General features: G+C 61.1%; 46 protein-coding genes and 8 pseudogenes (1 of these 54 running past the window's edge). 21 read left to right on the top strand and 33 right to left on the bottom strand.

What is annotated here, in order from left to right:
• The 6 genes and pseudogenes from AC0V2S_RS13795 to AC0V2S_RS13770 all read right to left on the bottom strand — a co-directional run.
• Window positions 1–211, bottom strand: the beginning of a protein-coding gene (locus AC0V2S_RS13795) for a chemotaxis protein CheW (RefSeq protein ID WP_475510238.1). The gene continues 473 nt to the left of window position 1, outside the view; only the first 211 of its 684 coding nucleotides appear in the window; it begins with the start codon at window positions 209–211; its stop codon lies beyond the left edge, outside the window.
• Window positions 212–216: 5 nt separating this feature from the next.
• On the bottom strand, window positions 217–1,443 hold the full coding sequence (locus tag AC0V2S_RS13790) for a CheR family methyltransferase (RefSeq protein WP_475510237.1): 1,227 nt from the start codon (window positions 1,441–1,443) through the stop codon (window positions 217–219).
• A complete protein-coding gene (locus AC0V2S_RS13785) occupies window positions 1,440–1,943 on the bottom strand; it encodes a chemotaxis protein CheW (protein ID WP_475510236.1) in 504 nt (167 codons plus the stop codon). Before AC0V2S_RS13785 ends, AC0V2S_RS13790 begins: the two co-directional genes overlap by 4 nt.
• Window positions 1,944–1,951: 8 nt before the next feature.
• Window positions 1,952–3,019, bottom strand: a pseudogene (locus tag AC0V2S_RS13780) (methyl-accepting chemotaxis protein); the annotation flags it as partial.
• A gap of 69 nt (window positions 3,020–3,088) precedes the next feature.
• A pseudogene (locus AC0V2S_RS13775) lies at window positions 3,089–3,529 on the bottom strand (MCP four helix bundle domain-containing protein); the annotation flags it as partial.
• A gap of 312 nt (window positions 3,530–3,841) precedes the next feature.
• Window positions 3,842–4,093, bottom strand: coding sequence for a DUF3077 domain-containing protein (locus AC0V2S_RS13770; RefSeq protein WP_475510235.1), 252 nt, complete (start codon window positions 4,091–4,093; stop codon window positions 3,842–3,844).
• Window positions 4,094–4,635: 542 nt separating this feature from the next.
• On the opposite strand from AC0V2S_RS13770, the gene AC0V2S_RS13765 reads away from it, so the two are divergent.
• Entirely contained in the window at window positions 4,636–6,660 is a 2,025-nt protein-coding gene (locus AC0V2S_RS13765; RefSeq protein ID WP_475510234.1) for an autotransporter domain-containing protein, read from the top strand.
• A gap of 52 nt (window positions 6,661–6,712) precedes the next feature.
• On the opposite strand, the gene thrC is transcribed toward AC0V2S_RS13765, so the two are convergent.
• From thrC to xerD, 4 genes are all read right to left on the bottom strand, one after another.
• Window positions 6,713–8,122, bottom strand: coding sequence for a threonine synthase (thrC, locus tag AC0V2S_RS13760; RefSeq protein ID WP_475510233.1), 1,410 nt, complete (start codon window positions 8,120–8,122; stop codon window positions 6,713–6,715).
• A 10-nt stretch (window positions 8,123–8,132) separates the two neighbouring features.
• Window positions 8,133–9,437, bottom strand: coding sequence for a homoserine dehydrogenase (locus AC0V2S_RS13755; protein ID WP_475510232.1), 1,305 nt, complete (start codon window positions 9,435–9,437; stop codon window positions 8,133–8,135).
• Between the two features lie 233 nt (window positions 9,438–9,670).
• Window positions 9,671–10,399, bottom strand: coding sequence for a bifunctional protein-disulfide isomerase/oxidoreductase DsbC (gene dsbC, locus AC0V2S_RS13750; protein WP_475510231.1), 729 nt, complete (start codon window positions 10,397–10,399; stop codon window positions 9,671–9,673).
• A 109-nt stretch (window positions 10,400–10,508) separates the two neighbouring features.
• Entirely contained in the window at window positions 10,509–11,405 is an 897-nt protein-coding gene (gene xerD, locus AC0V2S_RS13745) for a site-specific tyrosine recombinase XerD (RefSeq protein ID WP_475510230.1), read from the bottom strand.
• An 84-nt stretch (window positions 11,406–11,489) separates the two neighbouring features.
• Between xerD and AC0V2S_RS13740 the strand changes: the two genes are divergently transcribed.
• Window positions 11,490–13,289, top strand: a complete 1,800-nt coding sequence (locus tag AC0V2S_RS13740) for a cation:proton antiporter (protein ID WP_475510229.1) — start codon at window positions 11,490–11,492, stop codon at window positions 13,287–13,289.
• A gap of 112 nt (window positions 13,290–13,401) precedes the next feature.
• Window positions 13,402–14,064, top strand: a complete 663-nt coding sequence (locus AC0V2S_RS13735; RefSeq protein ID WP_475510228.1) for a hypothetical protein — start codon at window positions 13,402–13,404, stop codon at window positions 14,062–14,064.
• Between the two features lie 95 nt (window positions 14,065–14,159).
• Here AC0V2S_RS13735 and AC0V2S_RS13730 read toward each other — a convergent pair whose 3' ends face one another.
• From AC0V2S_RS13730 to ffh, 6 genes are all read right to left on the bottom strand, one after another.
• Entirely contained in the window at window positions 14,160–14,567 is a 408-nt protein-coding gene (locus AC0V2S_RS13730) for an acyl-CoA thioesterase (RefSeq protein ID WP_475510227.1), read from the bottom strand.
• A 75-nt stretch (window positions 14,568–14,642) separates the two neighbouring features.
• Window positions 14,643–14,993 (bottom strand): 50S ribosomal protein L19, encoded by a 351-nt coding sequence (rplS, locus tag AC0V2S_RS13725; protein ID WP_108095773.1) that lies wholly within the window; start codon window positions 14,991–14,993, stop codon window positions 14,643–14,645.
• 42 nt (window positions 14,994–15,035) lie between these two features.
• On the bottom strand, window positions 15,036–15,788 hold the full coding sequence (gene trmD / locus AC0V2S_RS13720; protein WP_475510226.1) for a tRNA (guanosine(37)-N1)-methyltransferase TrmD: 753 nt from the start codon (window positions 15,786–15,788) through the stop codon (window positions 15,036–15,038).
• A gap of 18 nt (window positions 15,789–15,806) precedes the next feature.
• Window positions 15,807–16,343, bottom strand: a complete 537-nt coding sequence (rimM, locus tag AC0V2S_RS13715) for a ribosome maturation factor RimM (RefSeq protein ID WP_475510225.1) — start codon at window positions 16,341–16,343, stop codon at window positions 15,807–15,809.
• 5 nt (window positions 16,344–16,348) lie between these two features.
• Window positions 16,349–16,600: a 30S ribosomal protein S16 gene (gene rpsP / locus AC0V2S_RS13710; RefSeq protein ID WP_108095776.1), complete on the bottom strand. Its 252-nt coding sequence runs from the start codon at window positions 16,598–16,600 to the stop codon at window positions 16,349–16,351.
• 216 nt (window positions 16,601–16,816) lie between these two features.
• A complete protein-coding gene (gene ffh, locus AC0V2S_RS13705; protein WP_475510224.1) occupies window positions 16,817–18,205 on the bottom strand; it encodes a signal recognition particle protein in 1,389 nt (462 codons plus the stop codon).
• Between the two features lie 156 nt (window positions 18,206–18,361).
• Here ffh and AC0V2S_RS13700 point away from each other — a divergent pair, with 156 nt between their 5' ends.
• The 3 genes from AC0V2S_RS13700 to AC0V2S_RS13690 all read left to right on the top strand — a co-directional run bounded on the left by AC0V2S_RS13700 (window position 18,362) and on the right by AC0V2S_RS13690 (window position 22,003).
• Window positions 18,362–19,162, top strand: coding sequence for a cytochrome C assembly family protein (locus tag AC0V2S_RS13700; protein ID WP_475510223.1), 801 nt, complete (start codon window positions 18,362–18,364; stop codon window positions 19,160–19,162).
• A 14-nt stretch (window positions 19,163–19,176) separates the two neighbouring features.
• Window positions 19,177–20,472, top strand: a complete 1,296-nt coding sequence (locus AC0V2S_RS13695; RefSeq protein WP_475510222.1) for an HlyC/CorC family transporter — start codon at window positions 19,177–19,179, stop codon at window positions 20,470–20,472.
• Between the two features lie 220 nt (window positions 20,473–20,692).
• Window positions 20,693–22,003 carry an MFS transporter gene (locus AC0V2S_RS13690; RefSeq protein WP_475510221.1) on the top strand — a complete coding sequence of 437 codons (1,311 nt, stop codon included), beginning with the start codon at window positions 20,693–20,695 and terminating at the stop codon, window positions 22,001–22,003.
• Between the two features lie 83 nt (window positions 22,004–22,086).
• Here AC0V2S_RS13690 and purT read toward each other — a convergent pair whose 3' ends face one another.
• From purT to AC0V2S_RS13670, 4 genes are read right to left on the bottom strand one after another with little or no spacing between them, the layout of a single operon-like run.
• Window positions 22,087–23,268, bottom strand: coding sequence for a formate-dependent phosphoribosylglycinamide formyltransferase (gene purT, locus AC0V2S_RS13685; RefSeq protein WP_457435417.1), 1,182 nt, complete (start codon window positions 23,266–23,268; stop codon window positions 22,087–22,089).
• 30 nt (window positions 23,269–23,298) lie between these two features.
• On the bottom strand, window positions 23,299–23,514 hold the full coding sequence (locus AC0V2S_RS13680) for a DUF1289 domain-containing protein (protein ID WP_475510357.1): 216 nt from the start codon (window positions 23,512–23,514) through the stop codon (window positions 23,299–23,301).
• Window positions 23,511–24,035: a gamma carbonic anhydrase family protein gene (locus tag AC0V2S_RS13675; protein WP_475510220.1), complete on the bottom strand. Its 525-nt coding sequence runs from the start codon at window positions 24,033–24,035 to the stop codon at window positions 23,511–23,513. Before AC0V2S_RS13675 ends, AC0V2S_RS13680 begins: the two co-directional genes overlap by 4 nt.
• 37 nt (window positions 24,036–24,072) lie before the next feature.
• Window positions 24,073–24,675 carry a CoA pyrophosphatase gene (locus AC0V2S_RS13670; protein ID WP_475510219.1) on the bottom strand — a complete coding sequence of 201 codons (603 nt, stop codon included), beginning with the start codon at window positions 24,673–24,675 and terminating at the stop codon, window positions 24,073–24,075.
• A gap of 163 nt (window positions 24,676–24,838) precedes the next feature.
• On the opposite strand from AC0V2S_RS13670, the gene AC0V2S_RS13665 reads away from it, so the two are divergent.
• Window positions 24,839–25,411 carry an NUDIX hydrolase gene (locus AC0V2S_RS13665; protein WP_475510218.1) on the top strand — a complete coding sequence of 191 codons (573 nt, stop codon included), beginning with the start codon at window positions 24,839–24,841 and terminating at the stop codon, window positions 25,409–25,411.
• A gap of 50 nt (window positions 25,412–25,461) precedes the next feature.
• Window positions 25,462–25,965 (top strand): L,D-transpeptidase family protein, encoded by a 504-nt coding sequence (locus AC0V2S_RS13660; protein WP_475510217.1) that lies wholly within the window; start codon window positions 25,462–25,464, stop codon window positions 25,963–25,965.
• Window positions 25,966–26,112: 147 nt separating this feature from the next.
• Here AC0V2S_RS13660 and AC0V2S_RS13655 read toward each other — a convergent pair whose 3' ends face one another.
• The 3 genes from AC0V2S_RS13655 to purL all read right to left on the bottom strand — a co-directional run bounded on the left by AC0V2S_RS13655 (window position 26,113) and on the right by purL (window position 30,815).
• Entirely contained in the window at window positions 26,113–26,430 is a 318-nt protein-coding gene (locus AC0V2S_RS13655) for an NGG1p interacting factor NIF3 (RefSeq protein WP_475510216.1), read from the bottom strand.
• A gap of 169 nt (window positions 26,431–26,599) precedes the next feature.
• Window positions 26,600–26,905, bottom strand: coding sequence for a CDGSH iron-sulfur domain-containing protein (locus tag AC0V2S_RS13650; RefSeq protein ID WP_475510215.1), 306 nt, complete (start codon window positions 26,903–26,905; stop codon window positions 26,600–26,602).
• A gap of 13 nt (window positions 26,906–26,918) precedes the next feature.
• Complete coding sequence (purL, locus tag AC0V2S_RS13645) at window positions 26,919–30,815, bottom strand: phosphoribosylformylglycinamidine synthase (RefSeq protein WP_475510214.1); 3,897 nt, start codon at window positions 30,813–30,815, stop codon at window positions 26,919–26,921.
• A gap of 166 nt (window positions 30,816–30,981) precedes the next feature.
• Between purL and mltF the strand changes: the two genes are divergently transcribed.
• Complete coding sequence (gene mltF / locus AC0V2S_RS13640) at window positions 30,982–32,448, top strand: membrane-bound lytic murein transglycosylase MltF (RefSeq protein ID WP_475510213.1); 1,467 nt, start codon at window positions 30,982–30,984, stop codon at window positions 32,446–32,448.
• A 119-nt stretch (window positions 32,449–32,567) separates the two neighbouring features.
• On the opposite strand, the gene tadA is transcribed toward mltF, so the two are convergent.
• The 7 genes and pseudogenes from tadA to AC0V2S_RS13605 all read right to left on the bottom strand — a co-directional run bounded on the left by tadA (window position 32,568) and on the right by AC0V2S_RS13605 (window position 41,033).
• Window positions 32,568–33,053, bottom strand: a complete 486-nt coding sequence (tadA, locus tag AC0V2S_RS13635; protein ID WP_475510212.1) for a tRNA adenosine(34) deaminase TadA — start codon at window positions 33,051–33,053, stop codon at window positions 32,568–32,570.
• Window positions 33,054–33,071: 18 nt separating this feature from the next.
• Window positions 33,072–34,442, bottom strand: coding sequence for a multicopper oxidase family protein (locus tag AC0V2S_RS13630; RefSeq protein WP_475510211.1), 1,371 nt, complete (start codon window positions 34,440–34,442; stop codon window positions 33,072–33,074).
• A gap of 218 nt (window positions 34,443–34,660) precedes the next feature.
• Complete coding sequence (locus AC0V2S_RS13625) at window positions 34,661–36,724, bottom strand: TonB-dependent siderophore receptor (RefSeq protein ID WP_475510356.1); 2,064 nt, start codon at window positions 36,722–36,724, stop codon at window positions 34,661–34,663.
• A gap of 456 nt (window positions 36,725–37,180) precedes the next feature.
• Window positions 37,181–38,758: a glutamine-hydrolyzing GMP synthase gene (gene guaA / locus AC0V2S_RS13620; protein WP_108095793.1), complete on the bottom strand. Its 1,578-nt coding sequence runs from the start codon at window positions 38,756–38,758 to the stop codon at window positions 37,181–37,183.
• 90 nt (window positions 38,759–38,848) lie between these two features.
• Window positions 38,849–39,864 (bottom strand): annotated as a pseudogene (guaB, locus tag AC0V2S_RS13615) (IMP dehydrogenase).
• Between the two features lie 154 nt (window positions 39,865–40,018).
• Window positions 40,019–40,316, bottom strand: a pseudogene (locus AC0V2S_RS13610) (IMP dehydrogenase); the annotation flags it as partial.
• 165 nt (window positions 40,317–40,481) lie between these two features.
• Window positions 40,482–41,033: a sugar ABC transporter ATPase gene (locus AC0V2S_RS13605; RefSeq protein WP_475510210.1), complete on the bottom strand. Its 552-nt coding sequence runs from the start codon at window positions 41,031–41,033 to the stop codon at window positions 40,482–40,484.
• 82 nt (window positions 41,034–41,115) lie between these two features.
• Between AC0V2S_RS13605 and xseA the strand changes: the two are divergent.
• The 10 genes and pseudogenes from xseA (at window position 41,116) to AC0V2S_RS13555 (ending at window position 53,620) form a co-directional block, all read left to right on the top strand.
• A pseudogene (gene xseA / locus AC0V2S_RS13600) lies at window positions 41,116–42,492 on the top strand (exodeoxyribonuclease VII large subunit).
• A gap of 28 nt (window positions 42,493–42,520) precedes the next feature.
• A pseudogene (locus AC0V2S_RS13595) lies at window positions 42,521–43,350 on the top strand (peptidoglycan DD-metalloendopeptidase family protein).
• A gap of 73 nt (window positions 43,351–43,423) precedes the next feature.
• A complete protein-coding gene (locus AC0V2S_RS13590) occupies window positions 43,424–44,647 on the top strand; it encodes a mechanosensitive ion channel family protein (protein WP_475510209.1) in 1,224 nt (407 codons plus the stop codon).
• A gap of 318 nt (window positions 44,648–44,965) precedes the next feature.
• The gene (leuA, locus tag AC0V2S_RS13585) at window positions 44,966–46,642 is read left to right on the top strand and encodes a 2-isopropylmalate synthase (protein ID WP_475510208.1); all 1,677 of its coding nucleotides are present in this window, start codon (window positions 44,966–44,968) and stop codon (window positions 46,640–46,642) included.
• A 226-nt stretch (window positions 46,643–46,868) separates the two neighbouring features.
• Window positions 46,869–47,399, top strand: a complete 531-nt coding sequence (locus AC0V2S_RS13580) for a GspH/FimT family pseudopilin (protein WP_475510207.1) — start codon at window positions 46,869–46,871, stop codon at window positions 47,397–47,399.
• Window positions 47,365–47,940: a type IV pilus modification protein PilV gene (gene pilV, locus AC0V2S_RS13575; protein ID WP_475510206.1), complete on the top strand. Its 576-nt coding sequence runs from the start codon at window positions 47,365–47,367 to the stop codon at window positions 47,938–47,940. Before AC0V2S_RS13580 ends, pilV begins: the two co-directional genes overlap by 35 nt.
• Before the next feature lie 8 nt (window positions 47,941–47,948).
• Complete coding sequence (locus AC0V2S_RS13570) at window positions 47,949–48,662, top strand: PilW family protein (protein WP_475510205.1); 714 nt, start codon at window positions 47,949–47,951, stop codon at window positions 48,660–48,662.
• Window positions 48,659–49,117, top strand: a complete 459-nt coding sequence (locus AC0V2S_RS13565) for a pilus assembly PilX family protein (RefSeq protein WP_475510204.1) — start codon at window positions 48,659–48,661, stop codon at window positions 49,115–49,117. Before AC0V2S_RS13570 ends, AC0V2S_RS13565 begins: the two co-directional genes overlap by 4 nt.
• Window positions 49,118–49,220: 103 nt before the next feature.
• Complete coding sequence (locus tag AC0V2S_RS13560) at window positions 49,221–53,195, top strand: pilus assembly protein (RefSeq protein ID WP_475510203.1); 3,975 nt, start codon at window positions 49,221–49,223, stop codon at window positions 53,193–53,195.
• A 2-nt stretch (window positions 53,196–53,197) separates the two neighbouring features.
• The gene (locus AC0V2S_RS13555) at window positions 53,198–53,620 is read left to right on the top strand and encodes a type IV pilin protein (RefSeq protein ID WP_475510202.1); all 423 of its coding nucleotides are present in this window, start codon (window positions 53,198–53,200) and stop codon (window positions 53,618–53,620) included.
• Between the two features lie 142 nt (window positions 53,621–53,762).
• Here AC0V2S_RS13555 and AC0V2S_RS13550 read toward each other — a convergent pair whose 3' ends face one another.
• The gene (locus AC0V2S_RS13550) at window positions 53,763–54,593 is read right to left on the bottom strand and encodes an ATPase (RefSeq protein WP_475510201.1); all 831 of its coding nucleotides are present in this window, start codon (window positions 54,591–54,593) and stop codon (window positions 53,763–53,765) included.
• A 352-nt stretch (window positions 54,594–54,945) separates the two neighbouring features.
• Between AC0V2S_RS13550 and AC0V2S_RS13545 the strand changes: the two genes are divergently transcribed.
• Window positions 54,946–55,218, top strand: coding sequence for a hypothetical protein (locus AC0V2S_RS13545; protein WP_475510200.1), 273 nt, complete (start codon window positions 54,946–54,948; stop codon window positions 55,216–55,218).
• Window positions 55,219–55,256: 38 nt separating this feature from the next.
• On the opposite strand, the gene AC0V2S_RS13540 is transcribed toward AC0V2S_RS13545, so the two are convergent.
• Window positions 55,257–56,246, bottom strand: coding sequence for an NAD-dependent epimerase/dehydratase family protein (locus AC0V2S_RS13540; protein ID WP_475510199.1), 990 nt, complete (start codon window positions 56,244–56,246; stop codon window positions 55,257–55,259).
• Window positions 56,247–56,340: 94 nt separating this feature from the next.
• A pseudogene (locus AC0V2S_RS13535) lies at window positions 56,341–57,230 on the bottom strand (LysR family transcriptional regulator ArgP).
• Between the two features lie 91 nt (window positions 57,231–57,321).
• Here AC0V2S_RS13535 and AC0V2S_RS13530 point away from each other — a divergent pair.
• Window positions 57,322–57,548 (top strand): annotated as a pseudogene (locus AC0V2S_RS13530) (LysE/ArgO family amino acid transporter); the annotation flags it as partial.

The following is a 57,548-nucleotide window of genomic DNA, read 5'->3' as shown; positions in this document are numbered from 1 at the left end:
CTTTGTCCTGGTCGTACAGCGCCACGTGCTCCTGGCTCAGGCTGTAACGGTCCAGCAGGCGCGTGGCGGCGGCGGCGTACACCTCGCAATTGCGGCAGTGCACGTGCTCCAGCAGTTTGGGGCAGCTCTTGTCACCGCGCACGCCGATGCGGTTCCAGCAGTCGTCCACATCAAAGTCGCCGCCGTGCTGGCTCAGGCTCAATTCACTCATGGCGATTACTCATTGCGCCCGGCTCCCCGTTGCGCCCGCGCCTGCAAACGCTGGGCGCCGGCCGTGTCGCCCTGGGCGGCGAGCAAGGCCGCCAGTTGCGCCAGCGCAGTCGGATGTTGGGGTTGCAGATAAAGGGCCTTGCGATAAAAACCTTGGGCGCCGGCGGCATCGTTTTCCACTTCGCACAACAGCCCCAACCAATAAAAAACGTCGGCCGATGGCCCGTGACTGGCCAGAAACGCATCGCCGAGTCGGCGGGCTTCTGCACTGCGGCCCTGGTTAGCCAAGGCCGCGATTTGCGCCAACTGCTCGGCGCCGTCATCCACCACGGCCGGCGCTTTTTTTACCGCTGGCTTAACCGGCAACGTGGCCACCGGGCGCGGCGTTGGCGCCGGCAGCGGACGGCGCACCACGGGCGCCACCGCAACCGGCGCAACGGCCTGCCGGCGAAACGCAAACGACAACGGAATACCCAACGACTGCATGCCCACCCGGGTAAACAGACTGGCTTCGGCCGGGCCGATAAACAGCACGCCGTCGTCGCGAGTCAGGCGCTTGAGCACGTCGAGCACCTGCTCCTGAGTCGGCACATCGAAATAGATCAGCAGGTTGCGGCAGAACACAAAATCGTAGGCTTGCTCGCCGGCCAACAGCCCAGACTCCAGCAAGTTGCCGGCCTGAAAACGCACCTGCTTTTGCACGCCTTCATAAATTCGGTAGCCATTGGCCTCGGCGCTGAAATAGCGGTTACGAAAACTGAGGGTTTCGCCGCGAAACGAATTGCGCCCGTAGCGGCCCTCGGTGGCGCGCTCGATGGACAGCGGGCTGATATCCAGCGCATCCACCTTGAACGCCTGCACCGCCATGCCGGCATCCAGCAGGCACATGGCAATCGAATACGGCTCCTCGCCGGTGGAACACGGCAGGCTCAATAAACGCAGAGGGCGCGTACCGGCCAGCTCGGCGGCGCGGCGGGTGGCCAGGCGGGCCAGGGTGGCGAAGGATTCGGGGTAACGGAAAAACCAGGTCTCGGGCACGATCACCGCTTCGATCAGCGCCTGCAGCTCGGCGTCCGAATGGCGCACGTCGTGCCAGAACGTCTCGAGATCGCGCCCCGGCACGCTGGCCATGCAACGCTGCACCGCGCGCTCAATTACAGAAGCGCCGACAGTGATGGCGTCCAGGCCGATCTTGTCTTTGAGCAACTGCTCGAAGCGCGGGTCGACGGTCATAGGCGCAGCCCTTCGGCCGGGAACAACAGCGCCTGCGCCGCTTCCGGCAACAGTTGGTCGATGGCGATGCGCTGCACCAGGCCGGCGGCGGTTTCCACCACGGGGCCGAGGTACGGCGAGGCCGGGTTAGTCAGGCCGTAATCGCGAAAGGCGTCGGCATCACAGCGCAGCGTGTCACTGGCCTGTTCCAGCACCAGGCCCAACGGCCGGCTGCGGCCATCGGCGGTGCGGTAATTGACCAACACCGTGCGGGTACTGGTGCGGGCGATGGCCGGGCTGCCGAGGCTAAGTTGGCAAAGGTCCAGTACTGGCACCAGCTCGCCGCGAAACGCAAACACGCCCGCCACCCACGCCGGCGCGCCAGGCAGGGTTTTCACCGGCACACGCGGCAACACCGCCACCACGTCGCGCGCGGCCAGGGCATAGCGGTCCACGCCGAGGGAAAACAGCAGGTACAGCGGCGCCTTGTGCCCGTGCGCCTGCTGCAAGTCGGCGTTCATAAGCGGTTTCAGACCTTGAAGCTCGACACGCCGCTGCGCAGGCTGCCGGCCACTTGGTTGAGTTCCTCGATGGCAAAACTGGCCTGGCGCAACGACTCCACGGTCTGCCCGGTGGCCTCGCCGAGCTGGGTGAGCGCCTGGGTAATTTGCTCGGCGCCGGTGGCCTGGGCCTGCATGCCCTCGTTAAGCACCACCACGCGCGGCGCCAGGGCCTGCACCTGGTCGATGGTTTGCGACAGCTGCTCGCCCACTTCCTGCACGTCGCTCATGCCGCGGCGCACCTGCTCGGAGAATTTGTCCATGCCCATCACCCCGGCCGACACCGCCGACTGGATCTCGCGCACCATCTGCTCGATGTCGTAGGTAGCGACGGCAGTCTGGTCAGCCAGGCGCCGCACTTCAGTGGCGACCACCGAGAAACCGCGGCCATACTCGCCGGCTTTTTCCGCCTCGATGGCGGCATTGAGCGACAGCAGGTTGGTCTGGTCCGCCACCTTCACGATGGTGGTCACCACCTGATTAATGTTGCTGGCCTTCTCATTGAGAATGCCCAGCTTGGCGTTCACCAGTTCGGCGGCGCCCATCACCTGGCGCATGGTTTCTTCCATACGCTGCAAGCCCAGCTGCCCGGCGCCGGCCAGGTGCGAGGCCTGCTCGGCGGAATAACTCACCTCGCCCATGGTGCGCACCAGGTCACGCGAGGTGGCGGCAATTTCCCGCGAAGTGGCGCCAATTTGCGTAGTGGTGGCAGCGGTTTCGGTGGCGGTGGCTTGCTGCTGTTTGGAAGTCGCGGCGATTTCGGTGACCGAGGTGGTGACCTGCACCGCCGAGCGCTGCGACTGCGACACCAGCGCCGTGAGGTCATCGACCATCGCATTAAAACCGCTCTGCACCGGCCCGAACTCATCGGCACGCACATCATTAAACCGCGTGGTGAGGTTGCCGGTGCGCATCACCGTAAGAATCTGCGCCAGGTTATTCAGCGGGCCCATGATGGCGCGCATCAGCACAAAGCCGCTGATCAACGCCACGGCAATCACCAATAGCAGGGACAGCACCATGCTGACTTTGGCCCCGGCAGCCTGCGAAGTGATATTGGTGGTGGCCACATCGGCGCGGTCTTTATTGAACTGCACCATGGCCAGCAACTGCTCGCGGCCCTTGGCCCACACCGGGCGCAGCTGTTCGTTGAGAATTTTGCGCGCCACCAGCGGCTGGCCTTGCTGGAACTGGCCGAGCACCTCGGAAAGCAGCTTGTTGAACGCCTCGCGCTGCACCAGGAAAGCGTCCAGATGGGCTTTGTCTTCAGCGTCGAAAATCGACTTCTGGTACTCGGCTACCCGGGCCATCAGCTTTTCATCGTTGGTGTTGAATTCGGCGAGCACCGCCGGCGGAATCACCTGCTCATCGGAAAGCCCGACCACCTGCTGGGCGAGAATAAAACTGTCGACCCAGGAGCTGCGGATATAGGAGCTGAAATACACGCCGGGCATGGAATCGTTCGCCACGCTTTTGGCGCCCGCCTCGATGGTGACCAAGCGTGAATAGGCCACGGCAATCATCAGAATGATGATCGCGATAATCACCGCAAAACTCGCCAGAATGCGCTGGCGCAGGGTCCAGTTCTTCACACTTCACTCCCCATATGAACGGTGCAAACGCACGGCTCACGCTGACGGCGGCAGGTGGCGCGCCAATGCCAGCGACTGTAAGACGCGCCCTACACAGGCGCAAGCAAACAAAGCGTAGCAGCGGGTAAGTGAATCAACGACTTAAAGGGGGCAGTTCGGGTGATACGTTGGCTTGGAGCGGGGGCTTGCAGGGTTCGCGCCCCCGGTTGCGCCTACGGGGAAGGTTGGCCGTAAGCGTGGCCGGGGGCGCGAGCCGTCAACGGCCGGCTACGAGGCCTTCTCGGTTTCCCAGAGGCCCGCCAGGCAGGCTTTCACCAGGGCGTGGGTCATTTCCAGCAGGTACTGCGCCGCGTTGCGCTCGTCCCCGGTGAGGCGCTCTTCGAGCATCAGCCGGGTGAGCGAGCTCAGCAGAATGCTGGCCTGCTCCAATGCATCCGCCACGGGTATGCCGCTCTTTACTGCGAATAAAGGTTTGCCATCGGGCATGCAGAAACCATGGGATTGGGTGACGGCGCTCATGAAAGCACCTCCAGGCTCACGGGTGGATGGGGGGTTAGGGTGTTTGGATAAGTCATATTTGGCTACCTATTAAGTACAACGTTGGGTAGCTACTTACCTTCGCCGTCAAACGAGAGGTGGCAGCTATACGCGGGTTGACGGACCGGTATAGGCAGCCAAACCCGGCGCATCCGGAGATGCCCCGCGTACAGCCGCCATAACAGATGGAGGCTGGGTGCCTTAAACCTATGGGCCGTCAAACCCCGTCACTGAACCATTTCAGCGACGGGGCAAACTATGCCCGCCAGACGAAAATCCTGACAAGCCAGCTCCAGCCGAGACTCCCGTAGGTAACAAGGCGCACGCGGCGAGAATAGCGCGTAGGAAAAAGCACGCCAACGCTATTCCCCTTCACTCCCCTCCCTCATCACGTCCGCCGCGCGAGAAAAACCCTACAAACAATCAAGCCACTTTCCCCACCACCCGCGCGAAGCGAATGACAGCCACCCCTACACCGCATTGCCGAAGCTTGCCGTTCACTTTTTACCGGCAGGTCACTCACTATGAAATCGCTCCCCTTTCTGCGCTCCACCCTCAGTATTGCCCTCGCTCGAACCCGCTTTATTCCCTTTACCTTGCTTTCAACCGCTGCCCTGCTAACCGCACAGCCGGCGGCGGCGGTGATGTTGGATTTCGGCGATCTCCCCGGAAACACCGGAGATATTTCTTCACAGGCCGTTAGCGGCAACGGCACCGTAGTGGGCGTCGTGGATGATGGTTCGGGGCGCAAGTTTTTTTCCTGGAACGCCAATAACGGATTTAACAGCCTGGGTAATTTCGGCAACGTGGGCAGCGTCAGCATCGCCAGAGCAAACGAGGACGCCACCTATCTCGTAGGCTCGGCAGCGTTTGCGCCCGGAAGCACCGACCTTCGAGCCTATCGATGGAGTAAAGCCACTGGCTTTGCCAATCTGGGCACGCTGGCGGGTTACACATTGAGCAGCATGGCCACCGGGATCAGCGACGATGGCAGTGTGGTAGTGGGCACCTCTAAGGGAGCAAATAACCTTTCAGGAGCATTTCGTTGGACGTCGGCAGGAATGCAAGATTTGGGGACCTTGCAGCAGGGCTCATTTTATTCTTTTGCCCACGGCGTCAGCGGCGATGGCGCCGTTGTGGTGGGCACGAGCGGAAATAAACCGTTCCGCTGGGACGCTGCAAGCGGAATGACCAATCTAGGCTCCTTAGGAGGTCCTTTTGGCGACGCATATGCGGCCAACCGTGATGGCTCGGTGATCGTGGGTAATAGCCACAACGGAGTAGGAGATAGCCATGCATTTCGGTGGACGGCATCTGGCGGCATGCAGGACCTAGGGACACTCGGCGGCGCAGTAAGCACGGCAGCCGACGTTAACGCGGATGGCTCAGTCGTGGTGGGCTTAGCTCAACAAGCCGACAATCTCCGCCGCGCTTTCCGCTGGACCGATGCCACCGGCATGATCAACCTCGGCGTTTTAGCGGGCCAAACCGATAGTTTTGCCACCGGCGTCAGCGACGACGGCAACACAATCGTCGGCAACAGCGGCAATCGGGCGTTTATCTGGACCACGCACACTGTCGGACCAGACGGCATCATGCAAGACCTGGCCTACCTGCAAACCTCCGTCATTCGCAGCGCCGTCACCGTCAACCACCTCATCAGCAGCCAAACCCGCCGACTGCGCGATATCACTCAACAGCAATGCCTACCCGGCGCCGCGCAAACCTGGTGCCTGGGCGCCGATACCAACACCTACACCGGCGAAGCCGACACCAGCGGCACACAAACCACCGGCCAATTCGCGGCCGGCCTGCGCCTGAATGAGCAGTTCTCGGTCGGCGCCAACCTGGGTGTCGGCAAAGCCGATCTGAAAGTACAAAGCGCCGAGCAAGAAAAAGCGTTTTCCCTCGGCCTATGGGCCGCCTTCCAACAAAACTCCAACAACCTGGGCTGGGGCGCCAACGCCAGCGTCGCCAGCGGCGACAGCACCAACCGCCTGGAGCGCGGCACCGGCCTGAACGACGTGCAACGCGCGCGCGGCGAGTTCGACCTGAATACCACCGCCCTTCGCGTAGCCGGTAACTACGGTTTGCAAGTCGGCACCTCGCTGGTTACGCCGGAAGTGGCGCTAACCCACGTACGCAGCCAGCAAGACGGCTTCACCGAGCGCAACGTCGCCTTCCCGCTCACCATTAACAGCAGCAGCAGCAACGAAACCTACGCCACCCTGGCCGTGCGCAGCGCCACGCCAGTTACCCCAAAAGGCACCCTGCATATGAGCTTGGCGCTGGACACGGTGTTGCAGGAAGACACCGTGCCGCTGGAAGCCAGCTCCACCGTGCCAGGCCTGAGCCACTTCACCATCGACAGCAACCTGAACAAACGTCGCGCCGTGCCAACCGCTTCGGTCGGCTATAGCCATGCCATCAACGCCAACTCCACCGTGGGTGGCGGCGTGCAAATGGCCACTTCGACCTATGAAGGGCAGCGGCCGGTGATGGGGTTGGGGTGCAATACCGCTACGCGTTTTAACCGAACCCAGCCATAAAAAAAGGCCAGCTCCACTCACGTGGGCTGGCCTTTTTTATTGCCGTTACCGCTTACAACGGCTTGCCGCGATTGCCGTGCTGGCTCACGAAGGCTTGCATGGCCTTGATGTCGTTTGGCAAGACGGTCAGCCGCTCATCACGGTCGAACAGATCTTGCAAGTGCGGCGGCAAAATCGGGCCTTTGCCGACGCCAGCCTTTTCCACCGCTTCGGGGAATTTCACCGGGTGGGCGGTGCCCAGAATCACCATCGGTGTGCTCAGGCTGCGGCGGCATTCGCGCGCGGCTTTAACGCCAATGGCGGTGTGCGGGTCGAGCAGTTCGCCGCTTTCGGCATACACCTGGGCGATGGTTTCGCAGGTTTCTTCGTCGGTTACGGCGAGCGAATCGAAGAGCTTGCGCGCTTCGGTCCAGCGGTCTTGGTCGACGCTGAAACCGCCGCCTTTTTTGAAGGTGGCCATCAGGTCGTTGATGGCGGCGCCGTTGCGACCATGGAGGTCGAACAGCAGGCGTTCGAAGTTGGACGACACCATGATGTCCATCGACGGCGACAGGGTCGGGTGCAGGGTGTCTTTCACATACTGATTGCCGCTCATAAAGCGGTGCAGGATGTCGTTGCGGTTGGTGGCGACGATCAACTGGCTGATCGGCAGGCCCATGTTGCGTGCCAGGTAGCCGGCGAAAATATCGCCGAAGTTGCCGGTGGGCACCGAGAACGCGATGGAGCGCGCCGGGCCGCCGAGCTGCAGGGCCGCGTGGAAGTAGTAAACGATCTGGGCCATGATCCGCGCCCAGTTGATCGAGTTAACGGCTACCAGGCGGGTGCCTTTGAGGAAGCTCTGGTCGGCGAAGCTGTCTTTGACCATTTCCTGGCAGTCGTCGAAGTTACCTTCCACGGCGATGTTGTGGATGTTCTCACCGAGGATGGTGGTCATCTGCCGGCGCTGCACTTCGGACACGCGGTTGTGCGGGTGCAGGATAAAGATGTCGACGTTGTCGCAGGCCTTGCAGCCTTCGATGGCGGCCGAGCCGGTGTCGCCGGAGGTGGCGCCGATAATCACCACGCGCTCATTGCGCTTGGCCAACACGTAGTCGAGCAGACGGCCAAGCAGTTGCAGGGCGAAGTCTTTGAACGCCAGGGTCGGGCCGTGGAACAGTTCAAGCACCCATTCGTTGCCGTTCAACTGACGCAGCGGCGCCACGGCGCTATGGGCGAACACGCCGTAGGTTTCTTCGAGAATCTTTTTGAAGTCGGCATCCGGAATGCTGCCGGTGACGAACGGGCGCATCACGCGGAAGGCCAGCTCGTGGTACGGCAGGCCGGCCCACGAGGCGATTTCTTCCTGGGTGAAGCGTGGCAGGTTTTCCGGCACGTACAGGCCGCCGTCGCTGGCCAAGCCGGCCAGCAACACGTCTTCGAAATTCAGCGCAGGCGCTTGGCCGCGGGTACTGATGTAACGCATAAAAAAGTCCTCAGCTCAGTTGCTCAACGCGGATACGCACGACACTGCCCACTACATCGCTCAAGGCCTCGAGGGCGGCGATGGCGTCGTTCATGCGTTGTTCTACTACGCGGTGAGTGACCAGAATCATGGGCACCAGGCCGTCTTGTTCTTCGACTTCCTGTTGCATGATCGATTCGATATTGATGCCGCGCTCCGACAGGATGGCCGCCACCTGGGCCAGCACGCCGGGGTGATCTTTGGCCTGAATGCGCAGGTAGTAGGCGCTCTCGCAGGCTTCGATCGGCAGAATCGGGTGGGTGGACAGCGCGTCGGGCTGGAAGGCCAGGTGCGGCACGCGGTTTTCAGGGTCGGTGGTCAAGGCACGCACCACGTCGACCAGGTCGGCGATGACCGACGACGCGGTCGGTTCCATGCCGGCGCCGGCGCCGTAAAACAGGGTGCTGCCGGCAGCGTCGCCGTTGACCATCACGGCGTTCATCACGCCATTGACGTTGGCGATCAGGCGGTCGGCTGGAATCAGGGTCGGGTGCACACGCAGTTCGATACCAGTCGCGGTGCTGCGCGCCACGCCCAGGTGTTTGATGCGGTAGCCCAGCGCTTCGGCGTAGTTGACGTCGGCGGTGGTCAGCTTGGTGATGCCCTCGGTGTAGGCCTTGTCGAACTGCAGCGGAATACCAAAGGCGATGGAGGCCAGAATGGTCAGCTTGTGGGCGGCGTCGATGCCTTCAACGTCGAAGGTTGGGTCTGCTTCGGCGTAACCCAGCGCCTGGGCTTCGGCGAGCACGTCGGGGAAGGTGCGGCCCTTTTCGCGCATTTCGCTGAGGATAAAGTTGCCGGTGCCGTTGATGATGCCGGCCAGCCAGTTGATGCGGTTGGCGGCCAGGCCTTCACGGATGGCTTTGATCACGGGGATGCCGCCGGCGACAGCCGCTTCAAACGCGACGATCACGCCTTTTTCGCGGGCCTTGGCGAAAATTTCGTTGCCGTGCACGGCAATCAGCGCCTTGTTGGCGGTGACCACGTGCTTGCCGTTTTCAATGGCTTTGAGCACCAGCTCATGGGCGATGGTGTAGCCGCCGATCAGCTCGATGACGATGTCGATTTCTGGGTTGGTGGCCACGGCGAACACATCGTTCGTGGTGGCAATACCGGTAATGTCGCACTGAGGGTTCTGCGAGCGCAGCGCAATTTGCGCCACTTCGATGCCACGCCCTGCGCGCCGGGCAATTTCCTCGGCGTTGCGCTTGAGCACATTGAACGTACCGCCACCGACGGTACCCAGCCCACAGATGCCTACTTTGACCGGTTTCACCCTGAACTCCCCAGATCTTGCTGCATGAAACGGCCCGCTCTGCGCGGGCCGTGAATATAAAAGAGCCGCACCTTACGAAGCGGCTCGGTATTAGTCAATCAGGCCCGAAGTCCCGAGAAAACGTAGCCAGCGAAGGGTAGGCAAGGCAAAAACAGAGGAACAAGCGGAGTTGGCTGTAGCCAATGAGCATTGTGAGTCTGTTTTTAACGCCGCCTAACCGAGCGCAGTAGTTTTCACTTGGCTTTGAGCGCCAAAGCAGCAACTTGCGGCGCCGGCTGATAACCGGGAATGAGTTTGCCGTCGGCCAATACGATGGCCGGTGTGCCGTTTACGCCGATGGATTGGCCCAGGGCGAACTGCTTGTGCACCGGGTTATCGCATTTGGCGGCTTTGATGTCTTTGCCCTCGACCATCTGGTCCATGGCCTTTTTACGGTCGGTGGAGCACCACACGGCCTGCAACTGCTGGTCACCCTCAGAGCCCAGGCCCTGACGCGGGAAGGCCAGGTAGCGTACTTCCACACCGCGACGGTTCAGCTCGGCGATTTCGCCGTGCAGTTTGTGGCAGTACGGGCAGGTGGTGTCGGTGAACACGGTGATATGGGTTTTGGCTTCGCCGACCGCCGGGTAGATGACCATTTCGCTGGTCGGGATGGCGTTGATGGTTTTGGCGATGCCTTCGCTTTCGGCTTTTTCAGTGAGGTTGACCGGCTTGCCGTCGTTCACTTCAAACAGGTAGCCCTGCATCACGTACTTGCCGTCGGCGCTGGCGTAAAGCACACGGCCGCCTTGCATGCGCACTTCGTACAGGCCATTGAGCGGGCTGGCGGCGATGCTCTCGATGGGCACGTCCATTTGCAGGTTTTCGAGGGTTTTGCGGATGGCCTGATCGGGCGCATCGGCCCAGGCAACGCAGCTGCTCAGGGCGATAAGGGCAGCGGCAATAATTCGGGTGGCGCGCATTGGATACTCCTGACAAACGCGGCTAAAACAGCGAGGGCGAAGCCTACCATACAAGCCCGGCCCAGGCCGACCGCAGCGGGTCGGAAGGTGCTACAGGCTGTTTGTCGAACTAGCCGCGCGGGTGATGGCGGGCGTGCAGTTCTTGCAGGCGGGCGCGGGCGATGTGGGTGTAGATCTGGGTGGTGGACAGGTCGCTGTGGCCGAGCAGCATCTGCACCACGCGCAGGTCGGCACCGTGGTTGAGCAGATGGGTGGCAAAGGCGTGGCGCAGGGTGTGCGGCGACAGCGCCTTGCTGACGCCGGCCACCTTGGCGTGGTGTTTGATGCGGTACCAGAAAGTTTGCCGGGTCATCTGCTCGCCTCGGTTGCTGGGGAACAGCACGTCGCTAGGCCGCCCTTCGAGCAACTGCGGGCGGGCTTCGCGCACATAGCGCTCGATCCACACAATCGCTTCCTCGCCCATGGGCACCAGGCGCTCCTTGCTGCCTTTGCCGAACACCCGCAGCACGCCCTGGCGCAGGTTGACCTGCTCCAGGGTCAGGCTGATCAGCTCGGTCACCCGCAGGCCGCAGGCGTAAAGCACTTCGAGCATGGCGCGGTCGCGCAGGCCGATGGGCTCGGTGGTTTCCGGTGCAGCCAATAGCGCTTCCACGTCGGCTTCGGAGAGGCTTTTGGGCAGCGGCCGGCCTAACTGCGGCATATCCACTTGCAGCGTGGGATCGACGGCGATCAGGTTTTCGCGCAGCAGGTAGCGGTAAAAGCCACGCACGGCGGAGAGAAAACGCGCGGTGGAACGGGCTACGTATTTTTCATTCAGGCGCCAGGCCAGGTGGTCGAGCAGCACGTCGCGGCCGATATCGGGCAGGCTCAAGCCGCGCTCCTGCAGCCAGCCGTTGAAGTGCGCGAGGTCGCTGCGATAAGCCGAGCGTGAGTGTTCGGACAGGCCCTTTTCCATCCACAGGGCGTCGAGAAATTGATCAATGAGAGGGTGGTCAAGAACCGGCATAAATTGATTGGGTCTGAGGCGCGGGAGCGCGCTAGTCTTTCACAGCCTCGCCTTGCATCACAGGCTAACTGCCAAGGAAAAAGGATGACTGAGCAACATATTCTGCTGGCCCTCGGCGGCATCGGTGCCGCCGCCCTCGCGTGCCAATGGCTGGCCTGGCGCCTGCGTTTACCGGCCATTCTGTTTTTGTTGCTGAGCGGCATTCTGGCCGGCCCGGTGCTGGGCTGGCTGGACCCACAGGCGCTGTTCGGGCCGATGCTGATGCCGTTGGTGTCGCTGTCGGTGTCGCTGATTCTGTTCGAGGGCAGCCTGACCCTGCGTTTTAGCGAGTGGAAGGAAATCGGCACGGTGGTGCGCCGCCTGGTGACCATCGGCGCGCTGTCGACCTGGGTGGTGATTGCGGTCACCAGCCATTACCTGCTGGGTCTGGAGTGGAACCTGGCGGTGCTGTTCGGCACGCTGACCCTGGTCACCGGCCCGACGGTGATCGTGCCGATGCTGCGGGTGGTAAGGCCCAAGGCGTCGATCGCCAACATCCTGCGTTGGGAAGGCATTGTGATCGACCCGATTGGCGCGCTGCTGGCGGTGGTGGTGTTCAGCTACATCATCAGCAAGGACGGCAGTGGCTTGCTCAGCGGTTCGGGCACGTTTTCCGGGGTGATTCTCTGCGGCGTGCTGCTTGGCTTCGCCGGCGGCTGGCTGTTTGGCCAGGTGTTGCGCCGGCATTGGTTGCCGGAATACCTGCAGAACTTCGCTTCGCTGGCCGCGGTTCTCGGCGTGTTTATCACCTCCAACGAACTGATGAACGAGTCCGGCCTGCTGGCGGTGACGGTGATGGGCATGGTGCTGGCGAATATGAAGGGCGTGGATGTTAAGGAGATTCTGCACTTCAAGGAAAACCTCAGCGTACTGCTGATTTCCGGCCTGTTCATTCTGCTGGCCGCGCGCCTGGATTTGCATGCGCTGATCGCTTTCGGGCCGGCGGTGATTCTGCTGTTGGTGGTGATTCAGTTTATTGCCCGCCCGTTGAACGTGGCGATTTCCACCTACCGCTCGCACCTGAGCTGGCGTGAGCGTGCGCTGCTCGCGTGGATTGCCCCGCGCGGGATTGTGGCGGCGGCGGTCTCGGCGATTTTTGCTATCCGTCTGAGCGAAGCGGGCCATCAGGGCGCCGAGCTGTTGGTGCCGCTGACGTTCGCCGTGATCATCGGCACCGTGGTGTTGCAAAGCGCCACGGCTCGGCCGCTGGCGCGCCTGCTGAAGGTGGCGGAGCCGGCGCCTAATGGGTTTCTGATTGTCGGCGCGCACCCCTTGGCGCGGGCCATCGGCAAGGCGTTGCAGCAGCTGGGTAGCCGGGTATTGCTGGCGGATTCGAGCTGGGAAAACGTCAGCGCAGCGCGGATGGACAACCTGCCGACCTACTTCGGCAACCCGGCTTCGCAGCACGCTGAGGCGCATCTGGACCAAGTGGGCCTCGGCTTTCTACTGGCGCTCTCCCCCGCCGGCGAATTGAACACCCTGGCGTGCATGCGCTTTCGCCATGAGTTTCACCGGCAGAATCTGTATGCCGTGGCCAGCGGCCTGGAGAACAAACGCAGCGACAAACACCGCGCCAGCAATGAGCACCGTGGCAGCGTGTTCGCCACTGAAGGGCTCACCTATACCAAGCTCGCCAACAAGCTGAACAAGGGCGCCGAGATTTACCACACCACCCTTACCAGCGGCTTTACCTGGCACGACTACCAGGAGCTGCATGGCGACCGCGCGCTGCTTCTATTCGCCCGGGATAACAATCACCACGTGCACGTCGCCACCCCGGCGCAAAACCTGCAGCCGCTGGCCGGTTGGGTGCTGGTGGCCATGATCGACCCGCAGGTGGAATAGACGTCCGACGGCTGGCGTGAAAATGCCGGAGTCACCCTATCTTTGGGTGGGTGACAGTCCGGCTTTCGGCAGCCATGATTTCATCACGCCACTACTGCTGCCGGACGTCCCCATGGCCACTCAACACAACTCCCGCCTCGGTCAAATTCTGCTGAACAAAGGACTGATCAGCCCCGACCAACTCGCTCAAGCCATCCAATTGCAAACCAGCAGCCACAAGCGCTTGGGGGAAATCCTCATCGAGCAGGGGCTGGTCTCTGAGCGGCAACTCAGCAAGGCGCTGAAAAAACAAAGCAGTTTGCGGGTGGCTGCCACGCTGGTGGCGGCGCTGCTTAGTCCGTTTCAGATGGCGAGTGCGGATTTGCATCGCCCGGCGCCGAGCAGCCTTAGCCGCACCTTGCAGCCGCTGAATGACTCGGAGATGAGCAACGTTAGCGCGCAAGGCTTGGATGACGTGTTGCAGGGGTTGTTTCTGCAGGCCGAAGCCGGCGATGGCGTCGGCACGGCAGCCAAGTTGGCGAAGTTGGTGATGCCGGTGCTGAACAGCCTGGATGCGGAAACGTCGATGAAGGATGTGCGTTACGACACCAGCAAATTGACCTCGGTGCTCAATGCCGACGGCAGCGTGAATGTGCGCTTGCCGAGTTCGATTGGTGAGCTGCGTTTCGACAATGTACGGGTGGCGGGGGGTGGTGCGGGGCAGAGTATGGGGAGTGTGACGCTCCAAGACATCGACCTGTCGCAAGCGTCCCTGCGAATCAGCATGCGGCCTTAAGCAAGATCAAAAACATCGAGGCTGAAGCCTCTCCCACAGGGGCTGGTGATCCCTTGTGGGAGAGGCTTCAGCCTCGATTCCTGCAAACGTCTATTTTAAAACTCCGGCAACACTGGCACCGGCTGTTTGTTGTCGTCGATGGCGACAAAACTGAACACGCCAGTGATCGCCTTCTCGCGGCCATCGCTGTACATGCTTTCGACAAACACCTCGACCTCGACCTTGAGGCTGGTGTTGCCGACTTTCACCACACGCCCGACCAACTCGACGATGGAGCCAGCTGCTATCGGGTGTTTGAAGTCGATGCGATCCGACGACACCGTCACCAGCGGCAACCGGCAAAAACGCGTAGCCGCGATAAACGAAACTTCATCCATCCACGCCAGCGCGGTGCCGCCGAACAGGGTGTTGTGGTGGTTGGTGGTCGGCGGGAAAACGGCCTTGGCGACGCGGGTTTCCGAGCGCTCGGTACGTAGCTGAATCTCTTGCTCTCTTGGGGTCATGCCTTAACTTCCGGGCTAAATCGCGGGCAATAAAAAAGCAGCCCGTAGGCTGCTTTTTCTACAAGGAGACTGGGTTTAAACCAGTTTTTCCTTGATGCGAGCTGCTTTACCAGACAGGTCACGGAGGTAGTAAAGCTTGGCTTTACGTACGTCACCGCGACGCTTGACGGCCAGGCTGTCAACCAGCGGGCTGTAGGTCTGGAAAGTACGCTCAACGCCAACACCGTTGGAGATTTTGCGAACAGTGAATGCACTGTTCACACCACGGTTACGCTTGGCGATTACAACGCCTTCGAACGCTTGCAGACGCGAACGGTCGCCTTCTTTCACTTTAACTTGAACGACTACGGTGTCGCCCGGAGCGAAAGTAGGGATCTCTTTGCTCATCTGCTCGGCTTCGAGGGCCAAGATAATTTTGTTAGTCATGCTGTGCTCCTAAGACAAACCAACTGGCCTGCCATCGATACGTTAACTATCGTCCCGTTGCCGGATGTATTCCGCCAACAGCTTTTTCTCTTCTCCAGAAAGCGAGCGGCTTTCCAGAAGATCAGCGCGTCGTTCACTAGTCCGACCAAGGGACTGCTGCAAACGCCAGCGCCGGATGTGTGCGTGGTTGCCGCTAAGCAACACGTCGGGAACGCGCTTATCCGCATACACCTCCGGTCGGGTGTAGTGCGGGCAGTCGAGCAAGCCATCCGCAAAGGAGTCTTCCTCGGCCGAATCCGCATGACCCAGCGCACCAGGCAGCAGACGCGTTACCGCATCGATCAGAACCATTGCCGGTAGCTCACCACCGGACAGGACGTAATCCCCGATCGACCACTCTTCATCGACATGCGCCTCAATAAAGCGCTCATCGATGCCTTCATATCGCCCGGCAATGAGGATCAAGGTCTCCTCTTTTGCCAGTTCTCGCACGGCTGACTGAGTCAGCTGGCGGCCTTGCGGCGAGAGGTAAATTACCTTCGCCTGCGCTCCAGCGGCTTGCTTGGCATCGGCCAAGGCGCCCTCCAGAGGCTTGATTTTCATCACCATGCCGGGGCCACCGCCGAAAGGCCGATCATCCACCGTCTGGTGGCGATCTTCGGTGTAGCTTCGGGGATTCCAACAGGTCAGCTGCAAGAGCCCCTGTTTCACCGCACGACTGGTAATGCCGTATTCGCTGATGGCAGCAAACATTTCCGGGAACAAACTGATGACTTCAACACGCAGGCTAGCCATATCTCTACTAACCGTTGCTTAGAAGTCCGCATCCCAGTCAACCCGCATTTCGCCAGCGGCCAGGTCAATCGAGAGAACGCAGTGCGCCGTGTAGGGCAACAAACGTTCGCGATCATCCAGGCTGCCCGCGCAGGGCTTGACCACCATCACATCGTTAGCACCGGTCTCCAGCAAGTGGTCGATAACGCCGAGCAATTGCCCGAGTTGGTCGATCACTTTCAGACCTTTGAGCTGGTACCAGTAGTACTCGCCATCGGTCAGATCTGGGAGCAGGCTGCGGGGTACACAAATGTCGAAACCCGCGAGAAGACGTGCTTCTTCACGGTCGTCGAGACCCTTCAGCTTTGCTACGAGGACCTTGTTCTGCGAACGGCCCTGGGCTAACTCAACCTGACGTACATCACCGTCGCGTTTCAGCGTCCAGCGTTTGTAGTCCAGCAGGTTGTCAATCGGATCGGTAAAGGAAAAGACCTTCACCTCGCCGCGAACACCATGCACCGAGACAATCTTGCCGATGACGATCAGGTCATCAGCGGGAGCGGGCGTCGCGTTCATGCGGCTTAGGCTGCTGCCTTAGCGGCATCCTTGAGCAACTGAGCAACGCGCTCAGAAGGCTGTGCACCCTGGCCGAGCCAGTAGGTAGCACGCTCTTGGTCTACGGACAGACGGATCTCTGCACCGGAAGCGATTGGGTTGAAGAAACCAATACGCTCAACAAAACGACCGTCGCGCGCATTGCGGCTGTCGGTCACGGTGAGGTGGTAAAACGGGCGCTTCTTGGAGCCGCCACGGGCAAGACGGATGGTTACCATGTGAACATCGTTCCTGTAGTCGGTGCTGCAAAACTAAAATTACATGCCAGGCACTAGGCCCGAAAGGCCGCATATTCTAAGGATTATCGGGATTTTTGCAAATCTCTTTTTGCCCTGCCCCGATGACAGACGCTCACAGGCCCCGAACAGGCGATCCATTTGCGTGGAGAACGCCCGGGTAGCGCCTGATTGCAGAGCCACCCAGACGTAAACGGATTACATCTTCGGCATGCCGCCGCCTGCACCGCCGCCTGGGAACATACCGCCCATGCCGCGCATCATCTTGGCCATACCGCCTTTGGCAGTGACCTTCTTCATCATCTTCTGCATCTGTTTGTGCTGTTTGATGAGACGGCCGATGTCTTGCACCTGGGTGCCAGAACCCATGGCGATGCGGCGCTTGCGCGAACCACTGATGACGTCAGGGTCGCGGCGCTCCTGAGGAGTCATCGAGTTGATGATCGCCTCCATCTGCTTGAACTGCTTCTCGGCTGCGCCCTGAGCGTTGCCCATTTGCGCCAGATTCATGCCACCGATGTTCGGCAGCTTGTCCATCAGGCCGCCAAGGCCGCCCATGTTTTTCATCTGTTGCAGCTGGTCGCGGAAGTCTTCGAGGTCGAAGCCTTTGCCCTTTTTCAGCTTCTTGGCCAGTTTGTCGGCTTTGTCGCGGTCGAGGGTTTGCTCAGCTTGTTCGATCAGGCTGAGGACGTCGCCCATGCCGAGGATGCGCGAGGCGATTCGGTCGGGGTGGAACGGCTCGAGCGCTTCGCTCTTCTCGCCCATACCGATGAATTTGATGGGCTTGCCGGTAATGGCGCGCACCGACAGCGCGGCACCGCCACGGGCGTCACCGTCGACTTTAGTCAGCACCACGCCGGTCAGCGGCAGCGCATCGCCGAAGGCCTTGGCGGTGTTGGCGGCATCCTGGCCGGTCATGGCGTCGACCACGAACAGGGTTTCCACCGGGTTGATCGCGGCGTGAACGGCCTTGATCTCGGCCATCATTTCTTCGTCGATGTGCAGACGACCGGCGGTGTCGACGATCACTACATCAATGAACTTGATCTTGGCTTCGCGAATCGCCGCTTCGGCAATCGCCACTGGCTTCTGGGTGATATCGGACGGGAAGAACGTCACGCCAATATCGTTGGCCAGGGTTTCCAGTTGTTTGATAGCGGCCGGACGGTAAACGTCGGCGGACACCAGCATCACGGTTTTCTTTTTGCGCTCTTTGAGAAAGCGCGCCAGCTTGCCGGCGGTGGTGGTTTTACCCGCGCCCTGCAGACCGGCCATCAACACCACGGCTGGCGGGGTGGAGTTCAGCGCCAAATCTTCGTTGGCGGCGCCCATCAGGTCTTCGAGTTCGAGACGGACGATCTTCACGAAGGCCTGGCCCGGCGTCAGGCTCTTGGAAACTTCGGTACCAACGGCGCGTTCTTTGACTTTATTGACGAAGTCTTTCACCACCGGCAGTGCGACGTCGGCTTCCAGCAAGGCCATGCGCACTTCACGCAAGGTGTCCTTGATGTTGTCCTCGGTCAGCTTGGCCTTGCCGGTGACATGGCGCAGGGTCTGCGAGAGGCGATCGGTTAAATTTTCGAACATGCGCGTTCCTTTCAGGCGGTCTGGCGCCGGGTTGAGCTTGCAACAAGGGCGCGATTATAACCAAGACGCCCGCCTGCCGACACCGCTGGCGGTCTTTCGTGAAACGGGCGTTTTATGCCACACTCTCGCCCTTTCGGGCTCGCCTTACACGGACTTATGCACCCTCTGCTGCCTAGCCTCGCCGCTGCCTTCCTTTATATAGGCGCCACTGCTTACCAAGGCCTGCGCCTTTCTCAGCGCAAATTGCCCTCCAAACGCGTGCTCGCCCCTCTGGTGTTGCTCGCGTTGTTCTTCCATGGCGGCACGCTGTTCATGCAGCTGCACGCCGAAGCCGGGCTGGCACTGGACTTCTTCAATGCCGCCAGCCTGATCGCCTACGCCGCCATCTTGCTCACCATCGTCGCCAGTGCGCGCATTCCGGTACTCAACCTGTTGCTACTGTTCTTGCCGTTGGGCACCCTCACGGTGTTGCTCGCGCAGTTCGTGCCGGCCGGCACGGTGCCGGTGATCAACGAAAAACCGGGGATTCTGGCGCATATCCTGCTGTCGATTCTGGCCTACGGCATGCTCACCATCGCCGCGTTCCAGGCCCTGCTGTTGCTGCTGCAAGACCACCAGCTCAAGCACAAACACCCCTCCGGCCTGATCAAGAACTTCCCGCCGCTGCAAACCATGGAAAGCCTGCTGTTCGGGTTTCTCTGGGCCGGCTGGGCGCTGCTGAGCCTGTCGCTGATTTCCGGCTGGCTGTTTCTCGATAACCTGTTCGCCCAGCACCTGGTGCACAAAACCTTCCTGGCCTGCGTGGCCTGGCTGATTTTTGCCGTGCTGTTGTGGGGTCGCCATCAGCGCGGCTGGCGCGGCCACAAAGCCATTCGCTGGACCCTCGCCGGCTTCTGCCTGCTGATGCTGGCCTACTTCGGCAGCAAGCTGGTACGTGAATTCATCCTGCACATCTAGCCTAGGCTGCCACCGTGTCTGACCTGAATCCGCAGTACCTATTCGGCCTGCTGGTGGCCCTGATTGTTCTCTCGGCGTTTTTCTCAAGCTCCGAAACCAGCCTGCTCAGCCTCAACCGCTATCGCCTGCGCTACCTGGCCAAACAAGGTCGGCGTGGCGCCAAGCGTGCCAGCACCCTGCTCAATCGCCCGCAACTGCTGCTCGGCGTGCTGCATTTTTGCAACACGCTGGTGACGGTATTGGCCGCGACCGTGGCCGCCGTTTTGGCCACCCGTCTGTGGGGTGACGTCGGCCTTATCGCCTCTACCCTGGGCCTCACCCTGGCGCTGCTGCTGTTCGCCGACATCACCCCGCGCACCCTCGCCGTGCTGCGCCCGGAAGTTTTCGCCTTTCCGTTGAGCGCCCCGCTGCGCCTACTGGTTGAACTGCTCGAACCACTCGTGTGGCTGCTGAACGCCATCAGCAACACCTTGCTGCGCCTGTGCCGCATCGACCCTACCCGCAAACGCCAGGACGGCCTGAGCGCCGAAGAGCTGCGCAGCGTGGTGCGTGAGGCCACTCACGAGCTGCCGCAGAACCGCCAGAGCATGCTGCTGAGTATTCTCGACCTGGAAACGGTGACGGTTAACGACATCATGATTCCGCGCAACGAGGTCACCGGCATCAACCTCGATGACCCGCTGGAAGACATCATCACCCAGCTGCGCACCACCTCGCACACGCGCCTGCCGGTGTTTCGCAGCGACCTCAATCAGGTGGAAGGCGTGGTGCATATGCGCCAAATCGCCCGCCTGCTGACCCATGATCAACTCACCATCGAAGCACTCAGCGCCGCCGCCCACGAGCCGTACTTCGTGCCGGAAAGCACGCCGCTGTCGACGCAGCTGCTGAATTTCCAGAAGCAAAAACGCCGCATCGGCATCGTGGTCGATGAGTACGGCGACGTGCAGGGCATCGTTACCCTGGAAGATATTCTTGAAGAGATCGTCGGCGACTTCAGCAATCAGGACGCCCTGCGCAGCCCCGATATTCATCCGCAGGAAGACGGCACCCAGGTCATCGACGGCGCCGCCTATATCCGCGAAGTGAACAAGGCGCTGGGCTGGAGCCTGCCGTGCGACGGGCCGAAAACCCTCAACGGGCTGATTACCGAGGCGCTGGAAAATATCCCCGACAGCGCGGTGTGTTTGAAGATCGGCCCGTACCGCCTGGAAATTCTTCAGTCCACCGACAACCGGGTAAAAAGCGTACGCGTCTGGCGCCCTACCCCGCGGGTAAACGCGGACGCCCCGTCAGAACGCGCCGATTAGCTGAAGGTGTAATTGCCAGCAGCGCCACCGCGCTTTTATAGTCGAACCCTTCATCGCCTCGCCTGCCATCCGCAGGCCAGCCGGTGCCGTGCGCAAGGCCTCACAAAGCCCCTTGCCGCCGCGGCACAGCCCCAGCGTTTTACCCCTGCGCGCCCCCACAATAATTTGCTGCGGCCGTGGCCTTGCCCACCGACCGAGCCCTGCCCATCGAAGGCGAACCATGACCAGCGCTATCGCAACCCACGACGACGCCAAGCCGGTGAACTCCACCGCCCGCGTCGCCACTGCCAGCTTTATTGGCACTGCTATCGAGTTCTACGATTTCTACGTGTACGCCACCGCCGCCGCGCTGGTGATCGGCCCGGTGTTTTTCCCGGCCACCTCCACCACAGCGCAAACCTTGGCGGCGTTTCTCAGTTTTGGTATCGCCTTTCTGGCCCGGCCGCTGGGCTCGGCGCTGTTCGGCCACTTCGGCGACCGCGTGGGGCGCAAGTCGACGCTGGTCGCCTCGTTGCTGCTGATGGGTGTGTGCACCACGCTGATTGGCGTGCTGCCGGGCTATAGCAGCATCGGCGCCTGGGCCCCGATTCTGTTGTGCCTGCTGCGCTTCGGCCAGGGCCTGGGGCTCGGCGGCGAATGGGGCGGCGCGGCGCTGCTAGCCACCGAAAATGCCCCGCCGGGCAAACGGGGCTGGTTCGGGATGTTCCCGCAGCTTGGCCCATCGATTGGCTTTCTTGCCGCCAACGGTTTGTTTCTGACCCTTGCCATGACCTTGAGCGATGAGCAGTTCAAGGACTGGGGCTGGCGGATTCCGTTTCTGCTAAGCGCCGTGCTGGTGATGGTCGGCTTGTACGTACGCCTGAAGCTGGAAGAAACGCCGGTCTTCGCCAACGCCGTGGCCCGTCACGAACGGGTAAAAGTGCCGTTGTTCGAACTGTTCGGCCAGTACTGGGCACCGATGCTGCTGGGCGCTGGCGCCATGGTGGTGTGCTACGCGCTGTTCTATATCTCCACGGTGTTTTCCCTGAGCTACGGCATTACCAGCCTGGGCTACACGCGGGAAACCTTCCTCGGCCTGCTGTGCTTTGCCGTGGTGTTTATGGCGTTGGCCACGCCGCTGTCGGCTTGGGCCAGCGATCGTTACGGGCGCAAGCCGGTGCTGATCGTCGGCGGCGTGCTGGCGATTCTCTCGGGCTTTTTGATGGAGCCGTTGCTGACCCATGGCTCGACTTGGGCGGTTGCGCTGTTTCTGAGCATTGAGCTGTTTTTGATGGGCGTGACGTTCGCACCCATGGGCGCGTTGCTGCCCGAACTGTTCCCGACCCGCGTGCGGTACACCGGCGCGTCGGCCGCCTACAACCTGGGCGGCATTGTCGGCGCCTCGGCAGCACCGTTCTTCGCGCAGCAGTTGGTGGCGATGGGTGGGTTGAGTTGGGTGGGCGGGTATGTGTCGGCGGCAGCGTTGCTTAGCTTGATTGCAGTGCTGTGCCTGAAAGAAACCAGTAACACGGATCTGCAGAAGATCGCTTGAATCCACTCCCGTAGGAGCGAGCTTGCTCGCGAAGCTCTTAAAGGCTTCGCGAGCAAGCTCGCTCCTACGGGGGGACGGTAGCGTTAGAGCTCTACGACTACCGCCTGAGCGGCGCGGGTCGCTTTGGCACGCGCAGCATCGGTCGACTCATCACGCGCCAAGGCCACGCCCATACGGCGCTGACCATTCACTTCCGGCTTACCAAACAAACGCAACGCGGTATCCGGCTCGCTCAATGCGGCGCCAAGGTTGCTGAACGCGGTTTGCGTCGACTTGCCTTCCACCAGCACCACCGCCGAAGCCGATGGGCCCAGCTGGCGAATCGCCGGAATCGGCAGGCCCAGAATCGCGCGGGCGTGCAGGGCGAATTCCGACAGGTCCTGAGAAATCAGGGTGACCAAACCGGTGTCATGGGGGCGCGGCGAGATTTCGCAGAACCACACCTGATCGCCTTTGACGAACAGCTCCACACCAAACAGACCACGACCACCCAGCGACCCCGTAACGGCCAGGGCAATGCGCTCGGCTTCGGCGCGGGCTTTGTCGCTCATCACCTGCGGCTGCCAGGACTCCTGGTAATCGCCTTTCACCTGACGGTGACCGACCGGTTGGCAGAAGGTGGTGCCGCCGACATGGCGCACGGTGAGCAGGGCAATTTCGTAATCGAAGTCAATAAAGCCTTCCACGATCACCCGGCCTTTACCGGCACGGCCACCGGCTTGGGCGTAGTCCCAGGCGGCTTGCAGATCAGCGGCGCTTTTCAGTACCGACTGGCCTTTGCCCGACGAACTCATGATCGGCTTGATCAGGCACGGGAAGCCCAGCGCTTCGGTCGCGGCCTTGGCTTCTTCGAAGCTGTCGGCAAAGCGGTACGGCGAGGTCGGCAGGCCCAGCTCTTCAGCGGCCAGACGACGGATGCCTTCGCGGTTCATGGTCAGTTGCGCGGCGCGCGCGGTCGGAATCACGGTGTAACCTTCGGTTTCCAGCTCGGCCAGGGTGGCGGTGGCGATGGCTTCGATTTCCGGCACGATGTAGTGCGGCTTTTCCAGTTCGATCACGGCGCGCAGCGCGGCGCCGTCGAGCATGTCGACCACGTGGCTGCGGTGCGCGACCTGCATGGCCGGCGCGTTCGGGTAACGGTCCACGGCAATCACTTCAACGCCCAGGCGCTGCAGCTCGATCACCACTTCCTTGCCCAGCTCACCCGAGCCACACAGCAAGACGCGCGTCGCGCTGGGCGACAAGGGGGTTCCGATACGAGGCATGAGGCTTTCCTTCACGTGCAATTTAAAAGGTTAGGTATTAACGGATTTGCCGGGCTCGGTCAGCAGGCCGCTGGCGCGGGCCCGCTGCAGGCAGTAACCGAGCACCAGGCGGCGCTCGGCGTTGTCCATGCGGCCCCAGCGGATGATTTCGTCGGCGGTGCGCTGGCAACCGGTGCACACATCGTCGTCATCCAGCGCACACACGCTGACGCAGGGCGAGCGCACCGGGCGTTCGGCGTCCATCAGTCGTCCTGCTCTACCAGGTCGCGGGCGTAACGCTGCGAATTATGAACGTAGTGGGCGGCGCTGGCTTCGAGCATTTTCTTCTGCTGCTCATTCAGTTCGCGCACCACCTTGCCGGGCGAGCCCATCACCAGCGAGCCATCGGGAATTTCCTTGCCTTCGCCGATCAGCGAATTGGCGCCGATGATGCAGTGCTTGCCGATTTTGGCGCCGTTAAGGATCACCGCATTAATGCCGATCAGGCTGTACTCGCCCACGGTGCAGCCGTGCAGCATGGCGTTATGGCCGATGGTGACGCCGGTGCCGATATTCAGCGGAAAGCCCATGTCGGTGTGCATCACGGTGCCGTCCTGCACGTTGGCGTTCTCGCCGATATGAATCAGCTCGTTGTCGCCGCGCAGCACGGCGTTGAACCACACGCTGGCGCCCTTTTCGAGTTTCACCTTGCCCACCAGCGTGGCATTGGGCGCAACCCAGCTTTCGGGATGGGTTTCGACACTCGACTGTCCCAAGCGGTATTTCATCGGCGGTTCCTCACGGCTTTTTTGGCTTTCTATTCACTCAGCTCAGGCTGATGTAATGGTCCGGCGGCTGATGCAGGCTGATGCCGGCGTCGTAGAGCAGGTTGACCAGTTCGACCACCATGATCGCCGTCAGCCCCCAGATTTTGTATTCGCCGTAGCGGTAACTAGGCACGTACCAGTCGCGCCCGCGGTAGTCGATACGGTGGGTGACCTCGCGTGGGTCCGTGCGGAAGAACTCAAGCGGCACGCTGAACACGGAGGCGATTTCGCCGTCGTTGGCCTGGTACTCGACGAAGTCCGGCACCACGCCCACATAGGGGGTTACTTGAATGCCGTGACGGGACACCAGGCTGCTCAATGGGCCGATGACTTCGACCAGGCCGGGTGGCAAACCGATTTCTTCGTGGGCTTCGCGCAGGGCGGTGGCCACAAGATCAACGTCTTCGGGGTCACGTCGGCCGCCCGGGAAGGCGACTTCGCCGCCATGGGTCGAGAGCCCGCTGGCGCGCAGGGTGAGCACCAGTTCAGGGGTGTCACTGCGGGTTATGGGTACCAAAACGGCGGCTTCTGGAAAGCTCCGGTCGGTGCCCAGGACGACTGGCTGGTAGTCGCGCACGCGCTGGAGCATCTCATCGAGCATGGGACATTCTCGGTCTTTTGTTCTGCCGGGCATGATGGCATGAAAGCGCAAACCTGCCCAAGCCCCGCGCCCGTTCGCTCGGCGATAAGCGGCACACCTTGCTCCGCGCCGCCTGGCACGCGAAGATGCCGGGCACCGCCGCAACCACGCCCCAGGAGACGGGATGAACTACTGCAGCCAATGCGGCCACCGCGTGTCGCAACGCATTCCCGAGGGCGATAGCCGCCCGCGTTATGTCTGTGATGAATGCCAGACCATCCATTACCAAAATCCGCGCATCGTGGCCGGCTGCCTGCCGGTGTGGGGCCAGCAGGTGTTGCTGTGCCGCCGCGCCATCGAGCCGCGCCGTGGTTTCTGGACGCTGCCGGCCGGCTTTATGGAAAACGGCGAAACCATGGCCGAAGCCGCCATGCGCGAAACCGAGGAAGAAGCCTGTGCGCGGGTGCGCGATCTGCAGTTGTATGGCCTGTATGACCTGCCGCATATCAGCCAGGTGTACGTGTTTTTCCGCGCCGAACTGGTCGACCTCGACTTCGCCGTGGGCGAGGAAAGCCTGGAGGTAAAGCTGTTCGATGAGGCCGATATCCCTTGGTCCGAGCTGGCTTTCCCGACCGTAGGCCGTACCTTAGAATGCTTCTTCGCCGACCGGGTCGCCCAACACTTCCCGGTGCGCAACGAGCCACTAGAAGCTCTGCGCCCACACTTCCCGGCTGCTTATAAAAAGAGCAGCGAGTAAACACACAACATTTCGGGCTGCCGCACGCGGCCCACACTGGAACTGCATCGATGCGTTGGTTGTTAGCTGTTGTCTGCCTGTCGTTTGCGATGCTCTCGCACGCCTCCACCACTGTCACGCTGGACGGCAAGCCTGTGGATAAAGTGTTGGTGATGAAATCCGAGCACAAGCTGCTGCTGCAAAACAAAGGCGAGACGCTGAAAAGCTACCGCATCTCGCTCGGCAAAAAACCCAAAGGTCCGAAACAACGCGAGGGCGACAGCCGCACCCCCGAAGGCTACTACTGGATCGACTGGCGCAAGACCAGCGACAAGTACAACCTGGCCATGCACGTCTCCTACCCCAACATCAAAGACCAAGCCGCTGCGCGCAAAGAAGGCGTACCACCGGGCGGCATGATCATGATTCACGGCACGCCGATCGATGATGAGTACCCGGAGTGGTACTTCAATACGCTGGACTGGACCGAAGGCTGTATCGCAATGAAGAACGACGATATGCGTGAGGTGTGGAGTTTGGTTAAAGACGGGACGTTGATCGAGATTCGTCCTTAACGCGAGTTTGGGCTTTTGTGGGAGAAGCTTTAGCCCCGATTGGTCGGACCTGAAACGGTGTGTTCAAGATCAAAAGAATCGAGGCTGAAGCCTCTCCCACACGATCAGGATCCATAAAAAAGGCGCCTCACTTGGCGCCTTTCTTATTTAGAAAACCAGGTCCGACAATCGCCACACCTCGAACGCCGGTGTTTCATACGGATGCGCCTTGCGCAGCGCTTTCACTGCGTCATGAATCAGCTCATCCGCCACCACCAGTTCCACCTTCCATTCCGCTACATGCTCAAGCACACCGGCCTGACCAATAAACGCATTGCTGCCCGCAAGCCCGCGGAACTGCCCCTGTCCCAGCGATTGCCAGCAGCAACTGTCGTAATTCCCTATGCGCCCTGCACCTGCTCCAAACACGGCATTCTTTACCCCGTCCAGATGGCTTTCCGGAACGTAAAAACACAGCTTGTACATCGTGATCTCCACGGCGCATTCACATGACTTGCTTACGCAGGATTCTGGCGCCAAATAGTCAGCACACAGTGATGGCATATTGCCTCAATCCACCGTAAGGGTGCAATTTCACAGTGCTTGTTGGAGTGGGAAAGCGCGGCAAGTGTTCAGTGAAGGTTAGACGACTTGCTCATAAACCTGACCAGAAGCGTTGCCACTTGGCCTTCCACGAAGGTGCCGGCACGGCATGACTGCCATCGCAGAACGGCAGGTTTTTCGAGTGCCCACAGCGACACAGCAACAGGCGTTGTTCGCGCTTGGCAGTGAAGAGCAGGGCGTTTTCACAAGTGGTGGTGCAGTCCGGCAATTGCGCCGATTGCCCGCAGGTGCACAACCGCAAGGTGGCGCCTGCTTCAAGCAAGCGCACCTCGGGAAGTGATGGGGAATTACCGGTAATACCGGAAGCAGGCTTGCCCTGCTCCCGTTGTTCGCTCACGACGGTGTGTCCGTCAGTTCACCCAAACGCGCGCATTGCGGAACATGCGCAACCAGCCGCCGTCTTCGTTCCACTCTTCCGGCTTCCAGGAGTTCTGCACGGCGCGGAATACCCGCTCCGGGTGCGGCATCATGATGGTCACGCGGCCGTCGCGGCTGGTGAGGCCGGTGATACCACGCGGTGAACCGTTGGGGTTGGCCGGGTAGTTTTCGGTGACCTTGCCGTGGTTGTCGATAAAGCGCATCGACACACAACCGGACAGATCCGCTTCCAGCAGTGCTTCCTCGCTTTCGAACTCGGCATGACCTTCACCGTGGGCGATAGCGATTGGCATACGGGAACCGGCCATATCGCGCAGGAAGATCGAGGCCGATTCCTGCACTTGCACCATGGCCACGCGGGCTTCGAACTGCTCGGAACGGTTACGCACAAAGTGCGGCCAGAACTCGCTGCCCGGCACCAGCTCGCGCAGGTTGGACATCATCTGGCAACCGTTACACACGCCGAGGGTGAAGCTGTCTTTGCGTTCGAAGAAGGCACTGAAGGCATCACGGGCGCGGGTGTTGAACAGCACCGACTTGGCCCAGCCTTCACCGGCGCCCAGCACGTCGCCGTAGGAGAAGCCGCCGCAAGCCACCAGGCCTTTGAACGCTTCCAGGTCGACGCGACCGGCGAGGATATCGCTCATGTGCACGTCGATGGCGTTGAAGCCGGCACGGTCGAAGGCAGCAGCCATTTCGACCTGGCCGTTGACGCCTTGCTCACGCAGCACGGCCACTTGTGGACGCACGTTTTTCTTGATGTACGGTGCGGCGATGTCCTGGTTGACGTCGAAACCCAGTTTGACCGAAAGGCCCGGGTTGGCTTCGTCCAGCAGCACGTCGTATTCCTGCTCGGCGCACTCGACGTTGTCACGCAGACGCTGCACCTGATAGCTGGTGGCAGCCCACTCGCGTTGCAGCAGACGACGCTCGCCGGTGAACACCGGCTGGTCGTTGAAGCTGATGTTGATTTCGGCGTTATTCACCGGCTGACCGATGACGGCCACACAGTCGCCCAGACCGGCAGCGCTGAATTGCGCCAGCACTTCGGGGGTAGCGTCCTGGTGAACCTGAATGACCGCGCCCAGCTCTTCGTTGAACAGCACGGCGGCCAGTTCTTCGCGGTTATGGGCCACGGTGTCGAGCACGATGTTCAGGCCGCAGTGACCGGCGAAGGCCATTTCCAGCACGCTCACCAACACACCACCGTCGGAGCGGTCGTGGTAGGCCAGCAGGCTGCCGTCGGCGTTCAGGCCCTGGATCACGGCGAAGAAGGCTTTGAGGTCTTCGGCGTCATCAACGTCCGGCGCGGTACGTGCCAGTTGGCCGTACACCTGAGCCAAAATCGAGGCGCCCATGCGGTTCTGGCCACGGCCGAGGTCGATCAGAATCAGGTCGGTCTCGCCCTTGTCCATGCGCAGTTGCGGGGTCAGGGTTTTGCGGATGTCGAGCACCGGAGCGAAGCCGGTCACGATCAGCGACAGCGGTGAGGTGACGGATTTGTCGGTGCCCTCCTCGCTCCAGCGGGTTTTCATCGACATAGAGTCTTTGCCCACCGGAATGGTGATACCCAGCTCCGGGCACAGCTCCATGCCGACCGCTTTCACGGTGTCGTACAGGCGGGCATCTTCACCGGGGTGGCCGGCAGCGGACATCCAGTTGGCCGACAGTTTGATATCGGAAATTTTGCCGATGCGCGACGCGGCGATGTTGGTCAGGGTTTCGCCGATTGCCATGCGGCCGGAGGCCGGGGCATTGAGCAAGGCCAGCGGCGTGCGCTCACCCATGGCCATGGCTTCACCGGTGTACACGTCGAAGCTGGTGGCGGTAACGGCGCAGTCAGCCACCGGCACTTGCCACGGGCCAACCATCTGGTCGCGAGCAACCAGACCGGTAATGGTGCGGTCGCCGATGGTGATCAGGAAGCTTTTGCTCGCCACGGCCGGGTGGTGCAGCACGCGCCCAACGGCTTCTTTGAGGTCGAGGCTGGCGGCGTCGAAATCGTCACCCAACTCTTGCTCGCGAACGGCCGAACGGTGCATGCGCGGGGCTTTGCCCAGCAGCACTTCCAGCGGCATGTCGACGGCGTTGTTGCCGAAGTGGCTGTCGGCGACGGTCAGTTGAGGTTCGGCCAGGGCTTCACCGACGACGGCAAATGGGCAGCGCTCGCGCTCGCAGATGGCTTTGAAGGCTTCAAAGTCTGCAGCGTCGACGGCCAGTACGTAACGCTCCTGGCTTTCGTTGCACCAGATCTCGTGCGGGGCCATGCCCGGCTCGTCGTTCGGTACGGCACGCAGTTCGAAGCGGCCGCCACGGCCACCGTCGTTGACCAGTTCCGGGAAAGCGTTGGACAGACCGCCCGCGCCCACGTCGTGGATAAAGCTGATCGGGTTTTTGTCGCCCAGCTGCCAGCAGCGGTCGATCACTTCCTGGCAACGGCGCTCCATTTCCGGGTTTTCCCGTTGCACGGAGGCGAAGTCGAGGTCGGCCGAGCTTGCGCCGGTGGCCATCGACGAGGCAGCGCCGCCGCCCAGGCCGATCAGCATGGCCGGGCCGCCGAGCACGATGAGCTTGGAGCCCACGGTGATTTCGGCTTTCTGTACGTGTTCAGCGCGGATGTTGCCCATACCGCCGGCGAGCATGATCGGCTTGTGGTAGCCGCGCACTTCGTCGCCATGGGGTGTGCTGATTTTTTGCTCGAAGGTACGGAAGTAACCGGTGAGTGCCGGACGACCGAACTCGTTGTTGAACGCGGCGCCGCCGAGCGGGCCTTCGATCATGATGTCCAGCGCGGTGACGATGCGCTCAGGCTTGCCGTACGGGGTTTCCCACGGTTGTTCGAAGCCTGGGATCTGCAGGTTGGATACGGTGAAACCGGTGAGACCGGCTTTCGGCTTGGCGCCGCGACCGGTGGCGCCTTCGTCACGAATCTCGCCGCCGGAACCGGTAGAGGCACCGGGGAATGGAGCGATGGCGGTCGGGTGGTTGTGCGTTTCGACCTTCATCAGAATATGCACCGGCTCCTGCACCGCGCCGTACTGGCGGGTTTCAGAGTTCGGGAAGAAACGCCCGGCGACCGAACCTTCGATCACGGCGGCGTTGTCTTTATAAGCCGACAGAACGCCTTCGCCGTGCATCTGGAAGGTGTTCTTGATCATGCCGAACAGGCTTTTTTCCTGGTTCTCGCCGTCGATATCCCAGCTGGCATTGAAGATCTTGTGGCGGCAGTGCTCGGAGTTGGCCTGGGCGAACATCATCAGTTCGATGTCGTGCGGGTTGCGCCCCAGTTTTACAAACGCGTCGACCAAATAGTCGATTTCGTCGTCGGCCAGGGCCAGGCCCAGCTCACTGTTAGCGTGTTCCAGCGCGGCGCGGCCACCGTTCAAGACGTCGACGGCGGTCAGCGGCTTGGGTTCGGCGTGGCTGAACAGACCAGCGGCTTGTTCCAGATTGCCCAATACCAGCTGCGTCATGCGGTCGTGCAAAGCGGCGGCGACCAGTTCGGCCTCGGCGTCGCTCAGCTCACCGGCTACGTAGTAGGCAATGCCGCGTTCCAGGCGCTGAATTTTGGCCAGGCCGCAGTTGCGGGCGATGTCGCTGGCCTTGCTGGACCACGGGGAAATGGTGCCGAAACGCGGCAGCACCAGGAACAGACGGCCGCTTGGCTCTTGCACCGGCACACTCGGGCCGTACTTGAGCAAGCGGGCGAGCACTTTCTCTTCGTCGCCGGTCAGAAGACCGGTCACCTCGGCAAAGTGGGCAAACTCGGCGTACACCGCAGTAACAGCGGGGACTTTGGCAGTCAGTTGGTCGAGCAACTTGCCGTGGCGGAAGGCAGAAAGGGCAGGAGCGCCGCGCAGGATCAACATCTCGGGGAAAGCCTCGGGAAGGGGGATGCTTTGAGGCCGTGCATTCTAACCCAAACCTCCCGCCAAGGCACTCGCGACGGGGACCCAGTCGACAGTTTTGCGCTAGCAGAGAAGCGCCCCGGCTGTCGAGATATGGCGACCACAACGCTTTGCGTATACTCCGCCGATGCTTGCACACACGATGCTGCACAAACGCCCCCAGAAATGGTTGGCGGCAGCCACCCTCCTTCTGTTGCTTTGCGGTTGTAGTGAGCCGCAGCCGACAGCCCTTGAGCGCATCCAGAAGGATGGCGTGCTGCGTGTGCTCACCCGCAACAGCCCGGCTACCTATTTCCAGGACCGCAACGGCGAAACCGGTTTCGAGTACGAACTGGTCAAACGCTTTGCCGACGACCTGGGCGTGGAGCTGAAAATCGAGACCGCCGACAACCTCGATGAAATCTTCACCCGCCTGAATCAGGAAAACGGCCCGGCCCTGGCCGCCGCCGGTTTGGTTAGCAGCCAAGGGCGAATGAATCAGGCGCGCTTCTCCCAGTCGTACCTGGAAGTCACCCCGCAAATCATCTACCGCAACGGCGAAAACCGCCCGACGCGCCCGGAGGATCTGCTCGGCAAACGCATCATGGTGCTCAAGGGCAGCAGCCACGCCGAGCAGCTTGCAACGCTTAAAGGTCAGTACCCCGACCTCAACTATGAAGAGTCGGACGCGGTGGAAATCGTCGACCTGCTGCGCATGGTGGATGAAGGACAGATCGACCTGACCCTGGTGGACTCCAACGAACTGGCCATGAACCAGGTGTACTTCCCCAACGTGCGCGTGGCCTTCGACTTCGGCGATGCCAACGCCCTGGGCTGGGCCTTGCCGCCGGGTACCGACGACAGCCTGCTTAAGGAAGTGAATGCGTTTCTGGAGCGGGTAAAAATCAACGGCGTGCTGCAACGTCTGAAAGACCGCTACTACGGCCACGTTGATGTACTCGGTTATGTCGGCGCCTACACCTTCGCCAAGCACCTGCAACAACGTCTGCCGCGTTACGAGCAGCACTTCCGTCAGAACGGTAAAAGCTACGAGCTGGACTGGCGCCTGCTGGCCGCCATCGGCTATCAGGAATCGCTGTGGCAACCCAACGCCACCTCCAAGACCGGCGTGCGCGGCCTGATGATGCTGACTCAGAACACCGCCGAAGCCATGGGCGTATCCAACCGCCTGGACCCCAAACAAAGCATCAATGGCGGCAGCAAATACTTCGCTTCAATTCTGGAAAGCCTGGCGCCGGAGCTGACCGAGCCGGATCGCACCTGGTTTGCCCTGGCGGCCTACAACATCGGCATCGCTCACCTGGGCGATGCGCGCAAGCTGGCAGAGGCTGAAGGCCTGGACCCGAACAAGTGGCTGAACGTGAAAACCATGCTGCCGCGGCTGTCGCAAAAGCAGTGGTACAGCAAGACCAAATACGGCTACGCCCGTGGCGGCGAGACGGTGCATTTTGTGCAGAACATCCGCCGCTACTACGACATCCTGACCTGGGTAACCCAGCCGCAACTGGAAGGCGGGCAGATGGCCGAAGGCAACCTGCATATTCCGAGTATCGACAAGCACAAGCCGGACGATAACGGGCCTGCGGCGCTTTGATTCCGAGCGACGCTCGAATCCCCCGTCATCCCCGCGAAGGCGGGGATCCAGAATGTATGTTGTGACGAAGAGTCTGGATTCCCGCCTGCGCGGGAATGACGGAGATTGAATTCAATTGATCAGTCAGGCTTGGCCCGGCGCTGCTTGAAGAACTCACTCAACACCGCACTGCACTCCTCCGCCAACACCCCGCCCTCCACCAGCACCCGGTGGTTCAGAAAGATCTGGTCGAAGAACTTGCCGCGGCTTTGCACGATACCGGCCTTGGGCTCGGTGGCACCGAATACCACGCGGTTGACCCGCGCATGCACCAGCAACCCCGCGCACATGCTGCACGGCTCCAGCGTCACGTACAGCGTGCTGCCCGGCAGCCGGTAGTTTTCCACGGCGGCGGCGGCCGCACGAATGGCGACCATCTCGGCGTGGGCGCTGGGGTCGTGCGTGGTGATCGGGCAGTTGAACCCGCGCCCGATCACTTCGCCGTTCTGTACCAGCACCGCACCCACCGGCACCTCACCGAGGCTCGCGCCTTGTGCGGCAAGCACCAGGGCCTCACGCATAAAGTGCGTGTCCTGACTGCGGTCGATGATCTGCGGTTTTCTCATGTCTTACTCAACCACGCCTTACTCAACAAGAATGGAGGCCATCAGGCCGCTTTCCATATGGTCGATCACATGGCAGTGGAACATCCACACGCCCGGGTTATCCGCCACCAGCGCCACCCGCGCATTCTCGTTCTTGCCGAGCAGGTAAGTGTCGGTGAAGTACGGGATGATTTTCTTGCGGTCCGAACTCAGAACTTTGAAGCTCATGCCGTGCAAGTGAATCGGGTGTTGGTATTGCGCCATGTTGCGGAACTCGAGGATATAACTCTGGCCCAGCTTCATCTTGGCGATGGGCCGGTCGGCGCAGGTTTTATCGTTGATGTCCCAGGCCTTGCCGTTGATTTGCCAGAAGGCCGGCGCGCGGCCATTGGTGGTTACTGACACCGCGCCCACCCATTCGAACTTGAAGTCGAGCACTTCGGCGTTCTGCAGGTCTGGCTCGGCAATCGGGTTGGCCGGAATTTGCGGCGGCCACTCTTCGGCAACCGGTGCTTCGTTGGGCACTGAGCGGAAAGTCGCCAGACGCACCGGCCCGTTGCGCAACGGCAACTCCACGCCCGCCTCCGGCACCTTGATCGCCAGGCACAGGCGCATGCCCGGGCCGATCCAGTATTCCTTGCCGAACGGCCGCGGCTCAATCGGGTTGCCGTCCAGCGCATACAAGCGCGCATCGGCGCCCGGCAAATTGAGGCGATACGTCACGGTGTTATCGAGGTTGAAAATCCGCAGGCGCACGATCTGCCCGGCCGGCAAATCGATGGTCGGCAAGTGCTCTGCATTGATAGTCGAGTAGCTGCCGGCGGTGCCGCCGCGCGCCGCTTCACGGGGAATGCTGAACGGGGTGAACGCGCCTTCAGCATCGATATGCCAAGTCTTCAGACTGAGCGAACGCTCATGCTTGAAGCCGGTTGGCTCACGCTCTTCCACCACCAGCGGGCCGACCAGGCCGTGGCCCAGTTGCTGGCTGCTCAATACGTGCGGGTGATACCAGTAGTTGCCGGCGTCCGGCGTCTTGAACTGGTAGTCGAAATACTCGCCGGGCAATACCGGCAACTGCGACACATAGGGCACCCCGTCCATCTCCAGCGGCAGGCGGATGCCGTGCCAGTGAATGGTGGTGGGCTCGCTGAGTTTGTTGATAAAGCGCACCCGCAACCACTCGCCTTGACGGCTGCGCAATTCAACGCCGGGCGCCGAACCGTTGTAGGCCCAGGCCGGGGTTTTGTGACCGGCCACCAGCTCCAGATCCATGGGCGCGGCAATCAACTCGTAATCATGGGTAGTGCTGCCCAACGGCCGTCCAAGCCAATAACGAACTCCACCGGCACCAAAGCCCACTGCGGTCAAACCGAGCAGGCCACCGAGAATTTGTCGACGTGTAAATGACATGGGTACAGACACCTTTATAAATAAGGGACTTCGCTGGCCCATCAGGAATCAGGTAGAGGCCGGTCTCTGGCGGACTGGCTTTGGGCGCGCATTATGACCGAAGGCCGGCGTGGCTTGCATGCCTCTGATCAATTTCGGCCTGCCGTAAATGCGCAAAAGCCCGCCTGGAAGGGCGGGCTTTTGTCAGTGGGCGACGACCAGAACGGCCAGGCGCCGGCTTACCAGTTGTAGCTCACCTTGGCGGTGATTTCGCGGCCTGGGTTGTAGTAGTTCGCGGTACCCGAACCCACCACGTGCTGCTCGTCCAGAAGGTTGCTGACGTTCACAGCCAAGTCGGTGCCTTTGTAGAGCTTGTAGTTAAAGGCAGCGTCGAACAGCGTTTCGCCGTCGCTTTTGCCGGTGTTGGCGGCGTCGTAATAGTAGGAACCGACATAGCGGGCACCCAGGCCGACGCTTACGTCGGTGGCTGGAATGGCGTAGTAGGTCCATAGCGAAGCGGAGTGCTCAGGGGCAGCGACGAACTGATTACCCTTGATTGAGGTGCCGTCGTACAACGTGCCGCGCTTAACTTCGGAGTCCATATAGGAGTAGCCGCCGACAACGCTGACGTTTTCGGTGATCTCAGCCTTGGCTTCCAGATCGAGGCCACGGGCACGGGATTCACCTACGACCAGGTTATCGATCCCGCTACCGTCAGCTCGTACCACGGCGATGGTTACGTTCTCTTGGGTCAGGTCATAAACGGCAGCCGAGAAAATAGCGTTCATACCCATGGGAGCGTATTTCACGCCCACTTCGTACTGATTGCCGGTCTTCGGTGTCACGCCAATCTCCGGCGGCGAGACCGATTCCACATAGCTCACGTAAGTCGATACTTCATCGGAGACGATGAGGGTCACGGCGCCGCGGTAAGAGGTTTCGGCAAAGTTGTCGTCGGCATCCACCGCTCCGCCGGCAAAATCGTTGTAGCCCTTGCTGGACAGATCCATAAAGTCACGACGCGCGCCGGCGGTGAGAATTACGCGCTCGTAGAACGAGAGGTTTTGCTGAACGAACACCGCCTTGTTGGTGGCGTCGTCTTTCAACTCGCTGTAACGAGCGGCGCCGCTTGCAACACCGGTGTAAACCGGATTGGCGATGTCGATGGACGATGCACCGGTGTAGATGCCCGAGGATTTATTCGAGGAGTCCAGGTACTCGACGCCGGCGGTGGTGCTGCTGTCGATGTTCTCGAAACGGTGATCGAATTGCAGCATCACGTTTCCGTTGAACTGATCGGCCTCACTGTAAGAGGCAAATTGAACCCGGGGAACGACGGTACCTGTGCGCCCGGCGTAGTCGCTCAGATAGACGTAGCCATAGTCATCGTTTGCCTCGCTGTAACGCACATTGCTGCGCAGCGTGAAGCCGTTATCGAAGTCATGGCTTACGTTCCCGCTGAGCGTGGTGCGCTCCACATTGTGGAAGTTGTAGCTAGGCTCGCCGAAGAAGTCGTCGCGATCGTACTCCTTGTCCAGCGGAGCACCTCCGCTGTTTGGCGAGCTATCGGTCTTCAGGTAGTCCAGAACCATGGTGGCTTTGGTGAAATCCGTCGGAGCCCAGGTCAGGCCACCCATGGCAAAGCGGTTGTCGTCCTGCGAATGGTCATATTCACGATCGCTGTTCTGCATCTTGGCGGTGAAACGGCCAGCGACGGTTTTGTCGTCGTTCAGCGCATCGCCTACATCTATGCCGGTTTCTTTGTGGTTGTAGGAACCATAAGTCACATAGCCCTGGCCAAAGCTGTTGAAGCGCGGCTGCTTGGTCACGAAGTTAACCGAACCACCCGGGTCAGCCGGGCCGAACAGCGTGGAGTTGGCGCCACGCAGAATCTCGATACGCTCGAAGGCGAATGGCTCCTCACGTACGCCGCGCATCGAGCCCAGGGTCAGGCCGTCGCGGTAGGTGGTGGCGTTGAAGCCGCGGATCTGGAAATAGTCGTTGCGGTCATCGGTACCGTAGTAGTCGGTGATCACGCCCGGGGTGTATTGCAGCGCTTCTTCAGTCGTATTGACGCTGCGCTGCTCCAGTTCCTTTTCGGTGACCACGGAAACGGAAGCCGGTGTATTGAGAATGCTGGTGGCGACCTTGCCGCCCACCCAGAGCTCCTGGGCTACGACCGTCTTGGAGTCGTCGCCGCTGTCGGCGTTGGCATTGACGATGACCGGGGCCAGTCGATAAGCCTCTTCTTCAGGGGCCTTTTCTTCTGCATTGGCGCCAAGTGGCGCGCCCACCAACGGCATACAGAGCATTACGGCAGCAGCGGCACGCTGCTTGGCCGAACGCGTATTCATAAACCCGGTTTTATTTTTCTGCATGCTTGCGGTCCTTGATCATTCAACAGCCTTCGCCGTTGGAGCCCCATGCATCGCGGTCGAGACGATGCCCTATGATTTTCGGCGCCGATTGTATTCGAAAACCAATCGCAAATGACAAAGTTACGCAAACACAACGGAGATTTTTTCGCAGACAAGTGAACTTTGGCTTTCAACCCCAGTCTCGCGCCCACAAAAAAGCCCGCAGTTACGCGGGCTTTTTGTTTTTAGATTTGAACAGGCAACTCAGAAAGAGGGTTTCTGGGCTAAGGCCAGGCCAGGCGCCCCGGAGCTTTTAAGCGCAGCGTACTTCAGTACCTGAGCATTAAAAGCGAGGACGCAACGCAGCATGGCCGACGACCAAAAAGCCGTCCTGCGAACGACTTACTCCCACTCGATGGTCGCTGGCGGCTTGCTCGAAACATCGTAAGTCACGCGGGAAATCCCTTCGATCTCGTTGATGATCCGGCCACTCACGGTTTCCAGCAGCTCATAGGGCAGGTGCGCCCAACGGGCGGTCATAAAGTCGATGGTTTCTACCGCACGCAGCGCCACAACCCACGCGTAACGACGGCCATCGCCAACAACACCCACCGATTTCACCGGTTGGAACACCACGAACGCCTGGCTGACCTTGTGGTACCAGTCGGCCTTGCGCAGCTCTTCGATAAAGATATGGTCGGCGCGACGCAGCAGGTCGGCGTATTCCTTCTTCACTTCACCGAGAATCCGCACGCCCAAACCTGGGCCTGGGAATGGGTGACGGTAAACCATGTCGTACGGCAGGCCGAGTTCCAGGCCCAGGCGACGCACTTCGTCCTTGAACAGTTCGCGCAATGGCTCGACCAGTTTCAGGTTCATCTCTTCCGGCAGGCCACCCACGTTGTGGTGCGACTTGATCACGTGGGCCTTGCCGCTTTTAGCGCCAGCCGACTCGATCACGTCCGGGTAGATGGTGCCCTGAGCCAGGTACTTGATGTTGTCCAGCTTGCAGGACTCGGCATCGAATACATCGATAAAGGTGCGACCGATGATTTTGCGTTTTTTCTCAGGGTCCGCTTCGCCGGCCAGGTTGCCCAGGAACTGCTCTTCGGCGTTGGCGCGAATTACTTTGACGCCCATGTTCTCGGCGAACATGGCCATCACTTGCTCGCCTTCGTGCAGACGCAGCAGGCCGTTGTCGACGAAGACGCAGGTCAGTTGGTCGCCGATGGCTTTGTGCAGCAGCGCGGCAACCACGGAGGAGTCGACACCGCCGGACAGGCCCAGCAGCACGTTGTCGGTACCCACCTGGGCGCGTACTTGAGCAATGGCGTCTTCGGCGATTTTCGACGGCGTCCACAGCGCTTCGCAGCCGCAGATGTCGAGGATAAAGCGCGACAGAATGCGACCGCCTTGCTTGGTGTGGGTCACTTCCGGGTGGAACTGCACGCCGTAGTAGCGACGGTCGTCGTTGAACATGCCGGCAATCGGGCAGCTCGGGGTGCTGGCCAGAATGTGGAAGTCTTCCGGCATCTTGGTGACCTTGTCACCGTGGCTCATCCATACATCGAGACCGAACAGGCCGTCGGCATCCACGTGGTCTTCGATGCCGTCCAGCAGGCGGCTTTTGCCGACCACATCCACACGGGCATAACCAAATTCACGCAGCTCGGAGCCTTCAACCTTGCCGCCCAGTTGCTCGGCCATGGTCTGCATGCCGTAGCAGATACCGAAAACCGGCACGCCGAGGTCGAAGACCGCCTGCGGGCAACGCGGGCTGTCGGCAACGTGAACCGACTCGGGGCCGCCAGCGAGGATCACACCCTTGGGCGCGAATTCGCGAATCGCTTCATCGTCCATGTCGAACGGGTGCAGCTCGCAGTACACACCGATCTCGCGCACGCGGCGGGCGATCAATTGGGTGTACTGGGAACCGAAGTCGAGGATCAGGATGCGGTGAGCGTGAATATCGAGGGCCATGATTCAGTCTCGTCTAAGTCAATCAGTAATTCAGAAACAACTCGGGGCTGAATAAAACAGCCCCGGTTGCTTAACGATTTGCTTGAAGGCTCAACCTACTCGGTAGTTCGGCGCTTCCTTAGTGATCTGTACATCGTGCACATGGGATTCAGCCATGCCGGCACCGGTGATCCGCACGAACTCGGGTTCGGTACGCATCTGCTCGATGGTGGCGCAACCGGTGTAGCCCATGGAGGCACGCAGGCCACCCATCAGTTGATGGATGATCGCCGCCAGTGGGCCTTTGTACGGCACACGGCCTTCGATGCCTTCGGGTACCAGCTTCTCGGCACCAGCGGCCGAATCCTGGAAGTAGCGGTCGGAGGAACCTTGGGTCTGTGCCATGGCGCCCAGCGAGCCCATGCCACGGTAGGCCTTGTAGGAGCGGCCCTGGAACAGCTCGACTTCGCCCGGTGCTTCTTCAGTACCGGCAAACATCGAACCCATCATCACGCAGGAGGCGCCCGCAACGATGGCCTTGGACAGGTCGCCGGAGAAGCGGATGCCGCCGTCGGCAATCAACGGTACGCCGGTGCCTTCAAGGGCAGCAGCAACGTTGGAGACTGCGGAAATTGCGGCACGCCCACACCCGCGACGATACGGGTGGTGCAGATCGAGCCTGGGCCGATACCGACTTTCACCGCATCAGCGCCGGCTTCTGCCAGGGCCTTGGCCGCAGCGCCGGTGGCGATGTTGCCGCCGATTACCTGCACTTGCGGGAAGTTCTGCTTAACCCAACGTACGCGGTCGATCACGCCTTTGGAGTGACCGTGGGCGGTGTCGACCACCACCACGTCAACGCCGGCAGCAACCAGTGCGGTCACGCGGTCGCCGGTGTCGGCGCCAGTTCCTACGGCGGCACCAACGCGCAGACGACCTTGATCATCCTTGCTGGCGAACGGGTAAGCCTTGGCTTTTTCGATGTCGTTGACGGTCATCATGCCTTTGAGGTTGAAGGCGTCGTCAACGATCAGCACGCGCTCGATGCGGTGCTTGTGCAGCAGTTCGCGGGCTTCTTGCTTGTCGGCGCCTTCACGCACAGTGACCAGGCGCTCTTTAGGCGTCATCACGTCGCGTACTTTGGCATCCAGACGGCTTTCGAAGCGCACGTCACGGGAGGTGACGATGCCGACCAGGTCGCCGTCGTGCAGCACGGTACGCCGGAAATGTTGTTCTGACGGGTCAGCTCGAACAGATCACGCACGGTGGCGTCGGCTTCGATGGTGATCGGATCTTTCACCACGCCGCTTTCGAAGCGCTTCACTTTGCGCACTTCGGCAGCTTGCTGCTCGATGGTCATGTTCTTGTGGATGATGCCGATGCCGCCTTCCTGAGCCATTGCGATGGCCAGACGGGATTCGGTCACGGTATCCATCGCTGCAGAAATCAGCGGGATGTTCAGTTCAATACCACGGGTCAGTCGAGTTTTGAGGCTGACGTCTTTGGGCAGAACTTCGGAATAACCTGGAATAAGAAGGACGTCGTCGAAGGTTAGAGCTTCTTGACTGATACGCAGCATGGCGGGGGCTCCCGGACGGGAAAATGGAAGCGCGCCATTATACCCACGCGGGCACCTTGGCTCAATGCAAAAGGTTAATTAGATGAAGCAGGAGTTTCTATCGACCTTGTAGGAGCCAGCTTGCTGGCGAAGCTCTTTAGATTGCATTCGCTAGCAAGCTAGCTCCTACAAGTCCACGACAACCTGCCGCACCCCATACCCCAACCGCTCACCAAACTCTTCTATAAAGGAAGCCGTAAACCCCGCCTCGCCCCAGTTATTGAAGATAAAGCCCAGGTTGGAAAACCCGCACGGCTGCAAAAACAGAAACCCATTGATGTCATCTTCAAACCCGCACAGCGGGCAGGTGAAGTTGTCGCTGACCTTGGGCGTCCACTCCTCCAGGCTGTCGAACAGCGTCTCGCCCACTTCTTTGCGGCACTTGGGGCAGCCGGCTTCTTCGAGGAAGTGTTTCGTCGGTGTATAGATGCAGCGCTTGGTCACCACTTCCAATCCATTCACGGGCCGGCCAAACGGCAGCTTCTCCGGGTGCAGGGCAATACGCTTGGCGCCGGCGGCAATGGCATAGGCCATGCGATTACCGGTACGGCCGCAGGTGCTGAGCTCGGCCGAGACGATATTGCGCTGCACCAGCCAGCGCAGCATCAGCCGCGCCCGCGCCTCGTGGTTGGGAAAGGTGGAAATCTGCGGCACCAGAATCAGTTGTTGCTCAGCCATGCTCGGCCCCGAAATCAAAACGGCGTGCAGTTTAACAGGAGCGGCTTTGGCCTTTGGCGTTTGAGCCTCTATCATGCCCGCCATGATCAAAGACCCGTTCCAACGCCTCGGCCTCGACCGCGAAGTGCTCACCGTCAGCCAGCTCAACGGCCGCGCTCGCGTGCTGCTGGAAGATGTGTTCAGCAATATCTGGGTGGAAGGCGAAATCTCCAACCTGGCCAAGCCCGCCTCCGGCCATGTGTATTTCACCCTGAAAGACAGCAACGCCCAGGTGCGCTGCGCCCTGTTCCGGCAGAACGCTGCCCGAGTGCGTCAGGCTTTGCGGGACGGCCTGGCGGTTAAAGTGCGCGGCAAGGTTTCGTGTTTGAGGGCCGTGGTGATTACCAGCTGATTCTCGACAGCGTAGAGCCGGCCGGCGATGGCGCGCTGCGGCTGGCCTTCGAAGCGTTGAAGGAAAAGCTTAGCGGCGAAGGTTTGTTCGCCGCCGAAAACAAGGTGGCCCTGCCTGCTCACCCGCAGCGCATCGGCATTGTCAGCTCGCCGACCGGCGCCGTAATCCGCGACATCATCAGCGTATTCCGCCGCCGTGCGCCGCAAATTCAGCTGACCTTGATTCCCACCGCCGTGCAGGGCCGCGAGGCCACTGGGCAGATTGTCCGCGCGCTGCAGGTAGCCGACCGCCAAGGCTTCGACGCGCTGATCCTGGCCCGCGGCGGCGGCTCGCTGGAAGACCTTTGGTGCTTCAACGAAGAACAAGTGGCCCGCGCCATCGCTGCTTGCCAGACGCCGATCATCAGCGCCGTGGGCCATGAGACCGATGTATCGATCAGCGACTTCGTGGCCGACGTGCGCGCCCCCACGCCTTCCGCCGCCGCCGAATTGCTGGCACCGGATGCCAACGAGCTGGTGCAGCGCCTGAACAGCCTGCATCGCCGCCTGGTGATGCGCATGCAAAATCGCATCGAGCGTGAACGCCTTCGCCTGGACGGCATCAGCCGCCGCCTGCGCCACCCGGGTGAGCGCCTGCGCCAGCAAGCCCAGCGCCTCGATGACCTGGATATGCGTATGCGTCGTGCCTTCGAGCGCAACCTGCAACAGCGCCAGGACCGCGTCGCCCGTCTGGATATGCGCCTCGCCGCGCAACACCCCGGTCGCGCCCTTGCCCTGCTGCGCCAGCGGCTTGATGCCTGAGCGAACGGCTGCCGCGCGCAATGCGTGACGCGCTGAAAGACCGCCGCCAGCAGTTGCACACCCAGGCACAAACTCTAAACGCGATCAGCCCGCTGGCCACCTTGGGCCGCGGTTACAGCATTCTGCTCGACGACAAAGGCCACGCCATTCGCAGCGCGGCACAGACCAAACCCGGCAGCGTCTGAAAGCGCGCCTGGGTGAAGGCGAGCTGGACGTGCGAGTGGAAGACAACCACCTGACGCCGGTTACCCTGTCGCTGCTCGACTGACTTCCCTCTTTCTATATCAGGCTTGCCCATGCGCGTTTTGCTGTTCTGTTTGCTCTGCCTCGCCCTCCCCGCCCATGCCGACAGCTATATCAGCCGGCTGCTGAACAAGCCGGTGCCTGGCGGCGTAGCGGTGGTCGACCTCGGCGCCAGCAACGGCACACCCAACGCCACTTTCCAGGGCAAACCGGTGCTGGTGGTGCATGAACAAGGGCAACGCTGGCTGGCGATTGTCGGCGTGCCGCTGACCAGCAAGGCCGGCCCGCAAAACATTGTCGCCAAGGATGCCAGCGGTAGCCGCACCCTCGGTTTCACGGTCGGCAGCAAGCGTTACGCCGAGCAGCGCATCACCTTGAAGAACCAGCGCCAGGTCAACCCGAACCCCGCCGACCTCAAGCGCATCGAAAAGGAATTGGCCGAGCAGACGCGCGCTTACCAAAGCTTTAGCGCCGGCACGCCGAGCAATCTGCTGCTCGACAAACCGGTGAACGGCCCACTGTCGAGCCGCTTCGGTGTCCGGCGCTTCTTCAATGGGGAAGAGCGCAATCCGCACGCCGGCCTGGACTTCGCCGTCGGCGCCGGCACCCCGATAAAGACGCCTGCCGCCGGCAAGGTCATCCTGATCGGCAACTACTTTTTCAACGGCAACACGGTTTTCGTCGATCACGGCCAGGGCTTTATCAGCATGTTCTGCCACATGTCGAAAATCGACGTGAAGCTCGGCCAGGTAATGCCACGCGGTGGAGTGGTCGGCAAAGTGGGCTCTACCGGCCGCGCCACCGGGCCGCATATGCACTGGAATATCAGCTTGAATGATGTGCGCGTAGACCCGGCGATTTTATCGGGGCCTTTGAGCCGTAACGTTACAAGCGCACCGTAAACCCGAGCCCAGCACAGGACGACGCTTACATGGAACAGCAATACGAAAACCGCCGTGCAGTGGCTTTCCCGCTTTCCTTATCTGTACAGCCTCATCGCCCTGATCTTGCTGCTGTGTGCGGCATTTATGGCCAACTGGCTGATCAAGCGCGTACTGATCCGTGGCTTTTACCGCTTGCTGCGCGCCTCCCACCTGGGCCAAGACAAAGCCCTGGCGCGCTCGCACATCATTGCCAGGTTGGCCAATGTGGTGCCGGCGCTAATTCTGGCCAACGGCGTGGAGCTGATTCCCGACCTTCCGCACGCCATGATCACGGTGACGCGCAACGTGTGCGGCGCCTTTATCGTGCTGACCATTGCTCTGGCCGTCGCCGGCATGCTTACCCTGGCCAACTCCTTGTACGAACGCCGCCCGGACGCCCATCTGCGGCCGATCAAGGGCTACTTCCAGGTGGTGAAAATCGTCATCTACGCCATCGCCACGGTGTTGATGATTGCCACGCTGGTGGACCGCTCGCCGCTGATTCTGCTCTCCGGCCTCGGCGCCATGGCGGCAGTACTGCTACTGATTTTTCAGGACACGTTGCTGTCGCTGGTGGCCAGCGTGCAGATCTCGTCCAACGACATCATCCGCGTCGGCGACTGGATCGAGATGCCGCAACTGAACGCCGACGGCGACGTGATCGACATCGCCCTGCACACGGTAAAAGTGCAGAACTGGGACAAGACCATCACCACCATCCCGACCAAGCGCTTTATTACCGACTCGTTCAAAAACTGGCGCGGCATGCAGGAAGCCGGCGGCCGACGCATCAAGCGCAGCCTGCATCTGGACCAGAACAGCGTGCACTTTCTCAGCCCCGAAGAAATCGACCAGCTGCGCCAGTTCAAGCTGTTGGCGCCGTACCTGAAAAGCAAAGAAAGCGAGCTGATGAGCTGGAACAGCCTGCTGGAGGAGCCGCTGCGGGTGGCGGTGAATACCCGGCGGGTGACCAATATCGGCACCTTCCGTGCCTACGTGGAGAACTACCTGCGCCAGCACAGCGGCATTCGCCAGGACATGACCCTGCTGGTACGCCAGCTCAGCCCGCTGGCCGACGGCCTGCCGCTGGAACTGTATTGCTTTACCAACACCACGGCGTGGGTGCCGTATGAAGCCATTCAGTCGGATATCTTCGACCATCTGCTGGCGATTCTTCCCGAGTTCGGTTTGCGCGTGTTCCAACATCCGAGTGGCGCGGATATGCGTGCGGCCTTAGGCAATCGCGAAGTGCCGTAGGGCAGATTCGCCTTACAGACCCCGCGCAATATTTGTGAGTTTTGCGCAAATTCGAGACAACTTTCTCTTCGCAATTCGGTGAGAGCGCTACGAATCACCAAATTTTCCGCACGTCTTGCCATATTCAACCCGAGTGAATAGGGTTAACCGCATGAAAACACCCCACACCCTCATTCTGCTGCGCCAACACGCCTGCCTGTGCCTGGTCAGTCCGCGACTGCAAAGCTGACTGCTCACCTCGCCCCGCTACACTTGATTGCACGCAGTTATCACCGGTCGGCCACCCTCACCTGGCCACGCTACGTAAAGGAATTCGCCATGAGCATGCTCAAAGATCCGTCCAACAAATACCGCGCCTTCACTCCGATCAACATTCCCGACCGCACCTGGCCGAGCAAGGTGATCGACAAGGCGCCGATCTGGCTGAGCACCGACCTGCGTGATGGCAACCAGTCGCTGATCGAGCCGATGGATGCCGAGAAAAAAATGCGTTTCTTCAAAACCCTGCTCGCCGTGGGTTTGAAGGAAATCGAAGTGGGCTTTCCGTCCGCCTCGCAAACCGACTTCGACTTCGTGCGCGAACTGATCGAAGGCGGCCACATCCCCGACGACGTCACCATTCAGGTACTCACCCAAGCCCGTGAAGACCTGATCGAGCGCACTTTCGAATCGCTCAAAGGCGCCAAGAAAGCCATCGTTCACTACTACAACGCCTGCGCGCCGAGCTTCCGCCGCATCGTGTTCAACCAGGACAAAAACGGCGTGAAAGAAATCGCCGTGCAGGCCGGGCAGATCATCAAGCGCCTGGCCGATGCTGCGCCGGAAACCGAGTGGGGTTTCGAGTATTCGCCGGAAGTGTTCAGCTCCACCGAAATCGAGTTCTCGGTTGAGGTGTGCAATGCGGTCATCGCTGTGTTCCAGCCTACTCCAGCCAAACCGCTGATCCTCAACCTGCCGGCCACCATCGAAAACGCCACGCCGAACAACTATGCCGACCAGATCGAATGGTTCGGCCGTCATGTGGATCGCCGCGACAGCGTGTTGCTCAGCCTGCACACCCACAACGACCGTGGCACCGGCGTCGCCGCCACCGAGCTGGGCCTGATGGCCGGCGCCGACCGTGTGGAAGGTTGCCTGTTCGGCAACGGCGAGCGCACCGGCAACGTCTGCCTGGTGACCGTGGCGTTGAACCTCTACACCCAGGGCATCAACCCGGAGCTGGATTTCTCCGACATCGATACCGTGCGCAAAGTGGTGGAAGACTGCAACCAACTGCCGGTACACCCGCGCCACCCGTACGTGGGCGACCTGGTGCACACCGCGTTCTCCGGCTCGCACCAGGACGCGATCCGCAAAGGCTTCACCCAGCAGAAAGCCGATGGCGTCTGGGAAGTGCCGTACTTGCCGATCGACCCAGCCGATATCGGCCGCAGCTACGAGGCGGTGATTCGCGTGAACAGCCAGTCGGGCAAAGGTGGCATCACCTTCCTGCTGGAACAGGAATACGGCATCAGCTTGCCGCGTCGTATGCAGATCGAATTCAGCCAGGTCGTGCAGAAAGAAACCGACCGCCTGGGCCTGGAAATGACCGCCGAGCAAATCTACGGTTTGTTGCAGAACGAGTACTTGCAAGCCAGCAGCCCGTACGCGTTGAAGAGCCATCGCCTGCAGGAAGAGAACGGCATCTGCAACGTGGATATCGACGTGACCGTCAGCGGCGAACTGCGCCGTAAGCACGGCACCGGTAAAGGTCCGCTGGAAGCGTTGGTCGCGGCCCTGCCGCAGAACCTGGAAATCATCGATTACCACGAGCACGCCATTGGTGCCGGTGCCAATGCCAAGGCCGCCGCGTATATCGAAGTGCGTCTGAACGGTGGGCGTCCGGTGTTTGGCGTGGGCATTGATGAAAACATCACCACCGCCAGCTTCCGAGCCCTGTTCAGCGCCCTTAACCGCGCGCTGAAGCAGGCTGAGGAAAGTACGCAGGCGGCGTAAGACTTGCTGCTGCAGAGGAAGGGGCGCCCGGTAACGAGCGCCCCTTTTTCGTAGAGCGCAGATAAGTGTGGGAGAGGCTTCAGCCTCGATGATTTCGAACCCGACTCAAGGCTGCGCTTTGTAACGCCGCTCACACACGCCAAAAACAAAGCCGATACCCGCAGACAACCTGCCAACACATTCCCCCGCCATAGTCGCGCCTCAATTCCCTGCCTGCGCGAAGCCTATGTCTGTATTGGCTGCTGTTCCCGTTGCCGCGTTTTGCTGTCACCGCTCTCGGCAGCAGGCCGCTTTTACCTTGGTAGAGCTGTTAGTGGTGATCACCCTGATGGGGGTGTTCGCGGCCATCGCTGTGCCTAGCTTCAATCACCTCACCCGCAGCAATCGGGCCTTGGCGGCCGCCAATGACATTTACTCGGTGTTGCAGTACGCCCGCAGCGAGGCGTTAAGCCGGGGGCGTGGGGTTACCGTGAGCGTGAGTGCCAACAACGCCTGGGCCGGCGAAATCTACGTGAGGGCCGGCACCCAAACGTTGCGCCACACCGCCAAGGGCAATTTCGGTGATGTGACCGCCAGCAGTTCGTTGATGACGCTGACCTTCTGCCCCGGCTTTATCGCCGCCGCCACCTGCAACAACGGCGTGCTCAGCAGCCCGCCGACCATCACCGTGGGCGACGCCAACGACAGCACGGTCACTTCTCGCACAATCAAGGTACTTGCCAGTGGCCAGATTTCCCGCCCTGCCGTCAGCGAATAACGCCTGGCGCCCGGCCGCCATGGCCGGTTTCAGCATGATCGAAGTGCTCATCGCGTTGCTCGTGCTGTGTATCGGCTTGCTCGGCATGGTGTCGCTACAAGGCCGTGGTTTGCAGTTGTCGCAAGCGGCCAGCCAGCGCAGCACGGCGGTGATGCTCGCGCAAAACCTGGTGGAGTTGATGCGCAGCAACCCTGACGCCGCGCTAACCAACAATCTGTTCAGCACAGCCTCCGGTTACTACAAGGCTGCCGGCAGCGACTTTGCCAGTACCACCGTGGCCAGCTGCGTCGCCCTGGACCGCAGTGCTGGTGGCAGCGCGGTAGCCAAACAGGATTTCGGCTGCTGGCTGGAGGCCGTGCAAGACCTGCTGCCGGTTACCAGCGGCTTGCTCAAGAACAACTTCACTGTCTGCCCCAGCAAGACCGACAACAGTTGCAGCACCAGCGCCAGCTCCGTGGTGATGATTCAGCTGGCATGGCAAGACAAAACCGGGGCCTGCACCGACAACGTCTGCTACTACCGCCTGCGAGCCGAGCTATGAGCCGGGCTATGGGTAACGGTCAAGCCGGCTTGTCGCTGGTCGAGCTGATGATCGCCATGGCGATCAGTACCTTTCTGGTTCTGGGCGCCACGCAGGTCTATATCGATAACCAGCGCACTTATCTGTTCCAGCAAGGCCAGAGCAGTAACCAAAACCTGGGGCGGATGATTCAGTTGTTGCTTGACCAGCAGCTGGCGCGCGCCGGTTTTCGCGCCTCGCCGCGGGTGAACGCCGGCATGGGCGTGGCCTTTCCGGCCATTGGTAGCAGCAACGGCTGCCCAGCCTTTGCCGCTGGGGAAACCGTGCTGCCCAGTAGCGACGGCGATGGCATTTGCTACCGCTACCAAGGGGCCGCCGATAGTGCGGACCTGGATTGCCTGGGCCATAAAATTACCGCCAGCGCCAACGTGCTCAGCCGCATCAGCTTTGTCAGCAGTGCCACAGCCGGCGCCGGCAGCCTGGTGTGTTCGGTCGACGGAGCCAGCGTCACGCTGGTCGATGGCATCGCCGACTTCGTGATGTTTGCCGTACCCGCCAGCAACGGCAGCAGCCAGGCGGTGCGTTATGCCGCCCTGCTTAGCACCAGCACACCGCTGCGCGACGGCATCGCCACCACAGTGCTCGACCAGTGGAAAAGCCTCAGCGGTAAAACCCGCGCCAGCGACCAATACCTCTATCAAATCAGCCAGGGCAGCGTCGCTCTGAGGAACCTGATGCCATGACTCAGCAGCCTCGCAACCAACAGGGAGCCGCGCTGCTGATTGCGCTGGTGATGCTGTTGCTGATCACTTTGCTGGCGACCGCTACGCTGCGCGACAGCACGTCGCAAAACCGCATGAGCGGCCTGGGAGCGGAGCGCCAACGCGCGGCGAATGCGGCCGAATCGGCACTGCGCGAAGGTGAACGGCGCCTGCAAACCCTGGGCAACACCGGCAGCGTCGACATGGGTAAACCCGATTGCGCGGGCAGCATCAGCGCCCTCGCCGGGTTAGTCAGCAACCTCTGCGTACTCTCGACCGACCGCTTTGCCGACAGCGTGGCAGCCGGCACGGACTGGTGGACGGCCAACACCTACGCCACCACGTATAGCGGCTCGGATGGCGCCTCAGCTTCAGCACCAACCCGCGCTGGAACGCGGCCTATATCGGCGCTTCCACCAACGATTACGGCTCCCTGATGGAAGGCCGCGGTGCCTTCTATTACCGCGTAACGGCCGAGGCCAAGGCCGACGGCAACCGCTTTCCGGTCGTTCGCCAAAGCGTCTACAGGATCGATATCCAATGAAGCTCACTCGCCCCAGTCCGACATTGCTCGGCGTGCTGTTGGCCGTTGTTTCGCTGTACGCCGCCGACACCTGCGCCACCGCGCTTACCCTGAGCCAGGTACCGCTGTTTCTTACCGAAGGCGTGGCCCCCAACATCATGGTGACCATCGATAACTCCGGCAGCATGAAGTGGGCCTTTGCGCCGGACACCATGAACCCCACCACCGGCGCCACCTACGGCGGCTACACCGCCGACCAGGTACGCACCAGCCGCCGGGCGAAGTCGGCCAGCTTCAACCCGCTGTATTACAACCCGGCGGTTACCTACACCGCGCCCTATAGCGTCACCTACAGCAACGGCACCACCAGCACGACGCCGCTCACCACCAGCTTTACCGCTGCCTACGTGAACGGTTTCAAAACCGCACGCGGCAATCTCAATCTCAGCACGGGCTATATGGTCAGTTGGGACTACGACACCAGCCGTGGCACCACGGCGGTTTCCAGCAGCAACTCGACGTATTGGTCGTACAGCAACTACGCCAGCTACTCGAGCCCGGACAAGGTGTATTACCTGGCCGCCAACCCGTCGGCAGACTTCGGCTCGAGCACCACGACCAGCACCAGTTCGAGCACCACGCCGACCAGCTACAGCACCGCGACCACCTCCACCAGCAAACAGACCATCAGCAGCGGCGGCTCGTACACGGTGACCAAGTCCGGCAGCAGTTGCAGCGTTACGTTCACCAACCCGAGTTCGTCCTCGGCCACGACCACCAGCACCGACAGCACGGCAGGCACCACCACCAAAGTGGTGACCACCACGACCGTGACCTACACCACCGGCACGTGTACCGCCAAAACCAGTGGCAGCACCACTACCTACAGCGTGTCGGCCACGCAAAACACTGGCACCAGCGCGACCACCACCGTCACCACCACCGACCGCACCAAGCTGGCGGTACCGGCGTATTACTACCTGTACAACAGCGGCCTGACCGGTTGCACCAGCAGCCTGCAAGACGACAACTGCTACAAGCTGGTGACCGTCAGCAGCACCTCCGGCACCGGCGGCACCGACGAGCGCCAGAACTTCGCCAACTGGTACAGCTTCTACCGCAACCGCGAATTGGCCACCCAGTCTGCCGCCAACCTGGCGTTCTCCGACCTCTCCGATAACACCCGCCTCAGTTGGCAAGCCCTGGGTACCAGCGATACCTGCATCACCAGCAGCTCGTACCTGAGCGGCTACAACTGCCGCGGCCTGGATAACACCAGCACCAGCTATTACGACAACCGCCTGGGCAACTTTTCCGGCAGCCACCGTACGCAGTTTTTCAGCTGGCTGGGGGATATCTACTTCAACCAGAGCACCCCGCTGCTGGGTGCCATCGACCGGCTCGGCGGCCTGCTCACCGCCACCGGCCAATACGGGCCTTACGCCTACAAGATTGGCACCAGCGAGGCACCGATTTATGCCTGCCGGGCGAGCTACAGCATCACCCTCACCGACGGCATCTGGAACGTGGCCGGCAGCCACGGCGAATACGACAACACCAGCCGCAAGCTACCCGACGACACCCAGTACTCGCCCGTGGCGCCGTTCAAAGACAGCACCAGCAATACCCTCGCCGACCTGACCTTCAAATACTGGGCAACCGATGCCCAGCCCACGCTGGCCAACAAGGTGCCCACCTACACTAAGGAAAGCGGAACTGGCCAGTACTGGAACCCGAAGAATGACCCGGCCACCTGGCAGCATATGGTCAGTTACTTTGTCGGTCTGGGCCTGACCAATACGCTCACGAACCCGGCGTGGGACGGCGACACTTATTCCGGCGATTACAGCGCCCTGGTGGCCGGCACCAAGACCTGGCCGGCAGCTTCTTCGGGCAGCGCCAACAACGTCTATGACATGTGGCACGCGGCAATCAATTCACGCGGTGAGTTCTTCAGTGCCGACAGCCCGGACTCGTTGCTCACTGCCCTGCAAAGCATCGTTACACGCATCAACGAAACCAGCATGGCCAGCGCCAGCCAGAGCATCAGCTCGCCTCTGGCCGAAACCAACTACACCTCCAGCGACAGCTATATCCCGAGTTTTTCCAGCGAAGACTGGAGCGGCAAGCTGACCAAATACACGGTCACCAGCACGTCCTCGACCCAGGACTGGGAAGCCCAGACGCTGCTGGACACCACCTATAAAAGCGGCAACAGCGCCTACGCCAGTCGCCCGATTTATATTGCCGGCGGAACGGCCAGCAGCGGCCTGCAAAGCTTCACCTGGGCCAACCTGACCAGCGCGCAACAAACCACCCTGAACAAAGCCCTGAACAGCACCACCGACAGCAACGGCAGCAAACGGGTGGACTGGCTGCGCGGCGACCGCAGCAATGAAGGCACGCTACTGCGCAGCCGCGCGCACATCCTGGGCGACATCGTCGATTCGACGCCGGCATTGGTCAGTACACCCAAGGCCATTGCTGCACTGCTCGACGCCATGTACGGCGACAGCGCCTACAGCACCTTCAAAGCCAAATGGGCCACACGTCCTACGCGCATTTATGTGGGTGCCAACGACGGCATGCTGCATGGCTTCGACGGCAGCGGCAAAGAGACCTTCGCGTTTATCCCCAGCGCCGTGATCAGCAACCTGTACAAGTTGCCCGATAGCAATTACACCAGCAGCGCGCATCAGTACTACGTCGACGGCACGCCGACCGTGTCCGAAGCCTATTACGACAGCGCCTGGCACACCGTGCTGGTGGGCACCCTGCGCGGCGGCGGCCGGGCGATGTTTGCCCTGGATGTCACCGACCCCACCAGCATCAAACTGCTCTGGGAAAAAAGCTTCAGCGACACCGATTACGCCGACCTCGGCTACACCTACAGCAAGCCGGTGGTGGCCCGGTTGCACACCGGTGACTGGGCGGTAATTGCCGCCAACGGCTACAACAGCGCGAACGACAAAGCCGTGCTGTATGTGATGGATATCAAGACCGGCAGCCTGATTAAAGCGCTCACCGTCACCGATTCGCTAACCGGCGCCAACGGCCTGTCCGCCCCCTACGTCGCCGACATGGATGGCGACCTGATTGCCGACTACGTGTATGCCGGCGACCTGCACGGCAACCTGTGGCGCTTCGACCTGTTCGGCACCGGCGGCAGCTTCACCAGCAGCACCACCGCCAACAGCTTCCGCGTGGCATTCAACGGAAAACCGCTGTACACGGCCACGGCGGCTACCTCCACCAGCACCAGCAAGGTTCAGCCGATTACCGCCAGCCCCTATGTGGTCGCACACCCGACCGGGCTCGGGCATATCGTCGTGTTTGGTACCGGCAAATACCTGGAGTCATCCGATGCCGCGGCCGACACCACCAAAGCCATGAGCCTGTATGGCATCTGGGATACGCAAACCGACGGCGACGACCCCAACAGCACACCGAACCTCAGCCGCAGCAAATTGCAGGAGCAGACCTTCGGCAACGACAAAACCATCACCTACACCGCCAGTGACGGCAGCCTGGTGTCGTCTACCGCCAACACCCTCAGCGACAACGCGGTGAGTTGGTACGACAACAGCGGCAGCATTCAGCAGTACGGCTGGTACATCGACCTGCCGCTCACCGGCGAAATGATGGTGAACAAACCGGTGGCCTACGGCAGCAGCCTGCTGCTTACCACGCTCGCGCCCAACGACGATCCCTGCCAGAGCGGCGCCGACACCTACCTGATGCTGATCGACCCCACCAACGGCGGCGTGGCCAGCGACTCGCTGGAATTGGGCACAGACACCACGTACTCGCGCCTGGCCATGTCGGGACTGATTGGCGGCGTCACCACCCACACCGAAGTCACCTTCAGTTCCGACATTACCGCGGGGGCGGGAAAATCGGAGACGACGGTCAACAGCACCAGTGGAAGCATCCTGATAACAGGCAGCGCCAACCAACGACAAAGCTGGCGCGACGTGCGCCTGCAGGAATGAATATGCAACGCACGCAAACCGGCTTCACCCTCATCGAGTTGATGATCTGCGTGGTAATTCTGTCGATCCTGACGGCCATCGCCATGCCCAGTTACACCCGCTACGTCACCCGCACTCACCGCAGCGAAGGTCAGGCGCTGCTCAGTGAAGCAGCCGCGCGCGAAGAGCGTTATTACGCGCAGAACAACGCTTACACCAACGCGCCCATCGACCTGAAAATGCGCAGCAGCACGGGCCTCAGCGACAACGGTTATTACCAATTGAGCATCAGCACCAGCGACGACACCCAGGGTGGTTACCTGCTCAGCGCCACGCCGTTGCGCACCCAGGTGAATGACACCGAGTGTGGCGTGCTGACATTGAATGCGTTGGGGGAAAAGACGGTGAGCGGGACGACCACAGATAGCAGCGAGTGCTGGAAGTAACGCCTTTAACGGGCAATAAAAAACCCCGCAATGGCGGGGCTTTTTATTAGGCGTAGGTTGGGTTGAGCCGAAGGCGAAGCCCAACAGGGAGCTCAGCGAGCTCCGCGTGTAAATCGTTGGGCTTCGCGTTGCTCAACCCAACCTACCGCGCGTTCAACTGCTGCTGCAGATTCTGCACCTGGCTTTGCAGGGTGCTGATGTTGCGGGTCATCTGCGCACGGAACGCATCGAACTCGCTGGTGTTGGTGGCCGCAGCAGCCGGGCGGTTGTCCTGTTCGCTTTTGAGTACCAGCATGTCCTGTTCCAGACGGCTGATGGCGACATTCGGGTTGCCCTGTTTTTTCAGCGCTTCGATATCGGCGCCGAGGCTTTTCAGCTGGGCGTCAATCTTGCTGGTATCGCCCTGGGCGGCCTTGAGGGCGGCCTGATCTGTCACCACAGCCTTGAGTTTGCTGTCGAACTGCCCGGTGGCGTCTTGCTGGGTTTTCAGGTCGGCGGCCAGTTGATCATCACGCTTGCCCTGATCGGCCTGTTTGCTGTTCAGGGTTTGCAGTTGCTTGGTCAGGTCGGCGACTTTGCTTTCCAGCCCTTTCACCTGCAGGCGCAAGGCTTCGCTGCCGCTGGTGACATTGGACTCGGTGGCGACCACCTTGCCGGAAATATCCTGAATGCGCCCGGCGGCATCTTCGCTGATGCGCGCAAAGCTTTCCTGGGTGGCCACCAGTTGCTGGCTCATCAGGTCGATCTGTTGATGGCTCCACCAGCCCAACACGCCGAAGGCGATCATCAACGCGGCAACCAGCGTCCACAGTGGCGCGGTGCTCGGGCCTTTTTTCGCCGGGGCCGTGGCATGGCCGCGCTCGACCGGCGCATGGCGGCCGTGGTCGTGGTGGCTGGCAGGGAAGTCGTGGTCGCGCGCGTCAGTGGTCAGGCTGGGAACGTTATCGAGTTCATCTAGGGCGTCGTTACGCATGGTTCAACCTATAGGGCACGCAGTGAAGGGGTAACAAACAAAGAAGCAGCGGGGTCGCAGTATACCGAGCGCAGCGGCGGCACCCAATGGTGCATAGCGCACCGCTTGCGCGCGTGTAAAGCGCCCGAGACAGCCATCGACCGCCCGTAAGCCGCCCAGTTCCTGCATTTGTGAACTGGTATGCCATTTGCTTTAAGCGTTACGGGGAGTAACAGAGCGTCTAGACCGGCCCAAGCCGGCGAACGCGATGGCCACAGAGCCTTGTTATTCAGACCAGAAAACTGCGCCAGACCAGCGCACTTGTTTTCATACCCAAGCCTTGCTTCAGCTTGGGTTAACGGGGAGAAATCGAATGGAACTGACCAAGTCTGTACTCGATTGCATGCAAACGCTGCGCCGCCGTCTTCGCCAGGAACAAGAGGTGGATATTCGCCTCAGCCAACCCAATGCCGTGATGGACATGTTGATCGCCTGCGCGGCGTCCGACGTGGAAGACACCCGGCAGATGGGGTTGAAACTCAGTGAGCTGACCAACATTCGGTTGGCACCGCCAGCGGCGCCTCAGCTCACCGAAGCAGAACTTATCGAAAAGTACACGCGATATGCCGGCCCGCTACGCGGCTAAAAACTACTGCGCCAGGTTAAGCGGCGTTTTTAAATCTTCTATTTGCCGACCACTTTCCACCACGTGCAAAACTCATCCAGCGCCGTCCAGACACTCACCTGCGGCGCATAGTCGAGTTCGCGCTGGGCGCGGCTGATATCCAGGGAGAAGTCTTTGGACATCACCGCCACACCCAGGCGAAACAGACTCGGCTCGGGGCGACCCGGCAGCAGTTTGCAGATCGTTTCGTTCAGCGTGGCAGCGGTATACGCCAGGCCTACCGGCACGTGTTTGGTCACCGGCGGCAGGTCGAGTTGGCGCAGTACGTAATTCACCACATCCCACAGCGGCACGGGCGCGCCGTTGCTGATGTTGTAGACCTTGCCCAGTGCCGGGCCGGCGGCGAGCAGGCTGCTGAATAGCGCCTCATTGAGGTTGTGCATGCTGGTGAAATCGACCCGATTAAGGCCATTGCCGATGATCGCCAGGCGGCCTTTGCGCTGCATCTCGATCAGCCGCGGAAAGATGCTGGTGTCGCCGGCGCCGGTGACAAAGCGCGGGCGCAAGGCGATCACTTCTAGGCCAAACTCCTGCGCCGCCATCACTTCCTGCTCGGCGATAAATTTGGTCTCGCCGTAGTGGTCGACAAACTTCTTCGGCACCTGCTCTTCGCGCAGGCCGACATGGGACTTGCCATCGAAGTACACCGACGGCGACGACAGATGCACCAGACGCCGCACCTTTTGGCTCAGGCACGCTTCGATGACGTTCTGGGTAAGCACCACGTTGCCGTTGTAGAAATGCTCGCGCTTGCCCCAGGTGCCGACGGCGCCGGCGCAATGCACCACCATCTCTACGTCGTGGCACAGGGTACGCACCAGGTTGGAATCGCTGAGATCACCCTGGACGAATTCGGCGCCGCGCTTGATCAAGTGCTCCACCGCTTCCGGGCGCCGGCCATTGATACGCACCTGCAAGCCCTGCTCCAGCGCAAAGCGGGCAAAGCGCCCACCAATAAACCCGCTTGCCCCGGTTACCAGAATCTTCATCGTCCACCGCCATGGTTTTTGTAATGGGCGTGACTGTAGCAAGGCCATGCGCGCTTGTAGTGTGGCGTGGTGAGCCAAGGTTCTGACTTGGCCGTTACGGCTGCACCAACACCTCGGCCGTGGCCCGCTGCAAATGCCGGGTCAACTCGCCGAGCAATTCCCCACCATTGCGCCAATGGTGCCAATACAGCGGCACATCAATCGGCCGCTCCGGCTGCAGCTCCTGCAACGCACCGCGCGCCAGCAACTCACGCACTTGCAACTCCGGCACCAGGCCCCAGCCCATACCGGCTTCGGTCAGGCGGATAAAGCCTTCCGAAGACGGGCACAGGTGATAGGCAAACGCGCCCTCAACGCCGAGGCTGGCGAGGTAGCGGTGCTGCAGAAAATCATCCGGACCGAAGACAATGGCCGGCGCTTGCGCCAACGCTGCGCCGTCACCCCGCCGCTGAAATGTCGGGCGATAAAGGCCGGGCTGGCCAAGGCGCGGTAACGCATCGCCCCTAAGGGCAAACTGCGTGCACCGGCGACCGGTTTATCGCTGGCGCACACACAGGCCGCCACATCGCCACCGCGCATGCGTTTAAGGCCGACGTCCTGGTCTTCCACACCATATCCAGCAGCACCCGGTGCTGCGCACAGAACTCCGTCACCGCCTGCCCACCAGGTGGCGAGGCTGTCGGCGTTCAGGGCGATGCGTAGGCGTTCAGGCGCCGTGCCTTCGTCCAATGCCGGCACCTGGCCGGGAGGTCGCGCTCCAGCAGCCGCACCTGCTGCACATGGTTGAGCAGACGGCGGCCAATCTCAGTGGGCTCGGCTTGCTGCCACGCACCAGCACCGGCTGGCCGACCCGCGCTTCGAGCAATTTGATGCGCTGCGACACCGCCGATTGCGACAGCCCCAGCACCTGCGCGGCGCGCTCGAACCCGGCCTGCTCCACCACCGCCGCCAACGCCCGAGCAACTTGTAATCGAACACTATCAATTCTCCTAATGTGAGATCAGCAGGATTCGTTTTCCTTATACAGCCATCCCTCGCAGACTCGCCACACGAATTACCCCTCAGGACTTTTCCCATGTGGCAGAGCTATATCAACGGACTTTTAGTGGCGGCCGGCTTGATCGTGGCGCTCGGTGCGCAGAATGCGTTCGTGCTGGCGCAAAGCCTGCGCCGCGAACATCACCGCCGGTGGCGGCGCTGTGCGTGCTGTGTGATGCGCTGTTGGTGGTCGCTGGCGTTTTCGGCCTGGCCCCTTGCTCGCGCAAAGCCCAGTGCTGCTGGCCGTGGCGCGCTGGGGCGGGG

This window comes from Pseudomonas sp. CC11G (genome assembly GCF_056174845.1).
Note: the sequence above shows the minus strand (reverse complement) of the source record. Positions and strands in the feature narration are given on the sequence as shown.

Excerpts from the sequence above, each read along its gene's own strand:
- tadA (WP_475510212.1), bottom strand. The coding sequence starts at position 33,053 with ATGAGAAAACCGCAGATCATCGACCGCAGTCAGGACACGCACTTTATG.
- rpsP (WP_108095776.1), bottom strand. The coding sequence starts at position 16,600 with ATGGTAACCATCCGTCTTGCCCGTGGCGGCTCCAAGAAGCGCCCGTTT.
- trmD (WP_475510226.1), bottom strand. The coding sequence starts at position 15,788 with ATGGCTAGCCTGCGTGTTGAAGTCATCAGTTTGTTCCCGGAAATGTTT.
- rplS (WP_108095773.1), bottom strand. The coding sequence starts at position 14,993 with ATGACTAACAAAATTATCTTGGCCCTCGAAGCCGAGCAGATGAGCAAA.
- leuA (WP_475510208.1), top strand. The coding sequence starts at position 44,966 with ATGAGCATGCTCAAAGATCCGTCCAACAAATACCGCGCCTTCACTCCG.
- AC0V2S_RS13765 (WP_475510234.1), top strand. The coding sequence starts at position 4,636 with ATGAAATCGCTCCCCTTTCTGCGCTCCACCCTCAGTATTGCCCTCGCT.
- AC0V2S_RS13540 (WP_475510199.1), bottom strand. The coding sequence starts at position 56,246 with ATGAAGATTCTGGTAACCGGGGCAAGCGGGTTTATTGGTGGGCGCTTT.
- AC0V2S_RS13670 (WP_475510219.1), bottom strand. The coding sequence starts at position 24,675 with ATGCTCGATGAGATGCTCCAGCGCGTGCGCGACTACCAGCCAGTCGTC.
- AC0V2S_RS13785 (WP_475510236.1), bottom strand. The coding sequence starts at position 1,943 with ATGAACGCCGACTTGCAGCAGGCGCACGGGCACAAGGCGCCGCTGTAC.
- AC0V2S_RS13550 (WP_475510201.1), bottom strand. The coding sequence starts at position 54,593 with ATGCGTAACGACGCCCTAGATGAACTCGATAACGTTCCCAGCCTGACC.
- xerD (WP_475510230.1), bottom strand. The coding sequence starts at position 11,405 with ATGCCGGTTCTTGACCACCCTCTCATTGATCAATTTCTCGACGCCCTG.
- AC0V2S_RS13605 (WP_475510210.1), bottom strand. The coding sequence starts at position 41,033 with ATGGCTGAGCAACAACTGATTCTGGTGCCGCAGATTTCCACCTTTCCC.
- AC0V2S_RS13545 (WP_475510200.1), top strand. The coding sequence starts at position 54,946 with ATGGAACTGACCAAGTCTGTACTCGATTGCATGCAAACGCTGCGCCGC.
- thrC (WP_475510233.1), bottom strand. The coding sequence starts at position 8,122 with ATGCGTTACATCAGTACCCGCGGCCAAGCGCCTGCGCTGAATTTCGAA.
- AC0V2S_RS13655 (WP_475510216.1), bottom strand. The coding sequence starts at position 26,430 with ATGTACAAGCTGTGTTTTTACGTTCCGGAAAGCCATCTGGACGGGGTA.
- AC0V2S_RS13660 (WP_475510217.1), top strand. The coding sequence starts at position 25,462 with ATGCGTTGGTTGTTAGCTGTTGTCTGCCTGTCGTTTGCGATGCTCTCG.
- mltF (WP_475510213.1), top strand. The coding sequence starts at position 30,982 with ATGCTTGCACACACGATGCTGCACAAACGCCCCCAGAAATGGTTGGCG.
- AC0V2S_RS13790 (WP_475510237.1), bottom strand. The coding sequence starts at position 1,443 with ATGACCGTCGACCCGCGCTTCGAGCAGTTGCTCAAAGACAAGATCGGC.
- dsbC (WP_475510231.1), bottom strand. The coding sequence starts at position 10,399 with ATGCGCGCCACCCGAATTATTGCCGCTGCCCTTATCGCCCTGAGCAGC.
- AC0V2S_RS13730 (WP_475510227.1), bottom strand. The coding sequence starts at position 14,567 with ATGACCCCAAGAGAGCAAGAGATTCAGCTACGTACCGAGCGCTCGGAA.
- AC0V2S_RS13625 (WP_475510356.1), bottom strand. The coding sequence starts at position 36,724 with ATGCCGTTGGTGGGCGCGCCACTTGGCGCCAATGCAGAAGAAAAGGCC.
- AC0V2S_RS13700 (WP_475510223.1), top strand. The coding sequence starts at position 18,362 with ATGCACCCTCTGCTGCCTAGCCTCGCCGCTGCCTTCCTTTATATAGGC.
- ffh (WP_475510224.1), bottom strand. The coding sequence starts at position 18,205 with ATGTTCGAAAATTTAACCGATCGCCTCTCGCAGACCCTGCGCCATGTC.
- AC0V2S_RS13555 (WP_475510202.1), top strand. The coding sequence starts at position 53,198 with ATGCAACGCACGCAAACCGGCTTCACCCTCATCGAGTTGATGATCTGC.
- AC0V2S_RS13565 (WP_475510204.1), top strand. The coding sequence starts at position 48,659 with ATGACTCAGCAGCCTCGCAACCAACAGGGAGCCGCGCTGCTGATTGCG.
- AC0V2S_RS13630 (WP_475510211.1), bottom strand. The coding sequence starts at position 34,442 with ATGTCATTTACACGTCGACAAATTCTCGGTGGCCTGCTCGGTTTGACC.
- AC0V2S_RS13560 (WP_475510203.1), top strand. The coding sequence starts at position 49,221 with ATGAAGCTCACTCGCCCCAGTCCGACATTGCTCGGCGTGCTGTTGGCC.
- AC0V2S_RS13570 (WP_475510205.1), top strand. The coding sequence starts at position 47,949 with ATGGGTAACGGTCAAGCCGGCTTGTCGCTGGTCGAGCTGATGATCGCC.
- AC0V2S_RS13690 (WP_475510221.1), top strand. The coding sequence starts at position 20,693 with ATGACCAGCGCTATCGCAACCCACGACGACGCCAAGCCGGTGAACTCC.
- AC0V2S_RS13665 (WP_475510218.1), top strand. The coding sequence starts at position 24,839 with ATGAACTACTGCAGCCAATGCGGCCACCGCGTGTCGCAACGCATTCCC.
- guaA (WP_108095793.1), bottom strand. The coding sequence starts at position 38,758 with ATGGCCCTCGATATTCACGCTCACCGCATCCTGATCCTCGACTTCGGT.
- purT (WP_457435417.1), bottom strand. The coding sequence starts at position 23,268 with ATGCCTCGTATCGGAACCCCCTTGTCGCCCAGCGCGACGCGCGTCTTG.
- rimM (WP_475510225.1), bottom strand. The coding sequence starts at position 16,343 with ATGAACGCGACGCCCGCTCCCGCTGATGACCTGATCGTCATCGGCAAG.
- AC0V2S_RS13770 (WP_475510235.1), bottom strand. The coding sequence starts at position 4,093 with ATGAGCGCCGTCACCCAATCCCATGGTTTCTGCATGCCCGATGGCAAA.
- AC0V2S_RS13675 (WP_475510220.1), bottom strand. The coding sequence starts at position 24,035 with ATGAAATACCGCTTGGGACAGTCGAGTGTCGAAACCCATCCCGAAAGC.
- AC0V2S_RS13735 (WP_475510228.1), top strand. The coding sequence starts at position 13,402 with ATGGCCACTCAACACAACTCCCGCCTCGGTCAAATTCTGCTGAACAAA.
- AC0V2S_RS13580 (WP_475510207.1), top strand. The coding sequence starts at position 46,869 with ATGTCTGTATTGGCTGCTGTTCCCGTTGCCGCGTTTTGCTGTCACCGC.
- AC0V2S_RS13740 (WP_475510229.1), top strand. The coding sequence starts at position 11,490 with ATGACTGAGCAACATATTCTGCTGGCCCTCGGCGGCATCGGTGCCGCC.
- purL (WP_475510214.1), bottom strand. The coding sequence starts at position 30,815 with ATGTTGATCCTGCGCGGCGCTCCTGCCCTTTCTGCCTTCCGCCACGGC.